The following is a 46,086-nucleotide window of genomic DNA, read 5'->3' on the forward strand; positions in this document are numbered from 1 at the left end:
TGCACCTGGCGGCGATCCGGCTCACCCCGGTCGCCTAACCGTCGGGCCCCGCGCCCGCGGCCGCCCGCGTGCGGCCGATCACCGGCTCGTCGAAGCCGGCCTCACGCAGCTGCCGGCGCACGGCGGCCGCGACCGCCTCGGCCCGGTCGGAGGGCACCAGCGCGATCACCGACCCGCCGAAGCCACCGCCGGTCATTCTGGCACCCAATGCTCCCGCGGCCACGGCGGTGTCGGCGATCAGGTCGAGCTGCGCGGTGGTGATCTCGAAGTCGTCCCGCATGGACGCGTGCGAGGCCGTCATCAACCGTCCAGCCGCGGTGAAATCCGAATCACGCAGCACGGCAACGAAATCGAGAACTCGCCGATTCTCGGTCAGCACGTGCCGTGCCCGGCGGCGGTCGATCGCACCGTTGATAGCCGACAGCACGGCGGTGCCGCGGTCCTGGACATCCCGCAGCGACGACGCCTCCAGATCCGCCGCCGCCCGCTCGCACGACGCGCGCCGCGCGGCGTACTCGCCGCCGGCGTGCCGGTGCCGCGCCCGGGAGTCGATCAGCAGCAGCGCGACGCCGGCCGCGTCCGGGTCGAAAACCACCGGCTCGACGGTGACGTCGCGAAAGTCGATCAGCAGCGCGGTTGCGGGCTGGCCGTACATCGCCGCCAACTGGTCGAGTAAACCCGTTGGGGCGCCGACATATTCGTTCTCGGCACGCTGTGCCAGCCGTGCCTGCTGGTTGCGGTCGATGCGAATCCCCGTGGCCGACGTGATCGCACCCAGCACCGCGCATTCCAGCGCCGCCGAGGACGACAGGCCCGATCCCATTTCCACCGTGCTGGTGATCGACATCGCGCCGCCGCATAGCCGGTGTCCCGCCCGGCCGAGGGCCCAGATGACCCCGGCGACATAGCCGGCCCAGCCGGGCACCTCACCGGGGGCCGTGGTCAGCGGGATGGCGACGGCCTCGTCGGCGCGATCGCTGCGCACCGAGATCACGCCGGTGTCCTCGGGTGCGAAAGTCACCACGGTGCGCTGGGGCAACGCGATCGGCAGGGCGAACCCGAGGTTGTAGTCGGTGTGTTCCCCGATCAGGTTGATCCGTCCCGGGGCGGCGTAACGGACCGTCACCCGAGTCCCCGCAGTCGCTCGGCCACGCTTTCCGGGGTGACGTCGCTGATGAACGCGTCCATCGCGGATTCGGAGGCCGCCAGGTACTTGAGCTTGGTGGCGCTGCGCCGGATCGACATCAACTCGACATGGAAGTATCCCTCGGCCTGCGCCCTGGCGTCGGCAAACTGATGCAGCGCCGAAATATAAGGCAGGGGTGCGGAATACATCCGGTCGAACCGACCCAGCACGTCGAGGTAAAGTTTCGCGAATGCATCGAGTTCGGCGCCGTTCAGTTCAATGAGGTTGCGCACGAACCTATTTGGGTAGATGTGAACCTCGACCGGCCAGCGCGCCGCGAACGGCACGAACGCGGTGAACAACTCGTTGCGGGTGACGATCCGGCTGCCGTCGGCCACCTCGGCGGCCAGCAGGCTGGCAAAGAGGTTGTCACCGTGACTCTTTCGGTGCGCGTCCGCCTGGCCGAGCATCGCAGCGGTTCGCGGTGTCAGGTACGGGTAGCCGTAGATCTGGCCGTGCGGGTGGGTCAGGGTCACCCCGATTTCCTCACCGCGGTTTTCGAAGCAGAACACCTGCTCGATACCCGGTGTGGCCATCAGCTCGGCGGTGCGGTGCCGCCAAGCGTCGACGACCAGCCGGGCATGGGCGGGTGGTAACTGCGCGAACGACCCGGTGTGGTTGCTGGAGAAGCAGATCACCTCGGTCCGCCCATGCCCGGGCACGGCGGTGAAGCCGGCACCGGACGGCGCACCCAACGGCCGACCGACGCCGGAAAGGCTGGGAAACCGGTTCTCGAACACGACGACGTCGTAGTCCTTTGCGGGCACCTCGCTGGTGAGGCCCGTCGGTCCAGGGCACAGCGGGCACTGGTCGGGCGGCGGCTTGTAGGTGCGGTCCTGACGCAACGCCGCGACGATCACCCACTGCCCGGTTGTCCGGTCGAACCGCAGCTGCGACTGCTCTGGTTGCCGTGGCGGGAGGGGTCTGCGATCAGCCACCGGCGCCGGGCGGTGCCCCGGCAACGCGAAGAACAACAGGTCGCGGCCGTCGGCCAGCTTCGCCCGTGTCGGCGCCGTCACGATGTCGAAGACTAGCCTGGTCCTGCGTTGGTCACGCCGACGTGCTGTGCGAGTCCCCGATCGCGTCGGAAAGACGCTCGTGCGCGGTGAGCAGCAACTCGTCGAAGGCGGTGCGCGCCGCGATGCCCTCGGCGCTCAACCGGCAGAAATCCTGGGCGATCTGCTGAGCCAGCAATGCCAGCTTGATGTTGCGTACCTGGGACAGCGACTTGAGCAGATTGAAGGCGGCCGCCGCGTCGATGCCGTAGACGAGGATCAGCATGCCTTGGTTCGATCGATCGCACCGCGCCGCTCGGCGATGGCCGCGACCTTCGCGGTGATCGCCTCTTCCGCGGGGCGTTTGGTTTGCGGGGTGACGTCGACGTAGAAACCGTGAATGCCGATGACCTGCCCGTGGTCGTCGCACACTTGGTCGCCCACGACGACGACGTGGTGGACCCCGCCGCGCGTATCGACGATGCGGTGCCGCGTGCTGAACGCCTGACGCGTGGCCACCATTTCGGTGATCGTCGCGGTCACCCGACGCCGGTCGTCGGGATGTTTGTGGGATAGCACCAGCTCGGTGGTCGGTGTCACCGTGCCGGGTTCGTAGCCGTGCAGCCGCTGCACGTGTTCGGACCATTGCCAGCGCTGGTCTTCGAAATGGAACCGGAACCAGGCCACCGATTCCGGGGCTCCGCCGGTCAGAGCCTGCTCTACGGCCTCGGTTTGGCCGTCCCAAGCCATGCTGCACGCTGCGATGCAGTCGGGGCGACGGCGCTATCCGCCGAACGCTCTCTGGTTGACCCGGCCACACCGTGGTGCAGCCGTTCTTCGGACACCCGGCACAGTTCGCGCGATCGGTCGATCTGCAATTGCGCGCGTCGAATGGAGGACGCGACGTCATCACGCAACGATTGACAGTCCCGGGGGGTCATCACCGGCGGGCTGACCACTCGCACCGAGTGTTCCCGCAGTGTCGAGATTCGTCTGGCGGTGCGCGCCCGATGGGCCTTCTGCCGACAGGCGGACGAGCAGTACACCGCGTCCGAACGTCCGAAAAAACTTCCCTGACACACCGCGCAGATCGCGTCCGCCATAGCCGTTACGTTACAGCTATACAGGGAGTTAGCAATAGATGGCCCGGCATTTGGTGGTTGGCGTCGAAGCCGAGGTGAGCGCGACCCGGCCGCGCCATAGGGTGAGCGAAAGAGAGGCGGTAGCGAGTGTCGGGTGGACGTGAAGTCCGTGACCGCAGCCCTGGCGGTACCCGGCGTGACGATCTCGAGTCCGGCCCCGCCGGCGGGCTGGGCGGCGTCGTTCGGGCGCGCTACGAGTGGGCGCGAAACTGGTGGATCGGATCCGATCCGGGCCTGCTGAGGCTTCGGATGGCGACCCGCACGACGGCGGCCCTGGCGTGTTCGCTAGCGCTGCTGTTCGTGCTGACCCGGGTAACCCGCCAGCCGCTGACCGTCGCACTGCTCGGGGTGGTGATCACGATGATCGCGGCCCGGTCCGTCAACGAGCCCGATCCGCGGCGGCAGCGGATCACGATGGCACTGCTGCCGCTGCCCGCCGCGCTGTCGATCGTCGCCGCGACGCTGCTGACGTCGCACTACATCGCGGCCGACGCCGTCTTCGTCGTGGTCGTCTTCGTCGCGGTCTACATCCGCCGCTACGGGCCCCGGGGACGGGCACTCGGCATGGTCGCGTTCATGGCCTACTTCTTCACGCTGTATCTGCGCGCGAACGTTTCCGAGCTGCCGTGGATGATCGGCGCCGTCGTGGTGGGCACGGTGTGCACCTATGTGATGAGCACCTACGTGCTGCCCGACCATCCCGAAAGCGTGTTGCGCGACACCATTCGGGCGCTGCGCGCGCGGATGGCGATCGTTGTCGACACCACGGCGGACGCCGTTCGGACCGGACGCCTCGACGAACGGCGACGGCGCCACATGCGAGCCCGCATCATCCGCCTCAACGAAACCGCACTGATGGTGCAGACCCAGATCGAAGACAAGGCCGACCCGGCCGTGCTGTGGCCGGGGGTGACCAGCCAGCAGCTGGCGCCGTGGCTGTTCGACGCCGAACTGGCCGTCGAGTGGGTCGCCAATGCCGGTGGGCAAGCGGCGTCCATCGCGGCCGCCGACCCAGGCGCGATTCCGGCCGGTACCCGCCTCGGACTGGTCGACGCGCTGACCCAGCTCGCGCGGTCGATCCGCATCCCGTCGCTCGCCGGTCTGCAACAGGCCGCCGGACGGGCGCAGGCGATCCTCGACCAGCAGCCCCCGCCCACCTCGGCCGACCATCCCGCGGACACCGCGGTACGACGTCTCGCGCTGGCGATCATCAACGCCGCCAACGCGACCGCCGAAGTCCGCGCCATCGTCGAGCACGCCACGGCCGCTGCGCCGACGCGCGCGACCGACCCGCAGGACGCGCAAGGCGACTCGGCCGACGAGCCGGAGGTGCAAGACGAGCGCCCGGACGATGGGTTGTCGCAGACCACCCGCCAGGCCATCCAGGCCAGCGTTGCCGCGGCGTTGACGATCGTGGCCGGCGAGCTGGTGTCGCCGGCCCGATGGTTCTGGGCGGTGATCGCTGCGTTCGTGATCTTTGCGGGCACCAACTCCTGGGGGGAAACGCTGACCAAGGGCTGGCAGCGGATGCTCGGCACGGCGCTCGGCGTGCCCTGCGGCATCCTGGCGGCCACCCTGTTCGCCGGTGACAAGACCGCCGCGCTGGTGGCGATCTTCGTCTGCCTGTTCTGCGCCTTCTACTTCATGACCGTCACCTACAGCCTGATGACGTTCTGGATCACGACGATGCTGGCCCTGCTGTACGGGCTGCTCGGCCAGTTCTCCCCGGGCGTGCTGATGTTGCGGATCGAAGAGACCGCGATCGGCGCGGTGATCGGCATCGCCGTGGCGATCCTGGTGCTGCCGACGAATACCAGAACCGCCATCCGCGAGGACACCCGCGCCTTCCTGCAGGCACTGTCGACGCTGATCGAGATCTCCGCTGCGACGATGTTCGGCGAGGACGAGACCGTCAGCCCGACCGAGCAGGCACGCCAGCTCGACCGGGCCCTGCAGCAGTTCCGGATCACCGCCAAGCCGCTGCTCGCCGGCGTGGCGGGCCTGGCCGGTCGCCGCACCATTCGGCGCGGCCTGCGGATCTTCACCGCCTGCGATCGTTACGGCCGAAGCCTGGCCCGCAACAGCGAGCGCTACCACGGTCCCCGCGAAGCGGCCGCACCGGCCGACTCAACAACCGACGACATCGCAAAAGCCTTCACCGCGGCCGCCGAACAGACCCGACGCAACATCGACGCCCTGCTGACCGTCGTCGAGGGGCACGGACCCGCGACCGTGGACTCCACGACCGATGCGCTCGACGCCGCCGAGGCCCTGGCCCGCCATCCCGGCGGCGTCTGCGGCCCACCCGATGCGCCGCCGCAGCCGGCCACCGAGCGGTGTCTCACCGCGATCCACGCGCTGCGCCAGATCGAACGGGCCGTCATCATTGCCGCTATCGGCCTCGGCGCACGCGAGACCCATAAGCCCAGCCGCTCGACAGCGAGTTAATGGCTGGCGCAGTATCCGATCGGTTCGACAAGCTCGAGGCACACGACGAAAGGGGGCGCCCCTTGGAGATTACCGGCAACACCATTTTCATCCCCGGTTCGACCAGCGGAATCGGTTTGGCACTGGCCCTGCGGCTGCAGGCCAAGGGCAACACCGTCATCGTCGGGGGCCGCAGAACCGAATTGCTCGACCAGATCGCCGCCGAGCATCCCGGGCTCGACACGGTGCGGATCGATACCGCCGACGCGGCAAGCATTCGGTCGGCCGCCGGGGAGGTGCTGGCACGCCATCCGAACCTCAACGTTCTGATCGCGATGGCGGGGATCATGAAGGTCGAAGACTGGCATCACCCGGATTCCTTCCTCGCGACGGCCGAATCGACGATCACCACCAACGTGTTGGGACCCATCCGCCTCATCGCAGCCTTCGTCGAGCACCTGCAGCAGCAGCCGGCCGCCACCATCGTCACCGTCTCGTCGGGACTGGCCTTCGCGCCGCTGCGGGCGACCCCGAGCTACAACGCGTCCAAGGCCGCCATCCACATGCTCACCGAATCGCTGCGGCTGCAATTCGCGGGCTCCACGGTCGAAGTCAAGGAGCTCGAGCCGCCGTCGGTGCAAACGGATCTGATGCCCGGGCAACGCGACAACGATGCCGCGATGCCACTCGAGGAGTTCCTCGACGAAGTCATGCGGCTGCTGGAGAATGACCCCGACGCCAACGAGATTCAGGTGGAGCGGGTGAAGTTCCTGCGATACGGCGAGGCCCGCGGTGACTATGACAAAGTCGTCGCGGCGCTGAACGCCAGCGACCCGCACGGCAAGTAGCGGACAGTTCGTTTCAGGTGTATGCCCATGTCCGTCCCCTAGGGCCGATGTTCTTCGGCACCAACCGAATTCATGCCCTCAGGACAAACGTCTCGACGGGCTTGTCGTAGCCGCGAAGCCGCAACGGCCGGCGCGGCGCCCCGCCCATCAGGTCGTCGGCCACTCCGGAGGCGACAAGCACCTCGCCGCCGGCGGCGTGCTGTTGCATTCGGGCCGAAAGGTTCACCGGATCGCCCAGCGCGGTGAAATCGACCACCGCTTCGCCGACGTTGCCCACGTAGGCGACCCCGGCGTTGACCGCGACGCCGAGCCGCAGCCAAGGCCCCCGGGCACACCCGTAGCCGACCGCGCGGAGCAACTCCGTCCCCGCCAGAACCGCGCGCCGCCGGTACTGCGGTCCGCTGATGCCCCGCACGAAGATGGCCATGACCTCGTCGCCGATCAGCTTGTCGATCACCGCGTCGTGGCGAAGCAGCGTCTGCGTCGCGGCCCCGTAGAAGCGGTTGAGCAGCCCGGCGAACTCCGCCGCGTCGCGGCGCCGGCCCAGCACGGTGGAATCGCGTACGTCGGCGAACAGCACCGCGACGTCGACCTCGGCGCCCCCCGGGGGAAGCGCGTCGCAGCACCGGCCGCACAGGTTGGGGTTCTTGCGCGACGGGCTGAACCCGGCCGCGGCGAAGGCGCGTCCGACCGGCCCACCGAACGGGTTGTTGCACACCTTGCAACGCGGCGCCGACGGCAGATAGCGAAAGATCCGCCGCGCCCTGACCAGAGGCGCATGACCTTCGGTTAGCACCTGGTCCCACAGCTGCTTTGGCAGCACCGGAGCCGGGCGCGATGCCGCATCGAAAACAACCATGCCCACAGTGTCGCCCCCGGCGCGGGGGTGGCACCTGAGGCATCCGCCCCAAACCGGCCGTCGATCGTCGCACCCGTTTACCCGGGTCGTCGTTGACACCCCTGGGCCATGGCCATACATTGCTTGAAAGTTGTCTAGCGGCGTTTTGCGCGCCGGGCATTCCGGGCTAAGGAGACCGCCATGGCCGTCGGTACCGCTCCCCCAAGCGTTTTCGACGCCGACCTCCCCGCCCTGCATTACGAGGCCGGCGAAACTCCCGCGCAGGTGTACCCGCGCATCGAAGCGGCACAGCGGCAGGCCCCGATCGCGTTGGGGCCGTACGGACCCGAAGTCCTCTCCTACCGCCTGGTGCGCACCGTCCTGCGGGACGCCCGATTCCAGATCCCGCCCGGCATCAACCTGCTCGTCCAGGGCATCAGGTCGGGACCGCTGTACGACAAGGTGGTGCACAGCCTGCTGTGCCTGGAAGGCGACGCCCACCACCGGCTGCGCGCCCTGACCGCCAAGGCCTTCACGCCCAAAGCGACCCGGCGGCTGCACGACACCATGGCCGCGCTGATGCACGAGCTCGTCGACCGGGTGGCCGATGCCCGGCGCTGCGACGTCGTCACCGACATCGCGCGTCCCTATCCCGTCCCGATCATCTGCGCGCTGCTGGGCGCCCCGCGCCAGGATTGGCAGCAGTTCTCCCGGTGGGCCGACGAGATTTTCAAAGCCTTCAGCTTCGACACGGACATCCGTGCATTGGAACCCGGCGTGATGCGCGCCTGGGCCGAACTCGACGACTACGTGGACGGGATGGTCGCCCGCCGCCGGCACAGCCTGACCGACGACCTGCTGTCTGATCTGATCCGCGCCGAGGATGACGGAGATCGCCTCAACGCCGCCGAGCTGCGCATGCTGGCCGGCGGCCTGCTGCTGGCGGGGACGGACACCACCCGCAACCAGGTCGGCGCCTCGGTGCAGGTTTTGTGCGAACACCCCGAGCAGCGGGAGCTGCTCCGAGCGAATCCCGAACTGGCCATGCGCGCGGTCGAGGAGACCATGCGGCATTCGCCGATCGCGTGCGGAACGCTGCGGCTGGTGGTCGACGAGGCCGAGCTCGATGGCTACCTCTTCCCCGCGGGCACCATGGTGCTGGTGAACACCGCGGCGGCCAACCGCGATCCCGACGTGTACGCCGAGCCGCACCGCGTCGACATCACCCGCGAAGGGGTTCCACCGATCCTGACCTTCGGTGGGGGCGTGCACTACTGTCTGGGCGCCAACCTGGCCCGCCGCGAGCTCGCGGAGGCGCTGACCGTGCTGTCGCAGCGACTGGTCGACCCGCGCATCGTCGGGCCGGTGCCGTGGAAGCCGATGGTGAGCCTGAGCGGGCCGACCAGCGTGCCCCTCGAATTCGACGTGCGGCGATAACCGCACGAGTCGCGGTCGCGGCGGGGCGACTTTACGCTCGTTGGTTACACGGAGTTAACGGGGGTTTGCTGATGCGCGTGTTCCGGGGCCGAAGTATGTCCGCATACGGGTTCGCCCTGGCCGGAGCCGCGGCCTGCGTGGTGCTGACCTCCTGTTCGGAGACGGCGTCGCCCCCGGCGACAACGCCGACCCCCTCGACCTCGATCGCCCCGACCACCAGCAGCTCGGTGCCGCCCCCGCCACCGATCACCGGCCCGCTGGAGAAGGACTGGAAGAGCTACGCCGGAACGGCCTACTTCGGCTGCCCGGAGGAATTCCATTCCGGCAAATCGGCGCTCGAGGAGATCCGGCCCAAGATTTTCGACACCAGAACCGGCCAATACGTCGCGCCGGCGCTGCCGACGATTCCGGCCGACGAGAACCTCACCGGGGCCATGTGTGCGCTGTCGGGCACCGCGGCGGACCTCAAGGTCGTCTATGTGGTCGCCACGGTCAAGACCGCGCAGCCTCCCGCGCCCGAAGTGCACAAGACCACCGGCTACGCCGTCGACTTCAAGACCGGCCAGCCTGCCGTGACCAAAGACCTCCAGCCCCCTACCCCCGAGTTGCAATTCACCGATCCGAAGCAATGGCGTTTGGGCGCAACGACCTTCGGTGCGGCGTGGCTCAACGCCTTCACCGACGGGAATGCCGGCGCTTCGCCACCCCGGACGGTCATGCTCTCGGTTAGCGACTTGGCCGCGGCGTGGAATGACCCCGAACCTGCGCAGGTTTGGCAGGACGTCCTGTCGTTTCACCGAAAAACGCAGGGCAACAGCGCATCTGGAGCGGAGCTGCGCCGCCCGTCCGGAGAAGTGATCTATCAGGACAACGATGTCACAGGCGTCGATGCCGAATTGTCCGACGGGCCGGACAAACTCGTGCAGATCACCCGTCGAGACGCCGCCGGTGCGGTGTCGACCACCTTCGTGGACCTGAACTCCAAGACCCCGATCAAGATCGGCGATTCCGACCGGGTCTCCGGCGGCGGGCTGGCCGCGACCTTGTCGGACGGCAAGCTGTTCATCGACGGTCGGGACTCTGCCGACTCGCAATTCGGTTTCGGGGTATGGAACCTGCGCACCGGGCACTGGGACCTGTTGAGGGATCGCGACGAAGCCAAGAAACTGCCGATCGCCAAGATGGCCTTCTTCGACGACCACCTGTACATCACCAACGCCGGGCAGACGTTCTCGGTGCTCGCCCTGCCCGCGCCCGACCCCGTCGCGACGAATTGGAACATCCGGCCGTTCGAGCGGATTTCGGGTTGGACATTGGTCTGCCGGGGTGAAACCACTGCGGGCGGTGAGTGCAAGGAAATTGTCATGGTGCAAGATCAGGACGGTCATTATCCTGGTCCCTGGTTCTGACCAAACTATGTATCGATTACGTTGCAGCTGAGCTGCGTCGATGTAGCGTACGGTTTTAAATTGAATAACTCTCGGTGCGGGATACGGCCCGGCGATTAATGCTGGGGTAATTTTGAATCCAAGTCGCCCAACGTTGGACGATTCCCCCTTTCCCAGGATGGAGGACGCCAATGTACAAACGTGAAACCGAGAAATGTCGCAAATGCGACGGCCTGGCCGACGCGCTGGTCTGGTACCAGTACTCCTCCCGTGGGGACACCGTCGGGCGGATCATTCACCGGATCCGGTGCCGCAGCAATTGCATGGGCCTGGTGGTGCAGGGGCCGGGGGCGCGCAGCTAACCGACTCCCAGGTAGGTAGGCGACCGGTCGGCTAACATTCTAGGCATGCCACGGCCGCCGAATCCCGAGGTGCGCCGCCGCCTGCTGGCGGCGGGACTGGATCTGGTACACGCGCGCGGCTTCTCGGCCAGCGGAGTCAAGGACATCACCGACGCCGCCGGGGTGCCGAAGGGCTCTTTCTACGCCTACTTCCCCAGCAAAGAGGCTTTCGCCGCGGCGATCCTCGATCACTACTGGTCCGACATCGAAACGCGGCTGCTCCCAATGCTTGACGCGGACGGATCGGCGGAAGAGCGAATCATCCGCTTCTTTCACGCACTCGCCGACGAGCACGAGGCGGGCGACTTCCTGCTCGGTTGTTTGGTCGGCAACCTCTCGCTCGAGCTCGGCGGCGCGAGCGAACGGGTACGCGCCGAGCTCGTCCGGATTCTCGGCCGCTGGGACGCGGCGCTCACCGCATGCGTGAGCGCCGGGCAGGGTGACCCCGCCTCCGACGTTCGTTCGGATGTCGGTGCAGCCGAGCTGGCTTCGCTGCTGATCGAGGCATGGGAGGGTGCCGCACTGCGCGGGAAGGTGACCCGCAGTCGCACGCCCTACGACCGGTTCGAGACGGTCACGGTGCCGGCACTGCTGCACTGATCGCTGCGCATCCCGACGCCGGATCAGAGGTCTTGATTTATAGACGACTGGTCATCTATTCTGTTCGTAACCAATCGAAGGGGCACCGCGATGACGAGTTGGACCAGCTACGCCGAGCCGCAGAACCCGGGGCTGCCGAGGGCGAAGTTCGAGCTTGATCACGACCATGCCGCCCTGGTCGTCACCGATCCGCAGATCGACTTCCTCAGCCCCGACGGAGTGTCGTGGCCGGTGTTCGGGGGCAGCGTTCGTGACAACGGCACCGTCGCTCACCTCGGGGAACTCTTCGACGCCGCGAAGCTCGCGAAGATCACGGTCGCGGTGTCGCCGCACTACTTCTATCCGACCGACACCCAGTGGCGGTTCGGCGATCCGCTCGAACAGTTCATGCGCAATGTCGGCATGTTCGAACGCCGGGGCGCGTACACCACGGCCGGGTTCGCCGATTCCGGCGCCGACTTCCTGCCCGAATACCGCCATCACATCCACGACGGCCAGACGGTGATCGCCTCGCCCCACAAGATCGTCGGCCCCGAATCCAACGACCTTGTGCTGCAGCTGCGCAAGCGCGGTGTCAGCCAGGTCGTTCTGGCGGGAATGGCCGCCAACCTCTGTGTGGAAGGCCACCTGCGCGAACTCATCGAGCAGGGCTTCGAGGTCGCCGTCGTCAAGGATGCGACCGCCGGCCCGCGCCTACCCGAAGGCGACGGCTACCTGGCCGCGTTGGTGAACTTCCGATTTCTGGCCAGCGCCGTCTGGACCACCGCCGAGGCCGTCCAAGCGCTGACGAAACACGTTGGCAGCGAGGGTGTTTGACCCACAAGGAGGTCACCGAAAATGGAAACCAAAGAGCAGCTGTATCGGCACAAGTTTGTGTTGCACAACGGCAAACAGATGCCGGCGCTCGGATTTGGGACATCGCTCTCCGATAACCGCAAGACCCGCGAAGCCGTCAAGACGGCGGTCGAAGTGGGGTTCCGACACCTCGACGCCGCCGAACGGTACCGCAACGAGGCCGACGTGGGCGCCGCGCTCAAAGACCTGTTCGCCGCGGGCACGGTGCGTCGTGACGATCTGTTCATAACCACCAAGTTGTGGAACAACAACCATCGCCCCGAACGGGTCCGGCCCGCGCTACAGGCGAGCCTGCACCGACTCGGACTCGACGCGGTCGACCTGTACCTGGTGCACACACCCTTCGCGTTCCGGCCCGGGGACGACCAAGACCCGCGTGACGCGCACGGTGCGGTCATCTACGACACCGCAGTGACGTTGCCGCAGACGTGGGCCGCAATGGAAAGCCTTGTCGACGAAGGGCTTACCGCAGCAATCGGCTTGTCCGACATCGATGCCGAGGGCACCCGGCGGATTCTCGACACGTCTCGAATCAAGCCTGCGGTGATCGAGGTCGAGTCGCATCCCTACCATCCGTAATGGGCATCCCTACCATCCGTAATGGGAACTGCACGAGTTGTGCGACACCGAGGACATCATCCTGCTGGCCTTTGCGTCGCTGGGCCACGGCCTTGCGCCGCGGCTGCTCGACGACCCGCTGATCGTCGACATTGCCCAGCGTTTCGCAAAGACACCCGCACAAGTGTTGCTGGCCTGGGGAATTCAGCGCGGCAGCGCGGTGCTGACGGGATCGGTCAACCCGGCACGCATTCGGGAGAACTTCGATGTGACCGCACTACCACAGAGCGCGATCGACGAGATCGACGAACGTCTAATCACCCGCATCCGATTCAATTCCGTTGTCGACGGTGGAGTGCCGGGCTTCGCGGAGGTGCCGACCGGTCGCTAGATTGCGTACCCGGACCGATCTGCCGAATGTGCTGCGCTCGGCGAGAACACGTTCATAAAATGCCGCATGGCCGTCGGTATGGTCCCGTACTTCGTGCGCCGCGCGGCCGATGTCGCGCGGCAGCCGAAGGCCCTCACGTGAAAGCGTGGCAGGTCAACGGATTCGGCGAACCGGCCCAAGTGTTGCGCCAGGTGGAGCGGACGCTGCCCGACCCCGCCGCCGGGCAAGTGCGGATCAGCGTCGCGGCGGCCGGCCTGGGACGCCCCGACGTGTTGATGTGTAGCGGCAGCTACCCGTTGACACCGCCGCTGCCCTTCACACCCGGCCAGGAGTTCGTCGGCACGATCACCGCGGCCGGGCCGGGCGTCGAACTCGCGGCCGGCACCCGAGTGCTGGGCGTCAGCGACTTCCTGAGCGGCAACGGATCCTTCGCAGCCGAGACGCTGGCCCACACCGGGACCGTCTTCGAAGCGCCCGCAGGACTCGACGATACCGCCGCCGCGGGATTCTGGATCCCCAACATGACCGCCTGGATCGGGCTGGTCGACCGGGGCGGACTGGCCCCCGGCCAACGCCTGGCAGTACTCGGCGCGGCGGGCGGCAGCGGAATCGCGGCGGTCCAGCTGAGCAAGGCGCTGCACGCCGAGGTTCTCGCCGTCGTCAGCGACAACCGCCGGGCCGAATTCTGCACATCGCTGGGCGCCGACCACGTCGTCATCGCCGACGGCGATACCGCGGCCGGCGGCACCCCGCTCGCCGCGGCGTTGCGCGAGGCGACCGGCGGGGCCGGGCTGGACATGATCTTCGATACCGTCGGCGGCGCGCAGGGCACCGCGGCCATGGCCGCCCTGGCCCGCGACGGTCGGCATCTGGCGGTGGGTTTCGCCAGCGGCGGGTGGGCCACTCCCGACGTCCAGACGATGGTGATGACGAACACCACGCTGGTCGGTGTGCTGGCCGCGGGCTACAGCCGTGCACACCTGAACGCAATCCTGGACCGCCTCATGGCATTCGTCGACAGCGGCGCCATCCGGCCCGCGGTCAGTGAAGAGGTGTCGTTCCAGGAGATCCCCGCCGCGCTCGAGCGACTGGGCGCACGACGGGTCCTCGACAAGATCGGCGGCGGACTCCAGGCCTGAACTGTGGTGGCAGGTACTGGATTCGAACCAGTGTAGGCGTAAGCCGACGGATTTACAGTCCGCTCCCATTGGCCGCTCGGGCAACCTGCCGCCTAGCAGGGTACAACGACCGGGTAGACATTTCACAAACGGCTAGGAGCAACGCTAGAAGCAAGAGGGAGGGCGACCGCATGGCGGACTCATCGTTCGACATCGTCAGCAAGTTCGATCGGCAAGAGGTGGACAACGCGCTCAACCAGGCAGCCAAGGAACTGGCCACCCGCTTCGACTTTCGCGGCACCGACACCAAGATCGCGTGGAAGGGTGACGACGCCGTCGAGCTGACCTCCTCCACCGAGGAGCGCGTCAAGGCGGCCGTCGACGTGTTCAAGGAGAAGCTGATCCGCCGCGACATCTCGATGAAGGCCTTCGACGCGGGCGAACCACAGGCCTCGGGCAAAACCTTCAAGGTCACCGGGACGCTCAAGCAGGGCATCGACAGCGAGAACGCCAAGAAGATCACCAAACTCATTCGCGACGAGGGCCCCAAGACCGTCAAGACCCAGATCCAGGGCGACGAGATCCGGGTCACCAGCAAAAAGCGGGACGACCTGCAGGCCGTCCAGGCCCTGCTGCGCAGCTCGGACCTGGACGTGGCGTTGCAGTTCGTCAACTACCGCTAGGCCTGCTCGCCAACCAACCGGTGGGGTGCCTAAGGTAGTGACGAGTACCACATGAGACTCCTCACTACCTGCCAGCAAGCGAGGTTGACAATGACCGCGACTTCCCAGGAAGCCACCGGCCAACCCCCGGCTGAGGCCGGCTACTTCGACGTGATCATCGTCGGTGCCGGGATCTCCGGCATCGGTGCGGCCTACCGGATCGCCGAGCGCAACCCGCACCTGACCTACGCCATCCTGGAGCGACGCGAGCGGATCGGCGGCACCTGGGACCTGTTCCGCTACCCCGGCGTGCGAAGCGACAGCAGCATCTTCACGCTGTCGTTTCCGTTCGAACCCTGGACCCGCAAGGAAGGCGTCGCTGACGGCGTGCACATCCGCGAGTACCTGACCGCCACGGCGCACAAATACGGCATCGATCGCCACATCCGGTTCCACAGCTATGTCCGTTCGGCGGACTGGGATTCGGCGACCGACACCTGGACCATCGCCGTCGACCACGGCGACACCGGCACGATCTACCGCAGCCGGTTCGTGTTCTTCGCGTCCGGCTACTACAACTACGACCAGGGCTACACACCGGACTTCCCCGGCGTCGAGCACTTCCGCGGCACGGTCGTGCATCCCCAGCATTGGCCTGAGGAACTGGACTACGCCGGTAAGACGATCGTGGTGATCGGCAGCGGCGCGACCGCGGTCACCCTGTTGCCATCGCTGTCCACCCGGGCCGCCAAGGTCACCATGCTGCAGCGCTCCCCGACTTATCTCATTTCGGCGTCGAAGTACAGCAGGTTCGCCGCCTTGATGCGTTTCCTTTTGCCGCGCAAGGCTTCTCATCTGGCGATCCGGACGTACAGCGCCTTGACCGAGGCCGTGTTCTTCTTCTTGTCACGCCAGCTGCCGGGCGCGATCAGGTGGCTGCTGCGCCGCAAGGCGATCGACAGCCTGCCGCAGGGCTACCAGGTCGACGTCCACTTCAAACCGCGATACAACCCGTGGGACCAGCGGATGTGCCTGATCCCCGACGCCGACCTGTACAACTCGATCGCCGCGGGTCGCGCCGAAGTCGCCACCGATGAGATCGATCACTTCGACGCCACCGGAATCGCGTTGCGGTCCGGCGCACACCTCGACGCCGACATCATCGTCACCGCCACCGGGCTGCAACTGCAGGCGCTGGGCGGTGCCACGATCAGCGTGGACGGCGAAAAGATCGATCACCGAGAGCGCTTCGTTTATAAGGCGCACATGCTCGAGGACGTGCCAAATCTGTTCTGGTGCGTCGGCTACACCAACGCCTCCTGGACGCTGCGTGCCGACATCACCGCCTGCGCCACGGCGAAACTGCTGGCGCACATGGCTTCTCACGGCTACACCCACGCCTACCCGCATTTGGGTGGCGAGCCGATGGGCGAGAAGCCGTCCTGGGACATCGCCGCCGGTTACGTGAAGCGATCGGCACACGAGCTGCCCAAGTCGGGCACCAAGCGGCCGTGGCATGTGCGGCAGAACTACCTCGCCGACGCGCTCGATTACCGGTTCGATCGTATCGACGAGGCCATGGAATTCGGCCGCGTCGCCGACCGGGCGCCGGTGGCGGGCTAGATCCTGATGGATGGCTACAAGCCAAATTGCTACTAAATTCGGGGTGACGGCAATACGCTGACGCTATGGCAGCCCAAACACGCGAACCCAAAGTTGTTGTCCTTGGCGGTGGTTCCTGGGGAACCACGGTGGCGTCCATCTGCGCACGCCGGGGACCGACATTGCAGTGGGTGCGCTCGGCAGAGACGGCCGACGATATCAACGAACGGCACCGCAACACCCGCTATCTCGGCAGCGACGTCGAGCTGAGTGACACGCTGCGCGCGACCACCGACTTCGCCGAGGCCGCCAACTGTGCCGACGTCGTCGTGATGGGGGTGCCCTCGCACGGATTCCGCGGCGTGCTCACCGAGTTGGGCAAGGAGCTGCGGCCGTGGGTGCCGGTGGTTTCCTTGGTCAAGGGGCTCGAGCAAGGCACCAACATGCGGATGTCGCAGATCATCGAGGAGGTGCTGCCGGGCCACCCGGCCGGCATCCTGGCCGGCCCCAACATCGCCCGTGAGGTCGGCGAGGGGTATGCGGCCGCGGCGGTGCTGGCGATGCCCGACCAGCATCTGGCCACCCGGTTGTCGGGGCTGTTCCGTACCCGGCGATTCCGGGTCTACACCACCGACGACGTGATCGGCGTCGAGATGGCCGGGGCGCTGAAGAACGTCTACGCGATCGCCGTCGGAATGGGCTATTCGCTGGGCATCGGGGAGAACACCCGGGCGTTGGTGATCGCCCGCGCGCTGCGCGAGATGACGAAGCTGGGTGTAGCACTGGGCGGCAACCCCGAGACATTCCCCGGGCTGGCCGGGCTGGGCGATTTGATCGTCACGTGCACCAGTCAGCGCAGCCGCAACCGTCACGTCGGTGAGCAGCTCGGCGCCGGTAAGCCGATCGACGAGATCATCGCGTCGATGAACCAGGTAGCCGAGGGCGTCAAGGCCGCCAGCGTCATCATGGAATTCGCCAACGAATTCGGACTGAGCATGCCGATCGCCCGCGAAGTCGACGCGGTGATCAACCACGGATCGTCGGTCGAGCAGGCGTACAGCGGCCTGATCGCCGAAGTCCCCGGGCATGAGGTGCACGGCTCCGGGTTCTAGTCCGACCCGAATTCTGCTGCGCTGCCAGACAATTCGCGACCACGGCCGGACGTTGCGGGTGCATCGGCGGCGCCGGGAGTGCGCTGGGGGCGCCAACACGCCGATACGGCCCCGCCGCCGGCGCACACTGAACGCCCTGGACGTACGCCAAGCGCATTACCCCCGCGCCATCGCCTCCAGCCGGCGGATCCGGTCCTCGATCGGGGGGTGCGTCGAGAACAGTGAACCGATCCGCTCCCCCGCGCGGAACGGGTTGGCGATCATCAGGTGGGCCTGGCTGGCCAGTTGCGGCTCCGGTGGCAGCGGCGCGGCCTGCACCCCGCCGGAGATCTTGCGCAGCGCCGACGCCAACGCCAGCGGGTCGCCGGTCAACACGGCGCCCGACTCGTCGGCCTGGTACTCCCGCGAACGCGACACGGCCAACCGCACCACCGTCGCGGCAATCGGCCCCAGCAGCGAAACCAGTAGCAGCGCAAAGGGATTCTCGCCGTCGCGGTTGCCGCCGAACATCCCCGCCCACATCGCCATATTGGCCAACGCGGTGATCACACCGGCCAGCGCACCGGCCACACAGGAGATCAGGATGTCGCGGTTGTAGACGTGCGACAGCTCGTGCCCCAGCACGGCGCGTAGCTCACGCTCGTTGAGGATGTCCAAAATGCCGGTGGTGCAGCACACCGCGGCGTTGCGCGGGTTGCGCCCGGTCGCGAATGCGTTGGGCGCGTTGGTATCGCTGATGTACAGCCGCGGCATCGGCTGGTGCGCCGCGGTGGCCAGTTCCCGCACGATCCGGTAGATCATCGGCGCCTGCAGCTCGGACACCGGCTGAGCATGCATCGCCCGCAAGGCCAGCTTGTCGCTGTTGTAGTACGTGTAGATGTTCATCCCGATGGCGAACATCAACGCCAAGAACATCGCCGTCCGGCCGAACAGCGAACCCACGAACACGATCATCGCGGACATGCCGGCCAACAGCAGGAAGGTCTTCAGCCGGTTGGCATGTGGATGCCAGGTCACGGGTTCCCTCCTCGAAAAGCTCTGCTCGTTGCTTAACCGTTGTCACGTCAACGACCGGACCGGTCCTTTGGGTTCCGCGCCCGCTAGCCGTGCCGGCTGATGGTGAAGTCGACCAGCGTCTGCAGCGCCCGCCGGCCCGGCACATCGGGCAAAAGCCCCAGCTCGTGCTGGGCCTTGGCGGCATACTGCGCCAGAAAATCCTTGGCCTGCACCATGCCCCGCGACGCACGCAACAGCGTCAGGGCCTCGATCACGGCGTCGTCGTCCTGCACCGGCCCGGACAGCAGCTCACGCAGCCGGTCGCCGTCGGGCCCGGGCTGCTGCAGTGCGTAGACCATCGGCAGGGTGTGCACGCCCTCGCGGATGTCGGTGCCCGGCACCTTGCCCGACTCATCCGAATCGCTGTCGATGTCGATGATGTCGTCGGAGATCTGAAAGGCGGTGCCCACGATGCCGCCGAGCCGGGCCAGGCGCGCCACCTGTTCGTCGTCGGCGCCGGAGAACATCGCCCCGAACTCACCGGCGGCGGAGATCAGGCAGGCCGTCTTCTCGTACACCACCTTCAGGTAATGCTCGATCGGATCCGCGCCCGGGGCGTGTTTGTCCATTCCGCGGGTTTCCCGCATCTGGCCCGTCACCAGCTGGGCGAACGTCTCGGCGATCAGCCGCACCGCCGCCGGCCCCAGCCGTGACACCAGCCGCGATGCCGTGGCGAAGAGGTAGTCGCCGGCCAGGATGGCGACGTTGTTGCTCCAGCGCACGTTGGCGGTCTGGGCGCCGCGGCGGACCTCCGCCTCGTCCATGACGTCGTCGTGGTACAGCGTCGCCAGGTGCACCAGCTCGATGACCGCGCCGGCGATCGTCACCTCCGCCGCGTCCGGGTTCGGCCCGAGCTGCGCGGACAGCACGGTGAACAACGGCCGAAACCGCTTGCCACCCGCCTTGAACAGGTGCATCAGCGACTCGGTCATGATCTCGTCGGCGCCGCGCAACTCGGTGTCCATGAGCTGCTCGATCTTTGCCACACCGTCGCGCACGGTCGCGGCAAACGAGGCATCGCCGAAGTCGATGCCCGCCACCACCGTCGCCGGAGTACTCACGCGACCAACATACTGGTGGGCGTGGACACGCCGCCCGACACCAAGGCCTCCGGCGCCGACCTGGTGGTGGTGGGCGCCGGACCCGCGGGTTCGGCGGCGGCGGCCTGGGCTGCCCGGGCGGGCCGCGACGTTTTGGTCGTCGACTCCGCCAGCTTCCCGCGGGACAAGCCGTGTGGCGATGGCCTGACGCCCCGTGCGGTCGCCGAATTGGAGCGCCTGGGACTCGGTGCCTGGCTGGACACCCGCATTCGGCATCGGGGCTTGCGGATGAGCGGATTCGGCGGGGAGCTCGAGGTCGACTGGCCCGGACCGTCGTTTCCGTCGACCGGCAGCGCGGTGGCCCGCGTCGAGTTGGACGACCGCATCCGCAAGGTCGCCGAAGAGTCCGGCGCGCGAATGTTGCTGGGCACCAAAGCCGTTGGCGTGCACCATGACTCGTCAAGGCGGGTGACCTCGGTGGTGTTGGCCGACGGCACCGAGCTGCGCTGCCGCCAGCTGATCGTGGCCGACGGGGCGCGCTCGCCGCTGGGCCGCAAGCTGGGCCGCCGGTGGCATCAGGACACGGTCTACGGCGTCGCGGCGCGCGGGTACCTGACCACCACGCGCAGCGAAGACCCCTGGCTCACGTCGCATCTGGAACTGCGCGCACCCGACGGCTCGAAGGACAAAGTGGTGCCCGGCTATGGCTGGATCTTCCCACTCGGCAACGGCGAGGTGAACATCGGCGTCGGAGCGCTTTCGACGTCGAGGCGCCCGGCCGACCTGGCGCTGCGGCCGCTGATCTCCTATTACACCGACCTGCGTCGCGAGGAGTGGGGCTTCACGGGTGCACCGCGGGCGATCTCGTCGGCGCTGCTGCCGATGGGTGGCGCCGTTTCCGGCGTGGCCGGGCCGAACTGGATGCTGATCGGGGATGCCGCGGCCTGTGTGAACCCGCTGAACGGGGAGGGCATCGACTACGGGCTGGAGACGGGGCGACTGGCCGCCGAGGTGCTGGACTCCCGGGACGTGTCCGGGTTGTGGCCCGCGCTCCTGCAGGACCACTACGGCCGCGGGTTCTCCGTCGCACGCCGACTGGCGCTGCTGCTGACGTTCCAGCGCTTCCTGCCCACGACCGGACCCGTAGCCATGCGGTCCACCCGGCTGATGACCCTCGCCGTGCGGGTGATGGCCAATCTGGTCACCGACGAGGACACCGACTGGTTGGCCCGGACCTGGCGTGGCGCCGGACGGCTGTCCCTGCTCATCGATCGCCGAACCCCGTTCAGCTGAACCGATTTTTTACCCAAGCGCTGTCCGCCCCCTATATCAACTTCCTTGACATAGATCAGGCTGCTTGATATATCTGGAGGCATGACTCAGCCAACCGATTTCGAGTTCGAAGCGGCTTACCGCGGGGAATCCGCCCAATTCGGCGAGGGCGCCCGTCCGCCCTGGAGCATTGGCGCGCCCCAGCCCGAGCTGGCCGCGCTGATCGAGCAGGGCAAGTTCCACGGCGACGTCCTCGACGTGGGCTGCGGCGAGGCTGCCATCTCGCTGACCCTGGCCGAACGCGGCATGACCACGGTCGGTCTCGACCTGTCACCCACCGCGATCGACCTGGCCCGCCGCGAGGCCGCCCGGCGGGGACTGACCAACGCCACCTTCGAGGTCGCCGACATCAGCACCTTCACCGGGTATGACGGGCGCTTCGGCACCATCGTGGACAGCACCTTGTTCCATTCGATCCCGGTCGAGGCGCGCGAGGGCTATCAGCGCTCGATCAGCCGGGCCGCGGCACCGGGTGCCTCCTACTTCGCGCTGGTCTTCGACAAGGCGGGCGCACCGGACGGCCCGATCAACGCGGTGACCGCCGACGAACTGCGCGACGCGGTGTCCGACTACTGGGTCGTCGACGAGATCCGGCCGGCCCGTATCCACGCGAAGTTGCCGGACGGTGCCCCCGAGATGCCGTTCGTCGACCTAAAGGACGAACCCAACGGGTTGAAGTCGGTCAGCGCGTGGTTGTTGCTCGCACATCGGGACTGATCATCCGCGAGACCGCGTCGTTGCCGCGGTGTATAGTCCGGCTAATGAGGGGAACCACGCTGCTTGCAGGCGTCGCCACCGCGGCGGCCGCGATTTCGCTGGCGTTGCCGGCACTGGCCGACCCGACGACGCCCCCGCTGCCGCCGCCGGCCCCGACGCCGCTGCGGACGCCGTCACCCCCGAGTGACTACGACGCCCCGTTCAAGCAAACCGTCAACGGGTTCGGCATCTACCAGCCGCAGGACCAGCTCGCCTGGCTAGGCAAGATCGCCTGCGACCGGTTGGGGCGCGGCGTGGACCACGACGCGTACCAGTCGGCCACCTTCATCCAGCGCAACCTGCCGCGTGGCACCAGCCAGGGGCAGGCGTTCCAGTTCCTGGGCGCGGCCGTCGATCACTACTGCCCGGACCAGATCGGCGTCGTCCAGGCGGCCGGTACCCACCCGAACTAAGGGATCACCGCAACGGCTTGTGGCCCGCATGTAGGGCCACAATGCCGCCGGTCAGGTTGCGCCAGCGCACGCCCGACCATCCTGCTTCCGCTATCTGCGCGGCCAGCTCGGTCTGGTCGGGCCAGGCCCTGATCGACTCGGCGAGATAGACGTAGGCGTCGGGATTGCTCGACACCGCCCGCGCCACCCGCGGGAGGGCCCGCATCAGGTATTCCTTGTACGCCGTGGCGAACAAGGCGTTGGTAGGCGTGGAGAATTCGCACACCACCAGCCGCCCGCCCGGCCGGGTGACCCGGGCCATCTCCCGCAGACCCGCCTGCGGATCGGCGACGTTGCGTAAGCCGAAACTGATTGTGACGGCATCGAATACGCCGTCGTCGAACGGCAACTTGGTGGCGTCCCCGGCAACTTTGGGGACCTTGCGCGCGCCACCGGCCGCCAGCATCCCGACCGAGAAATCCGCCGCCACACACCACGCACCGGATTTCGCCAGTTCGACGGTGGACACCGCGGTACCCGCGGCCAAGTCGAGCGCCTTGTGGCCGGGCCCGATCCGCAGCGCCGAGCGGGTGGCTCGCCGCCAATACCGGTCCTGGCCGACCGACAGCACGGTGTTGGTCAGGTCGTAGCGGCGCGCGACGCCGTCGAACATCGACGCGACCTCCCGGGGATTCTTGTCCAAGGCCGCTCGACTCACGACGACGACGCTACCCGGCGCAATTTGGCGGGTTTGGGAATGGTCGCGCGTCAGCGGTGTTAGACACGGCGTGAGCGAAAAAGTTTGGTTTATCACCGGTACATCACGTGGATTCGGGCGGGAATGGACCGCCGCGGCATTGGAGCGGGGCGACAAGGTAGCCGCCACCGCGCGCGACACGGCCACACTGGACGACCTGGCGACGAAGTACGGCGACCCGCTGCTGCCGATCCGGCTGGACGTCACCGACCGCGATGCCGACTTCGCGGCGGTCAAGCAGGCTTACGACCACTTCGGCCGACTCGACGTCGTGGTGAACAATGCCGGCTACGGGCACTTCGGGTTCGTCGAAGAGCTGTCCGAGCAAGAGGCACGCGACCAGATCGAGACCAACGTGTTCGGTGCGCTGTGGGTCACCCAGGCCGCCCTGCCCTACCTGCGCCAACAGGGCAGCGGCCACATCATCCAGGTGTCGTCGATCGGCGGCATCACCGCGTTTCCGCAGCTCGGTATCTATCACGCCTCCAAGTGGGCGCTCGAAGGGTTCTCACAGACACTGGCCCGGGAAGTGGCGGAGTTCGGTGTGCACGTCACGCTGGTCGAACCGGCCGGCTACGACACCGACTGGTCCGGCGCATCGGCCAAGCATTCCGAGCCCTTGTCCGCCTACGACGAGCTACGCGCCACGGTCGAGGCCGAACGCCGGCAGCGCTGGTTGGCGATGGGTAACGCGCGGGCTTCGGCCGCCGCGATACTCAAGGTCGTCGACGCCGAGCAGCCGCCGCTGCGGGTGTTCTTCGGCAAGTCGCCCCTGCAGACCGCGAAGGCCGACTACGAGAACCGGTTACGCACCTGGGAGCAGTGGCAACCCGTCTCGGAGCTGGCGCAGGGCTAGCGCCCCAACCTCACTCGCCTTGCGCGTAGCGCCGTTGGGCGCTACGCGCTCTGGCGGTGGGGGACTGCACGGCCGCGTAATGACCGAGCAGCTCGTCACAGATGGCCGGCCAGGTGCGCGCGAGGACGCTGCGCCGCGCGGCCTGTGAGTAGCGCGGCCGTTCCTGCAGCAGGTGCGCCACCGCTTCAGGCAGCCGCCGCTCGAACTCGTTGACCGCCAACAACAATCCGGTGCGCCACGGGGTGACGAGGTCGCGCGGACCGCCGGCGTCGGGCGCGATCACCGGCAATCCCGAGGCCAGCGCCTCCTGGACCACCTGGCAGAACGTCTCGTGCTCGCCGGTATGCACGAAGACGTCCATGCTGGCGTACGCGGCGGCGAGCTCCGGCCCATACTTTGCTCCGGTGAAAACCGCTGAGGGCATGGCGGATTGGAGTTTGCGTTGATCGACTCCGTCGCCGACGATTACCACTTGAACATCGCCGGCGGCCGCCAGTCCCGCCAGCCGTTCCACGTGTTTCTCCGGCGCCAGCCGGCCGACGAAACCGACGATTGGTTTGCCCTGCGGCGACCACTGCCGCCGCAGTACCTCGTCCCGCGCCGAGGGCGCGTACCCCATGATGTCAACCCCGCGAGCCCAGTGGTAAACCCGCGGAATTCGGTGCGCGACAAGAGATTCCATAGTGGAGGTGGACGGCGCCAGGGTGCGATCGGCTAGCCGGTGCAAATGCCGGAACCACGCCCACGCCGTGCGGGTGGTGATGCCGATGCCGTAGCTCTCGGCGAAACCCGGTACGTCGGTTTGGTAGACGGCCACCGTCGGCACGCCGAGCAGTCGGGCGGCGCGCACGCCGCCGTAGCCGAGCAGCGCCGGTGAAGCCAGATGCATCACATCGGGCTGGAATCCGCGCAGCACCTTGAGCAGTCGTGGACGCGGCACACCCAGCGGCAGCGTCGTCACCTTGGGAAACATTCGAGACGGCACCCGGTGCACCCGGATGCCGTCGTGAATCCGCTCGGCGGGAGGTTCACCGGGCGGGGTGTCGGGGGCGATCACCAAAGCTTCGTGGCCGGTTCGGCGCAAATGCTCCAGCACTCGGACGACAGAATTACTGACACCGTTGACCTGCGGCAGAAATGATTCTGCGACTATCGCAACGCGCACAAGGTCATCGTGTCAGCGCCGATTGTCTCCGAGGTTGCCGGACGGCATACGGGGCGCGAAATTTGCTGGTCACGCTTCATCCGGCTTTGCTGGCGACGGCCCGTGCCACACCGCGCCGGTTCAGCCGCCTGTCCACCAGCGCCAGCAACACCAGCACGACCACCGCGACCAGCCAACTGACCACCGCGATCGACCCGGCCGGGATGATCGCCAATGCCGCATTGCGGTGCTGTACCCGAACCAAATTGGGGTCATTCTTGTTGTACTCGACGTATATCCGCATGCCCGTGGCCAATTCGGACGGATACAGCACCCCGAGCTCGGGCCGGTAAGTCACCCGCTCGGGTGTGACGAATTCGATCGTGGAGCGGCGCGGACCGGCGCTGAGTACCTCCGCCTGCGCCACGCCCATATTGTGCTGAATCGCAAGGTCATTGCGCCACGCGCCGGCGACCAGTAACACCGACTGCAACGTGACCAGACCGGTGATTATCAACACCGCGATCCTGGTGAACCGCAGCGCCATTCGCACGGGATTGGCCGATGTTGCATCGCTGCGACCGTGAATCAAGATGCGCAGCAACGCCTTTGGGGACTTCACAAAGCAGCCTTGATGGCGGCATGCAGGCCGCGCAGCGACGACCGGTCCGCCTTGACCTCCAGCACCCGCATCCCGGCGCCCGGTTCGTCCAGAGCCGCGTGCAGTTCGCCCACCTCGATCTGGCGACTTTCGACGTGATAGGCGCGGCACAGCGCTCCGACGTCGACGTCGTGCGGGGTGCCGAAGATCCGCGATGACACGTCAGAGAACCGTGGGTCGCCCTGTTCGAGCAGTTCGAAGATGCCGCCGCCGTTGTCGTTGGACACCACGATGGTCAAATGCCGCGGTGTCGGTTCGGTCGGGCCGATCAGCAGTCCGGAGCTGTCATGGACAAACGTCAGGTCGCCGATCAGCGCGACGGTACGGGCCGGATTCTCGGCGCTGCCGCTGAGTTCATGTGCCCCCTCATATGCCAACGCGGCGCCGATGGCGGTGGACACGGTGCCGTCGATGCCGGCGACGCCGCGGTTGGACCGCACCCGGATGCCGTGCGGGGACAGGCCGACCAGGGCGGCGTCGCGCACCGGATTCGACGCGCCGAGCACCAGCTGGTCGCCCGGGCGCAGCGCGTCGGCCACGGCCGCGGCGACGTGCAGCCCGGTGGTCAACGGGTGCGCCGCCAGCTGGCAGCGCACCGCCGCGAGTGCGTGCTGATGCATCTCCGAGCAGCGCAACAGCCACGCCGGGCTGGGCGTCCCGGAGGTCACCGCCCGCGTCCCGGTGGCCTGGGAGTTCCCCGAGACGTCCGGCCAGCGTGGCCCCGTGGTCAGCGCATACACCGGCACCTGCGGGTCGGCCAGCAGCGCCGACACCGGGCGATGCAGCGTCGGGCGGCCCTGCATGATCACCTGTTTAGGGCGCAGCAGCGTCAGGGCCAGCGGGTGCAGCGGATTGGCGGCGGGTGGTGCCGTGGGCTCGGCGACCGTCGGTAACTGCGCGAGGTTGGGATGCACACCCGCGCCGTGCCCCGCGATGACCACGGTGTCGGGCGTCAGATCGATGTCCAGCGGCTGGTCGAACACGACCGGGGGCGTGTAGGTCCACGGCCGATCACCTGGACGCCCCGGCGGCGTGACGGCACCGCGCGGTTCGGGATCCGGCACCAGCGGCTCGCGCAGCGGAATGTCGAACTGCACCGGCCCCGCGTTGGCCGTGCGCGAACCGGTAGCCGCCGCCAACACCCGGCAGGTGGCCGAGCGCCACGTCGCGTTCAGCGACTCCAGCCGCTCGGGCGCATCTTCGGCCAGGCCGAGGCTGATCGTGGCGCGCACCTGGGTGCCGAAATAGCCCAGCTGCTCCATGGTCTGGTTGGCCCCGGTGCCGAGCAGCTCGTAGGGCCGGTTGGCCGACAGCACGATCAGCGGCACCCGCGCGTAGTTGGCTTCCACCACGGCCGGGCCGAGGTTGGCGACGGCGGTGCCCGAGGTCATCGCGACGCATACCGGCGCACCGGCGGCGATGGACAGGCCGACGGCCAGGAAGCCGGCGGTGCGCTCGTCGATGCGGACGTGCAACCGGATCCGGCCGGCCCGGTCGGCGTCCTGCAGCGCGAACGCCAGCGGGGCGTTGCGGGAGCCGGGGCACAGCACCACGTCGCGGACACCGCCGCGAATCAGCTCGTCAACGACGACGCGCGCCTGTGTCGTCGAGGGGTTCACTCCTACAGGGTGTCACAGCCCGCTGACGATGCCCGCCGTGCAACGGCGGGAGGAGGAAGCGGGCCATCGGGCACCAGCCCGCTAGGGCGACTGGGCCTTGACGTCGGCGAAGAATTTCAGCGCTACGCCGTTGACCGCCTCGGGGCGCTCCAGGAAGCCCAGATGCCCGGTGTCGGGAATCTGCACGTAGCGACCGTTGGGCATGGCGTCGGCGACCTCGCGTCCCAGGTGCGGCGGGGTGATCACGTCGTCGGCGAAACCCATCACCAGAACCGGCGTGGTGATGGCGCGGTAGGCCGCGAGCCGGTTCGTCTGCGGCGAGACGCTTAACTGGGTCCGCAGCCCGGGGGTTCGCTTGACCGGCCAGGTCCGAAACATCGTGATCCAGTCCGCGACCAGCACATCATCGTTGATCGTCTTGCGTGAAAAGCTTTCCAGCACCCGCACTTTCGCCTCATACGCCGGCGGCAGCTCGATGTTCGACGCGTACAGCTGGACCTCGCCGTCATGAAAGCCCTGACGGGCGCGGTCCAACCGGCCGCGGGTGGCCATCAGCACCGCGGCCTTTACCAGCTCCGGCCGCGCCACCATCAGCTCCTGGGCGATGAAGGCGCCCATCGACACCCCGACGATGCGGGCGGGCGCGGCGTCCAGCGACTCGATCAGCGCGGCGGTGTCGGCGACCATGGTCTGCGTGGTAAACCCCTCGGCATTCTCGGTGGCACCGATCCCCCGATTGTCGAAGGTGATCACGCGATATCCCGCCGAGACAAACGCGGGAACTTGGTGCGGCAGCCAGGTGCGCCCGGGACCGCCGCTGCCGGCGATGAAGACCACGGGCTCACCGCTGCCGCGGTCGTCGTAGGCCAGGTTAATCACTTGCACGACGGTACAAGCAGCGCATGGCAGGCCGTGACCCGGTCGATCCACCACTGCCGCCGGTCGGGCGGCGCCGCCAACGCCCGCAGCCGCGCCGGATCGGGCGTCACCGGGCCGACGGCCAGGTTCCCGTCGACCGGGGCCGGCACGTCGGCGACGTCCTCGACGAACAGCCCTCCGGTGCCCAAACCGCAGGCATGCCCCAGCCGCGGCAGCGCCGCCGCCGCGGTCAGGCCGGCGGCGATGCCGACCGCCGAGTCCAGCGCGCTGGAGATCACCACCGGAATGCCGATCTGCCCGGCGATGTCCAGCAGGGCCGAAATCCCGCCCAGGGGAGCCACTTTGAGCACCGCAATGTCGGCGGCGCGAGCGCGGACCACCGCGAAGGGGTCGTCGGACTTGCGGATGCTTTCGTCGGCGGCGATCGGAATATCGACCCGCGCGCGCAGCGCGGCGAGTTCGTCGACGCCTGCGCAAGGTTGTTCGAGGTATTCCAGCGGGCCGTCGACGGTGAGCGCGGCCGCAGCCGCGGCCGCCTGCTCGACCGTCCAGCCGCCGTTCGCGTCGACTCGCACGGTCGGCACGAGCGCGCGCACCGCGTTGACCCGGGCGACGTCGTCGGCCAGGGTTTGCCCCGGCTCGGCGACCTTCACCTTCGCCGTTCCAGCGCCGGGAAACCGGGCCAGCACCGCGGGGACGTCGCCGGCGGGCACGGCCGGCACGGTGGCGTTGATCGGGATGCGGTCGCGCAGCGGAGGCGGAGCCGGTCGGTACGCGGCCTCGATGCCGGCGGCCAGCCAGTGCGCCGCCTCGGGCGGCTCGTACTCGACGAAGGCTCCGAATTCGCCCCACCCCGCCGGCCCGTCGATCAGCGCAACCTCGCGGGTGGTGATGCCGCGGAACCGCACCCGCATCGGCAGCGCCACCACGTGCAGGCGGTCCAGCAATTCGTCGAGCGGCGGCGGCCTCACTGGCCGTAGACCTGGCGTCCCGCCAGATACGTGGCCCGGACGTCCAGATCGGCGATCTGCTCGGGCGGCACCGTGCGCGGATCGGCGGACAGCACCACCAGATCCGCATACTTGCCCACCTCGAGCGACCCGACCACGTCGTCGGAGAACAGCTGCCAGGCGGCGTCGATGGTCTGAGCACGGATCGCCTGCTCGACGGTCAGCCGTTCCTGCGGTCCGAGCACCCGGCCGCTGGGCGCCGTGCGGGTCACCGCGACGCTGATGTTGCGCAGCGGCTCCTCCGGTGTGACCGGCGGATCGTTGTGCAGCGAAATCCGCATCCCGGTGGCGACCGCGGATCCGGCTGGCATCCAACGAGTTCCGCGCTCCTCGCCGAACAAGCCGTCGACGATGACGTCACCCCAGTAGTGGATTTGGTCGACGAAGATGCTGCAGGTTACGCCGAGGTCGTGGGCTCTTTTCAGCTGTTCGGGCCGGATGGCGCCGACGTGCTCGAGCCGCAGCCGATGGTCGTCGCGCGGATGGGCGTTCAGGGCCTGCTCGTACACGTCGAGGATGGTGTCCACCCCGGCATCGCCCTGCACGTGGCAGGCCATCGGCCAGCCCAGCGGAAAGTACGCCCCGACGATCTCGTGCAGCTGCTCCGCGGTGTAGTTGGCGCACCCGCACGAGCCCGGCTTGACGCCGATGATGCGGGCGGCCTCGGTGTCCAGGTAGGGAAACGACAGATCGATGTTGCCGATCCAGGGCGAGCCGTCGACCCAAATCTTGATGCCGACCTGACGCAGCAGGTCGTCGCCCTGCCCGGGGGTGGCATCGGTGCTCATCTGTGGGTTGGAGATTTCGTAGGTGCGCAGCCGCACCGTCAGGCGCTCGCGCAGCTGCTCGACCATCGAACGGAAGCCGGGGTCGAATGCCATTTCCGAACACGTCGTCAGGCCGGCGCGGTTGAGCCGGGCACACTCGGCGAGCAGCATCCGCGGATAGTCGGCGAAGTCGATCGCGCCGCTCAGCAGCGGAAACACCGCGCCGGTTTCCTCTGCGGTGCCGTCGAGTTCACCGTTGGCGTCGCGGCCGAACTTGGCGCCCTTCGGGTCCGGGGTGTCGCGGGTGAGGCCGTGAAGCTGGGCGGCGCGCGAATTGAAGTATGCCTTGTGGCCGGAGTTGTGGATGATCACCAGCGGGCCGTCCGGCGCGATGTGGTCCAGCCAACTCAGCGTCGGCTCCGGAAGACCTTTCTGCAGCAACGGATCCCAGCCGTTGAGGTAGGCGCCGTCGGATCCGCGCCGGGCGGCTTCGGAGTGGATCGCCGCGATGACGTCGTCGGCGTCGCGCATGGTGACCGGCCGGATGTCGACCAGGCGATCCGACAACGCGACGGCCTCCATCAACGGGTGACCGTGTGCCTCAACGAATCCCGGCATCACACAGCCGTCACCGACATCGACGGTCTGGGTGTCGGGGCCGGCCAATGCGGACACCTCGGCACGGGTTCCGACGGCGACGATGCGGCCGTCTGCGACGGCGAGTGCCTCGGCGGTGGGCTTCGCCTCGTCGACGGTCAGGACGGTTCCGGTGATGACGAGATCTGCCTGCCCCATGCGTAGGGATCGTAGTGGTGATCGCGAGAGCGGCGCGGCCGGTCGAAGCGGGTCACCACCACTCAACCCAGTGGTGATCGCGAGAGCGGCGCAGCCGGTCGAAGCGGGTCACCACCACTCAACCCAGTGGTGATCGATGTCGAACAGGGCGCGGCTGACCCAAATTGCAACACGTTCTAGTCTGACCACATGACGGACGACCTGCTGCGCAACCCGACCCATAACGGCCACCTGCTCGTGGGCGCGCTCAAGCGCCACAGGACCAAGCCCGTCCTGTTTCTCGGCGACACCACCCTGACCGGCGGTCAGATGGCCGAGCGGATCAGCCAGTACATCCAGGCCTTCGAGGCCCTCGGCGCGGGCACCGGCGTCGCCGTCGGTCTGCTCTCCCTCAACCGCCCCGAGGTGCTGCTGATCATCGGGGCCGGCCAAACCCGCGGCTACCGGCGCACGGCGCTGCACCCGCTGGGCTCGCTGGACGACCACGCCTACGTGCTCAATGACGCCGGCATCAGCTCGCTGATCATCGACCCCAACCCGATGTTCGTCGAACGTGCGCTGGCCCTGCTGGACAAGGTGCCGGGGCTACAGCAGATCCTGACCATCGGACCGGTGCCCGAGCAGTTGCAGGGCGCGCGGGTACACGTCGTCGACCTCGCGGCCGAGGCGGCCAAGTACGACGCGGCACCGCTAGAGGCCGCCGAATTGCCGCCGGATCAGGTCATCGGCCTGACCTACACCGGGGGCACCACCGGCAAGCCCAAGGGCGTGATGGGCACCGCGCAGTCGATTTCGTCGATGACCCAAATTCAGCTCAGCGAATGGGAATGGCCGGAGAACCCGCGGTTTTTGATGATCACCCCGCTCTCCCACGCCGGGGCCGCGTACTTCCTGCCGACGCTGATCAAGGGCGGCGAAATGCATGTGCTGGCAAAGTTCGATCCGGCGGAGGTGCTGAAAACCATTGAGGAGAAACGTATTACAGCCACCTTCCTGGTGCCGTCGATGCTGTACGCGCTGATGGACGATCCCGACTCGCACACCCGCGACCTGTCGTCGCTGGAGACGGTCTACTACGGCGCCTCCGCGATCAACCCGGTGCGGCTGGCCGAGGCGATCCGCCGCTTCGGCCAGATCTTCGCCCAGAACTACGGGCAGTCCGAGGCGCCGATGGCCATCACCTATCTGGCCAAGGGCGAGCACGACGAGAAGCGGCTTTCCTCGTGCGGGCGTCCGACGCTGTTCGCACGGGTGGCGCTGCTGGGCGAGGACGGCCGGCCGGTGCCGCAGGGCGAGCCGGGCGAGATCTGCGTCAGCGGGCCGCTGCTGGCGGGCGGCTACTGGAACCTGCCGGAGGAGACGGCGAAGACGTTCAAGGACGGCTGGCTGCACACCGGCGACATGGCACGCGAGGACGAGGACGGCTTCTACTTCATCGTCGACCGGGTTAAGGACATGATCGTCACCGGCGGATTCAACGTGTTCCCCCGCGAGGTCGAGGACGTCGTCGCCGAGCACCCGGCCGTCGCCCAGGTATGCGTGGTCGGCGCGCCCGACGAGAAGTGGGGCGAGGCCGTCACCGCGGTAGTGGTGCTGCGCTCCGACGCGCCGCGCGACGAGGCCGCAATCGAGGCAATGACCGCCGAGATCCAGGCCGCGGTCAAGGAACGCAAGGGGTCGGTGCAGTCGCCGAAGCGGGTGGTGATTGCCGAGGCGCTGCCGTTGACCGGTCTGGGCAAGCCGGACAAGAAGGCCGTGCGCGCCCAGTTCTGGGAGGGCGCGGCGCGCTCGGTGGGCTGAGGCGTGCGCTTTGCGCCGAGCGTGAAATTAACTTCACGCTCGCAGCCGAACGTGAAACTAACTTCACGTTCGGCGGGCAGGTGGGTACGAGGTAACGTCGCTGCCTATGGGTAAGCCCGACGGGCTCAAGCCGCCCTGGTGGCTGAAGCCGGCGAACAAGGTCTTCATCCGCTTGACGCGGCTCGGCCTGAGCTTCGGCGGCGAAAGCCCAGTGGTGTTGACCGTTCCCGGCCGCAAGTCCGGCACGCCCCGGTCGACGCCGGTAACGCCGATGACAGTCGACGGCAAACGCTATGTGGTGGGCGGGTTCCCGGGCGCGGACTGGATCCGCAACGTCCGCGCCGCCGACGTTGTGACGCTGGCCCGCGGCCGCAACTCCGAGCGGGTGCGGATGGTGGAGCTGTCCGCCGAGGCGGCGCGGCCGTTCCTGCGGGCGTTTCCCACGGAGGTGCCCACCGGCGTCGGCTTCATGAAACGCGCTGGGCTGGTCCAGGACGGACGCCCCGAAGAATTCGAGGCGCTGGCCGGCGTGTGTCCCGTATTCCGGCTGGACCCGGCATAGGAGTTCAAACACGTTGAGCGGCAACCCATTTGATGCCGAACAGTGGCGACTCGTCGACGGCTTCGGCGACCTGACCGACATCACCTACCACCATCACGTCAGCGATGCCACGGTGCGGGTGGCGTTCGACCGCCCGGAGGTGCGCAACGCCTTTCGGCCGCACACCGTCGACGAGTTGTACCGGGTGCTCGACCACGCGCGCATGTCGCCCGATGTGGGGGTGGTGCTGCTGACCGGCAACGGGCCATCGCCCAAGGACGGCGGGTGGGCGTTCTGCTCGGGCGGCGACCAGCGCATCCGTGGGCGCAGCGGCTACCAGTACGCCTCGGGTGAGACGGCCGACACCGTCGACGCGGCCCGTGCCGGACGCCTGCACATCCTCGAGGTACAGCGGCTGATCCGGTTCATGCCCAAGGTGGTGATCTGTCTGGTCAACGGCTGGGCCGCCGGCGGAGGGCACAGCCTGCACGTGGTCTGCGACCTAACGCTGGCCAGCCGCGAGCACGCCCGGTTCAAGCAGACCGACGCCGACGTGGGCAGCTTCGACGGCGGCTACGGCAGCGCCTACCTGGCCCGTCAGGTCGGCCAGAAGTTCGCCCGGGAGATCTTCTTCCTCGGCCGGCCCTACACCGCCGAGCAGATGCATCACATGGGCGCGGTCAACGCCGTCGTCGACCATGCGGAGCTGGAATCTGAGGCCATCAGGTGGGCGGCCGAGATCAACGCCAAGTCCCCGCAGGCGCAGCGGATGCTCAAGTTCGCGTTCAACCTGCTCGACGACGGTCTGGTGGGCCAGCAGCTGTTCGCCGGGGAGGCCACCCGGCTGGCGTACATGACCGACGAGGCCGTCGAGGGCCGCGACGCGTTCCTGGAGAAGCGTGCCCCGGACTGGAGCTCGTTCCCGCGGTACTTCTAGCGCCCCCACCTAGACTCGCCTCCCGTGAGTAAGAGTCCCCTTCGCCGGCTTACCGATCAGTTGGTGCTGGCCACCATGCGACCGCCCATGGCGCCGCAAATTTTGGTCAACCGACCGGCGATGAAACCGATCGAGCTCGCCGGCCAGCGCATCCTGCTCACCGGCGCCTCCTCCGGTATCGGCGAGGCCGCGGCCGAGCAATTCGCCCGGCACGGGGCCACGGTGGTCGTCGTCGCGCGCCGCGGCGAATTGCTCGACGCGCTTGCCGACCGGGTTACCGCGGCGGGCAACGAGGCGGTGCCGATCCCCTGTGACCTGTCCGACATGGCGGCGGTCGATGCGCTGGTGGCCGACGTCCAGCATCGCCTCGGCGGGATCGACATCCTGATCAACAACGCCGGCCGGTCCATCCGCCGGCCGCTGGCCGAATCACTGGAGCGCTGGCACGACGTCGAGCGCACCATGGTGCTCAACTACTACGCGCCGCTGCGGCTGATCCGCGGCCTGGCCCCCGGGATGATCGAGCGCGGCGACGGCCACATCATCAACGTGTCGACCTGGGGCGTGCTGTCGGAGGCGTCGCCGCTGTTCGCGGTGTACAACGCGTCGAAGGCCGCGCTGTCGATGGTCAGCCGGGTCGTCGAAACGGAATGGGGTCCCCGCGGGGTGCACTCGTCGACGCTGTACTACCCGCTGGTCGCCACCCCGATGATCGCGCCGACGAAGGCCTACCACGGGATGCCGGCGCTGACGTCCGAGGAGGCCGCCGAATGGATGATCACCGCCGCCCGCACCCGCCCGGTGCGCATCGCCCCGCGGATGGCGATCGCGGCCAAGGCGCTGGACACCTTCGGGCCCCGCTGGGTCAACGCCGTCATGCAACGCCAGACCTTGCAGCCCAACCGCGCAACCGATAGCTGAGCCCCTGCGTGGTAGACACGACGGTATGGAGATCCTGGCCAGCCGGATGCTGCTGCGGCCGTCGGACTATCAGCGATCGCTTGCCTTTTACCGCGACGAGATAGGCCTGGCGATCTGGCGTGATTACGGCGCTGGCACAGTGTTTTTCGCGGGCCAGTCGCTGCTGGAGTTGGCGGGTTACAGCGAATCCGACCCGGCCCAGGGCGTCTTTACCGGCGCGCTGTGGTTACAGGTGCGCGACCTCGAGGCCACCCAGGCCGAACTGGCCGGCCGCGGGGTGCAAATCGCCCGCGAAGCAAGGCGCGAACCATGGGGCTTGAAGGAGATGCATGTGACCGATCCGGACGGCCTCACGCTGATCTTCGTGGAGGTGCCGCCGGAGCATCCGCTACGCCGCGACACCCGAAATGAACAGCAGGAAAAATCGGGTTAACTGACAGGTAACATCAGTCGACCATTCATGGTTAACCTGCGTTTTTGCTCCGTGTGCATTCGACAATAGATTCTCCCTACCACCAGAATCAGGCGCTGTGGACATACAACTGTTCCTCTTGGTGATCGTCGTTGTCACCGCACTCGCTTTCGATTTCACCAATGGCTTTCACGACACCGCCAACGCCATGGCCACGTCCATTGCCAGCGGCGCCCTCAAGCCCAAAACAGCCGTCGCATTGTCCGCGGCCCTCAACCTGGTCGGCGCGTTCCTGTCCACCACCGTTGCGGCCACGATCGCCAAGGGCCTCATCGACTCCAGCGTGGTCACCCTGGAACTCGTGTTTGCCGGACTGGTCGGCGGGGTCGTCTGGAACCTGCTGACCTGGCTGCTCGGCATCCCGTCCAGCTCGTCGCACGCGTTGATCGGCGGCATCATCGGCGCCACCATCGCCGCCGTCGGTGCCCACGGGGTGATCTGGAAGGGCGTCATGTCCAAGGCCATCATCCCGGCCGTGGTGTCGGTATTTCTGGCCATCGTCGTCGGCGCCGTCGCGACCTGGCTGGTGTACCGGATCACCCGCAGCCTGACGCGGGAGCGCACCGAGGCCGGCTTCCGGCGCGGCCAGATCGGGTCGGCGTCCCTGGTTTCGCTGGCGCACGGCACCAACGACGCCCAGAAGACGATGGGCATCATTTTCTTGGCCCTGATGTCCTACGGATCGGTCAGCAAGAGCGCGGCTGTGCCGCCGCTGTGGGTCATCGTGGCGTGCGCCTTGGCGATGGCCACCGGCACCTACCTGGGCGGCTGGCGGATCATCCGCACGCTGGGCAAGGGCCTGGTCGAAATCCAGTCGCCGCAGGGCATGGCGGCCGAATCCTCTTCGGCCGCGGTGATTCTGCTGTCCGCCCACTTCGGCTACGCCCTGTCGACCACCCAGGTCTGCACCGGCTCGGTGATGGGCAGCGGGCTGGGCAAGCCGGGCGGCGAGGTGCGCTGGGGCGTGGCCGGGCGCATGGGGGTCGCGTGGCTGGTCACGCTCCCGCTGGCCGGGCTGGTCGGGGCGGTCACCTATTGGATCGTGCACCTCATCGGCGGCTACCCGGGCGCCATCGTCGGCTTCGGGCTGCTGATCGCGGTCTCCACCGTGATCTACCTGCGCTCGCGCCGGACCAAGGTGGACCACAACAACGTCAACGCCGAGTGGGAAGGCAACCTGACCGCCGGCCTCGACGGCTCGGACACCAAACGGCCGCCCGGTGACGGCGGCGCCAAGGTGGCGTCATCCCCGAGCTCCGACGACGTGAGCGTGGGGCAGCTCTGATGAGTAGCCTCAGCGACTGGTTCAACTACGAAGCAACGCTGAAGATCCTGGTCTTCAGCATGCTGGCCGGGGCCGCGCTGCCGGGCCTGTTCGCCCTGGGCATCCGGCTGCAGGCGCTCGGCGCCGGGGGCGTCGGCGCCGACGGCGCCACCACCCAGCGCAACCCCGTGTTGTCGGGCCTGGCCTGGCTGATCTACGCGGTGGTGGTCGCGGTGATCATTATCGGGGTGCTCTACATCGCCCGCGATTTCATCGCCCACCACACGGGCTATCCGTTCCTGGGCGCCAAGCTTAAGTAGCATCGAATAGTCGTATACAACTACCGAACCCTCGGGCGGAGTTGATATTGGTGAACGGATTTCTCAACTCGGTGGTCTCGTGGCTGCGCGCCGGCTATCCGGACGGCGTACCACCCACGGACACCTTCGCTCTGCTGGCCCTGCTGGCCAACCGGTTGTCCAACGATGAGGTCAAGCTCGTCGCCAACGAACTGATGTTGCGCGACGAGTTCGACAAGATCGACATCGGCGTGCTGATCAGCAAGCTCACCGACGAGCTGCCGTCCGAAGAGGACATCGAACGGGTGCGCGCCCGGCTGGCCGCCCAGGGCTGGCCGCTGGACGATCCGCACGGCGACGAGCACGACGAACTCAACGGCGGAGCCCGCGCATAGCGGTTCTGCGTGCGCTTCACGTTTCCCCCGGCTCCGCCGCCGCAGTGCTGCTGCCCGCGCTGGAGCGAGTGCTCGCCGGCCGCGAACCGGCCTTCGTTGCGGCGCCTCCGGGTTCGGTAGCCGAGCTGGCGGCGTTGGGTATCGGCGAAACCGTCGACGACGACGTCGCTTTGGTCGCGACCACGTCGGGCACCACCGGAACGCCGAAGGGCGCCCTGCTCAGCGCCGCGGCTTTGACGGCCAGCGCGACGGCCACCCACGACCGGCTCGGTGGACCGGGTGGCTGGTTGCTGGCGTTGCCCCCGTATCACATCGCCGGCCTGCAGGTGCTGGTGCGCAGTCTCCTCGCCGGCTGCACGCCCGTCGAGATGGATGTCACCGCCGGCTTCGACGTCACCCAATTGCCAAGCGCCATAGCGAGATTGAGTGCAGGGCGACGGTACGCGTCGCTGGTGGCCGCGCAGCTGGCCAAGGCGCTGGGTGACCGCGCGGCCGCGGATGCGCTCGCCGGATTGGACGCGGTGCTGCTGGGTGGCGGACCCGCCCCGCGGCCGGTGCTCGACGCCGCGGCCGATGCCGGGATCACGGTGGTACGCACCTATGGGATGAGCGAGACCGCGGGGGGCTGCGTGTACGACGGTGTCGCGCTGGACGGTGTGCGGGTGCGGGTGCACGACGACGGACGCATCGCGATCGGCGGCGCGACCCTGGCCAAGGGATATCGCAATCCGGTTGATCCCGACCCGTTCGCCGAGCCGGGCTGGTTTTGCACCGAGGACTTGGGGGCGCTGGACGGGCGCGGCGTGCTGACCGTGCTGGGCCGCGCCGATGACGCGATCAGCACCGGCGGGTTGACGGTGCTGCCGCAGCCGGTCGAGGCCGCGCTGAGCGCCCACCCGGCCGTGAGCGACTGTGCGGTCTTCGGGATCGCCGACGACCGGCTGGGTCAGCGGGTGGTCGCGGCGATCGTGGTGCGCGACGGTTTCGCGGCGCCGACGCTGGATGCGCTGCGCGAACAGGTGGCGCGCACCCTGGATGCGACGGCCGCGCCGCGGGAACTGCACCTCGTCGACGCGTTGCCGCGGCGCGGCATCGGGAAGGTGGACCGAAGGGCACTGGCACGCCGGTTCGGCACCGATCGACAGGCCCGCCGACCATGAGGGTCGCCCGTCGGGAGGTGCTGGCCGTCATGGTCGCCGCCGCCGTGGTGGCGGCCGCCGTCGTGCTGCCCGCGCTGAACGTCGGTGTTCGGCCGCGCCTGGACCTCGGCCCGGAACGCTTCGACACACACGCCATCGCCGAACCGCTGTTCGCCGCCTGGGAGCTGCACGCCAGCTGGGGCACCCTACCCGCGATACTGCTTGCCGTCGCCGCCGTCGTGTGGGGACCCGTTGTCGCTCAACGCCTTTCGTGGCGGACCCTGACATTGGGCAGCTGGGCGGTGGCCTGCGGGTGGGCATTCGCACTGGCGATGATCGACGGCTGGCAGCGCGGCTTCGCGGGCCGGTTGACCACCCGGGACGAGTACGTGACCCAGGTGCCCAGCATCACGGACATACCGGCCGCGGTGCGAACGTTTGCCAGCCGGATCCTGGATTACCAGCCGAACTCGTGGATCACCCACGTCTCCGGGCATCCGCCCGGCGCGCTGTTGACGTTCGTCTGGCTGGACCGCATCGGCCTGCACGGCGGCGCCTGGGCGGGTTTGCTGTGCCTGCTGGCCGGGTCCAGCGCCGCGGCGGCCATCCTGATCGTCATCCGCGCCCTGGCCGACGAGTCGACCGCGCGACGGGCCGCACCGTTCGTCGCGATCGCGCCGACCGCGATCTGGGTGGCCGTCTCGGCCGACGGCTACTTCGCCGGCGTCGCGGCGTGGGGCATCGCGCTGCTGGCGGTGGCGGTGCACCGACCGGTCCGGTTTCCCGCGCTGGTGGCCGCCGCGGCGGGCCTGCTGCTGGGCTGGGGCGTCTTCCTCAGCTACGGCCTGGTGCTGATGGGTTTCGCCGCGGCGGCGGTCTTGGTGTCGGCGAACGACTTTCGGGTGGCGCTGCGGGCCCTGGGCCCGGCGGCGCTGGCCGCCATCGGGGTGGCGGTGCTGTTCGCGGTTGCCGGATTCTTCTGGTTCGACGGCTATACCCTTGTGCAGCAACGCTATTGGCAGGGCATCGCGCACGACCGGCCGTTCGGTTACTGGTGGTGGGCTAATCTGGCCTGCGTGGTGTGCGCGATCGGCCTCGGCGGTGTCGCGGGGCTCACCCGGGTGTTCGACGTCACCGCCATCCGCCACCGCTGCGGGTTCCACCTGCTGCTGCTCGCGATGTTGGCGGCGATCGCCTGCGCCGACTTGAGCATGTTGAGCAAGGCCGAGGTGGAACGGATCTGGCTGCCGTTCACGGTCTGGCTCACCGCGGCCCCCGCCCTGCTGGCGGTGCGATCACACCGGCTGTGGCTGGCGATCAACGCCGCCGGGGCACTGCTGGTGAACACCGTCATGGTCACGCACTGGTAGGCGGAGATGACAAGGCAACCGGAACTCGCGCGTCGGCTCGACACCAGCGACGCCGTCGTGATCGGGCTGGGCTCGATGCTCGGCGCCGGGGTGTTCGCCGCGTTCGGCCCGGCCGCGCGGGCGGCCGGCGCCGGCCTGCTGATCGGGTTGGGGCTGGCCGCGGTCATCGCGTATTGCAACGCCACGTCGTCGGCGCAGCTGGCCGCGGCCTACCCGACGTCGGGCGGGACGTACATCTACGGGCGCGAACGTCTCGGTCCGTGGTGGGGGTTCATCGCCGGGTGGGGCTTCGTGATCGGCAAGACGGCCTCGTGCGCGGCCATGGCGTTGACCGTCGCCGCCTACACGGCGCCCGGGGCACCGGTGTGGGTGCAGCGCGCGATCGCGGTCGCCGCGGTGGCGATGCTGACCGCCCTGAACTATCGCGGGGTCACCAAGACGGCGATGCTAGCGCGAATACTGTTGGGATGCACGCTGATTGCCTTGACCGCGGTCGTGGTCGGCATCGTGGCGGGCAAGCACGACGCGGCGCAGCTGAGCGGGGCGTGGTGGACCGGCTCGGTGTACGGCGTGCTGCAGTCGGCCGGGTTGATGTTCTTTGCCTTTGCCGGGTATGCGCGCATCGCGACGATGGGTGAGGAGGTCCGCGATCCGGCCCGCACCATTCCCCGCGCGATCACCATCGCCCTGGCGATCGCGGTGGTGCTGTATGCGGTGGTCGGGGTGAGCGCGCTGTTGGCCGTCGGGCCGCATCGGCTCGCCCGCGCCGCCGCGCCGTTGGCCGAGGCGGTACGGGCGGCCGGCCACCCGGCCCTGGTGCCGGTGATATCGGCGGGTGCCGCGCTGGCGAGCATGGGTGCGCTGCTGGCGCTGATCGCTGGGCTCGGACGCACCATGCTCGCGATGGCCCGGCATCGCGACCTGCCCGGCTGGCTGGCCGCGGTCCACCCCGAGCACCGGGTGCCGCATCACGCCGAGATCGCGATCGGCGTGGTGGTGTGCGCCCTGGTGAGCCTCGTCGACCTGCGTGGGGTGATTGGCTTTTCGTCGTTCGGCGTGCTGATCTACTACGCGATCGCCAACGCCGCCGCCGTCACGCTGCGCCGCCGCCGGGTGGTCAACTTCTGCGGCCTGGCCGGGTGCCTGGCGCTGGTCGCGACGTTGCCGTGGGAATCCGCGGCCGCCGGCCTGGCGGTATTCGCCGTCGGGGTCGCCGGGCGCGCGGTGCTCCGCGCGGCACGCCGCTAGAGCCCGGCGTCCCGGGTGGCTTGGGCGAACCGGCTGGTTGGTTTGCACGCCGGCCGCACTACGGCCACGTCGGCGGCGACGTCGAAGTCGGCTAACCGCTGAACATCCACGACGTCGATGCCGTTGTCCTGCAATGCTTTCCGGGTGAGTTCGCCGGTGTCGGGCTGCGACATCGGCACGGCGCGCAGGCATGCGGCCATCACCGGATCCCGGACGCCCAGCACCCACCACCCGCCGTCGTCGGCGAGCCCGAGCACGGCCGGCGAACGCAGCAGTCGCCGCGCGCAGTCGGCCAACAGGTCGGCGGTCACCTGCGGGGTGTCCATGCCGATCTGCAGCACCGGCCGGCCGTCGCCCGCGTCCAGGTGTGCGTTGGCCAGCCGCTCGGCGAAGCCACTACCGCGCTGCCCGATCACCCGGAACGACGCCAACCGCCGCCGGATCGCCGCCGCGGCGGCCCCCGCATCCAGGTCGCCGGTCAACGCGACGACCCGGGCGGCGACCGGGGCGGCGACAACCGCGTCCAGCGTGTCCAGCAACGCGGCCGCGGCGATATCGGCGGCCACCCGGTCGCCGACCGTCGCGGCCAGCCGGGTCTTGGCCAGGCCGGGCTGCGGCGCCTTGGCGACGACTAGCAGGGTCACCGGCAGGTCGGTCACGAAATCACCTTCCAGAAGTCCAGAATCGCGGTGATACTGCCCCGCAGCGACCCACTGACCTTGGACTTGCCGCCGGTGCGCGGGCCGTAGCTGACGTCGAGCTCGACCACCCGCCAGCCCGCGGCCGCCGCACGCACCAACAGTTCGAGGGGATACCCCGACCGCCGGTCGGCCACCTTTAGCCCCAGCAGGGCGTCCCGGCGGGCAACCCGCATCGGCGCGATGTCGTGGACCGGCAACCGATGGCGGGTGCGCAGCCGCCAGCTCATCACGACGGTGCCCACCCGGGCGACCCACGGCCAGTGCAGACCGGCGACGGGTCGGCGCCGGCCGACGGCCAGGTCCGCACCCTGCTCGAGCGCGGCGACCAGCCGCGGCAGCTCACCCGGATCCATCGAGCCGTCGGCGTCGATCACCGCCACGATCGGCGTCGGCGCGGCAACGACGCCGGCGTGCACCGCGGACCCATATCCCGGTCGTGGTTCGGCGACAACGTCCGCGCCGAGCTGCGCGGCGACCCGCGCGGTGCCGTCGGTGCTGTTGTTGTCGACGACCAGCGCCCGGTACCCGGCGGGAATGGCGGCCAGCACCGCCGGCAACGACTCCTCCTCGTTCAGGCACGGCAGCACCACCGTGACCAATTCGTCCGGCATCCGGCGGCCCGCGGTCAGGACCCGGACGACGAGCGACCGCCGCCACCACCCGACGGCAGCCTGGGTACGACGGGCTTCGGGGCGGTCTGCTGCTGTTGCGTCGGGGGCTTGGGGACGACGGTCTGCTGCTGTTGGGTGGGTTGCTGGGTCGGCGGTTTGGTCGGTGCGACCGTGGTCGGGGCGACGGTCGTCGGGGCGACGGTGGTCGGGGCGACCGTCGTCGGCGCCAGCTTCGTGGTCGGCGCGACCGTCGTGGTCGGCGCGACCGTCGTGGTCGGCGCGACCGTCGTGGTCGGCGCGCTCGCCGATGTGGACGGAGTCGGCGTATTCGTCGGCGAGGTGGGCGTATTCGTCGTGGTGGTCGGAAGTGTTGTCGTCGGCAGCGTGGTGGTCGGCAGCGTGGTGGTCGGTGTCGGCGGCGTGTACGTCGGCACGTAAGGCGGTTGGGGCCGCCATCCCGGGAACGGGACGATGATCGGCACCGGAATCGGGATCGGGCCGTTCGGGTTGGGCACCAGACCGGGACCGGGCGCCACCGGGTTGACCGGCACCTCGGGCGCGGCGGGCGCCGGCGCAACCGCCGGAGCCGGAGCCGGAATGACGCCGCCCTGATACCCGGCGTTCGGCGCTTCGGGCGGCGGTGGCGGCACCGGCGCCTGCTGCTGGGTCGGCAACAGCGGCATGAACTTGCCCGGGGCGGCGTTCTGGTGCCCGATCACCGGCTGCTGACTGGCGGTCGGGCGCACGGCCACGACTACCGCGACCGCCAGCGACGCGACGCCGATGACGGCGAATGCCACCACGGCGTTGCCCACCAGCAACGACCGCCGGCTCAGTTTCACCGGGCCGGTTTCGGCGTCCAAATCGTCGTCGTAGTCGACGTAGTCGTCGAACTCGCCCGCAAGCAGGTCGTCCTCGTCGTCGGCCATCGAATAGGCCAGCTGCTGGTCCGAAGCTCCAGGATCGTCGAACCCGGCCGGGGCCATCGCCGTCTCGTCGCCGGTCAGCCCCGCCGCCGGGGCCATCGCGGTGGCGTCGCCGGACACCGGCGCGGCCGCCAGCGCGGCGCCACGGGCCAGCGCAAATGTCGGATCTTCGGGAATCTGCACCCGCGTGGTCGCATCGGAAAGCTGGTCGGCCACCCCGGCAAGATCCGGTGCAGCGCCCACCAAGTAGACGTCGCTGGGCGCGCCGGGGTGCCCGCCGAGCCGGGCCATCATCGTGTCGAGCGTGCCGGTGGCGTCGCCGGCGAGTGCTTGCTGGGCCAGCATCGTGGGCGGCGCGTCCGGATCCCCCTCGTCAACCACCGACAGCGTCGCCGTGTTGTCGTCGACCACCAACACCCCACCAGAACGGCCGGCCGCCCGCATCAGGGCCGTGACCGCCTGGGACTGCGACAGCAGCCCGACGTTGTGCACGCCGGAGTCCTCCAACGCCCGGCGCAGCTGGTCGGCGGCGGGGTGGTCGGTCCAGCACACCCGGGTGCCGACCAGCCGGTGGTTCTCGTTCGCCAACAGTCGGTCCGTGCCGACCACGGTGTCGGTCAGCTGCTCGACGGGATTGTTAGCCAGGTCGACGACGGACTGGTCGATCACCTCACTGCCATCCGTGCCCGCGCCGACAAGCGCCAAGCGGGCGACGGGGCCCGTGACGGCAACCCCCAGAACGACGTCCATCGCTGCTCTCCTTCGGCTGGCCACCCCGGAACCAGCATGTCCCGGCATCATTACACTTCGATACCGTCGGCAGTAACCATCATTCGGGCGACCCTCGTTCTCCGCCACTCCCGTGCCGCCCGAACGGAGATTATGTTTCCAAGTACGCAACGACGTCGCCTCGGCAGGGGGTTCCCCCGCCTAAGACGCGAAAGTGTGCCGCCAGTAACCGTCCTCGATACCCGGGGGGAACCGTGAGCCAGAGCAGCGACGAGCCGCCGACCGGGCCCATCAGTGGCGCGGCGACGCCGCGGGCCGCTGCGGGTCCGCAGACCGCGGGCCGGCCCGGCACCCGCAACCCGGTTGCCGACCTGACCGCTGCCGTGCTGCTCATCGCCGCGGCGCTGTTGCCGTGGAACCTGTACTTCGGGCTCGGGATCCCCGGCAGCAACCCGACGCTGTTCGCGGTGCTGATCGCCGTGACCGTGCTGTCGCTGACCGGCGTCGCTTTGCCCGGCTCCGGGTCCACGGGCCGTGCGCTGCGGCTCGCGCTCAACGTTCCCTATTTGCTGCTGGTGCTCGGGTTCGTCGGATTCGACGCCGTCCAAACCGTCCGCTTCGGCGGCACCGTGACCGTGCCGGGTGGTGTCGGTCCGGGCGCCTGGGCCGGCATAGCCGGTGCGCTGCTGAGCGCGCAATCGGCGGACACCGCAGCCCACGACGCCGCCGACGGGCGACACCGGGCGGCGCGGATCCTCGGTTACGTCTCGATGCTGGCCGCGGTGCTCAGCTTCGGTTTCACCCTGTTCTGGCGCATCAGGTACGCGCTGAGCGACGCGGGCGGTTCGGCCGGGTTCGGCACCCAAAACATCGCCGTCATCGCGACGGCGGTGGTCTACGGCCTGGTGGCCCTGATCGCCGTGCTGGTCGCCTCACGGTGGCTGCTGGACGACACGCGGGCCTCGCGGTTGGCGACGATCGCGCTGGGCGCCTCGGCACTGGTCGCCGGAATCATCGTCTGGTTGCTGCCTGTCGGCCGCGACATCGACGCGTTCCACGGCATCGCCCAGAACACCTCCACCGCCGGGGTCGGATTCGAGGGTTATCTGGCGTGGGCGGCGACCGCCGGGCTTTTCCTGCGGCGCACGCTATCCGGCCGGGCCGGCACGGTGTCGGCCGAGGAAACCGCGTGGCGCGCGGCGGCCCGGGCCGGCTTGCTGATCATCGCCGTGTGGGGCCTGGGGTCGCTCGCCATGCGGATCACCGACCTCGCCGTCGCGACCAGCCTGAACTACCCTTATTCGCGGTACGACACGGTCGTGCTGGCCGTGTTCGACGCGGCCACCGCGGCGCTGGCGCTGTGGCTGCGAAGCAAACTGCGCGACGCCTCGGTCGCCGCCAGGACCATCACGGCACTGTGCGGACTTGTTGCCGCACTGAGCATTTCACGGGTCATCGTGGGTGTGGTGCTGGCGCCGCGGTTCGCCCAGCCACCCAACGCCACCCAGCACCCGGTCTACGGAAACGACCTCGCGCAGCAGATCACCAGCACATTCGACGTGGCGCTGTCCGCGCTGGCGCTGTTCATCCTGGCGGCGGCGGTCGTCACCGGACACCTCGCCCGGCTGCGCCGGCGCCGCCGCGCCACCCGTCGGCGTGCCGCCGCGCAGCACGCCGAAGCTCCGACCACCCGCATTCACCCCGGCGAGTCGCCCACCACCGTGATACCCCAACTGGCCGGCGCACCAAGGATTTTCCGGGGCGACGACTCGGCCACCGGGCAGATCCCTGCCGCCAAGCCAAAGATCTATCGGCCGCCGCAGGATCCGTCCTAGTGTAGTGAGTTATTAATTCGCGTTCGGATAGTAGGCTTGGTGTATGCCGGGTCCTGTTGCTGTGCCTGTGGTGTTGAGTGATGTTGAACGTGAGCAGTTGCAGGGGTGGGCGCGACGGCCCAGTAGCGCTCAGGCGCTGGCGATGCGGTCGCGGATCATCCTCGCTTGTGAGGGGGATTCAAGTAATACCCAGATCGCTCGGGATCTGGGCGTCACGCGGGGAATGGTGACCAAGTGGCGCAACCGCTTCGCGGCCGATCGCCTCGAGGGGTTG

General features: G+C 68.4%; 46 protein-coding genes, 1 tRNA gene and 1 pseudogene (1 of these 48 cut by a window edge). 31 read left to right on the top strand and 17 right to left on the bottom strand.

Going from position 1 to position 46,086, the window contains the following annotated elements; all coding sequences use genetic code 11:
- On the top strand, positions 1-38 hold the end of the coding sequence (locus AWC25_RS10935; protein WP_069399599.1) for a hypothetical protein. 448 nt of this gene lie to the left of the window's left edge; 38 of the gene's 486 nt are visible here — the last part of the coding sequence; its start codon lies beyond the left edge, outside the window; the stop codon is at positions 36-38.
- On the opposite strand, the gene AWC25_RS10940 is transcribed toward AWC25_RS10935, so the two are convergent.
- The 3 genes and pseudogenes from AWC25_RS10940 to AWC25_RS10950 all read right to left on the bottom strand — a co-directional run bounded on the left by AWC25_RS10940 (position 35) and on the right by AWC25_RS10950 (position 2,931).
- Positions 35-1,126, bottom strand: a complete 1,092-nt coding sequence (locus tag AWC25_RS10940) for a galactokinase (protein WP_069399600.1) — start codon at positions 1,124-1,126, stop codon at positions 35-37. The genes AWC25_RS10935 and AWC25_RS10940 overlap by 4 nt on opposite strands.
- Entirely contained in the window at positions 1,123-2,205 is a 1,083-nt protein-coding gene (gene galT / locus AWC25_RS10945) for a galactose-1-phosphate uridylyltransferase (protein WP_085166769.1), read from the bottom strand. The genes AWC25_RS10940 and galT overlap by 4 nt, the downstream gene beginning before the upstream one ends.
- A gap of 31 nt (positions 2,206-2,236) precedes the next feature.
- Positions 2,237-2,931 (bottom strand): annotated as a pseudogene (locus AWC25_RS10950) (PAS and ANTAR domain-containing protein).
- 641 nt (positions 2,932-3,572) lie between these two features.
- On the opposite strand from AWC25_RS10950, the gene AWC25_RS10955 reads away from it, so the two are divergent.
- Positions 3,573-5,771 (top strand): FUSC family protein, encoded by a 2,199-nt coding sequence (locus tag AWC25_RS10955; RefSeq protein ID WP_069399662.1) that lies wholly within the window; start codon positions 3,573-3,575, stop codon positions 5,769-5,771.
- A 62-nt stretch (positions 5,772-5,833) separates the two neighbouring features.
- On the top strand, positions 5,834-6,598 hold the full coding sequence (locus AWC25_RS10960) for an SDR family oxidoreductase (protein ID WP_085166785.1): 765 nt from the start codon (positions 5,834-5,836) through the stop codon (positions 6,596-6,598).
- A gap of 70 nt (positions 6,599-6,668) precedes the next feature.
- On the opposite strand, the gene AWC25_RS10965 is transcribed toward AWC25_RS10960, so the two are convergent.
- Entirely contained in the window at positions 6,669-7,457 is a 789-nt protein-coding gene (locus AWC25_RS10965) for an adenylate/guanylate cyclase domain-containing protein (protein ID WP_085166786.1), read from the bottom strand.
- A 180-nt stretch (positions 7,458-7,637) separates the two neighbouring features.
- Here AWC25_RS10965 and AWC25_RS10970 point away from each other — a divergent pair, with 180 nt between their 5' ends.
- From AWC25_RS10970 to AWC25_RS10995, 8 genes are all read left to right on the top strand, one after another.
- Positions 7,638-8,873 (top strand): cytochrome P450, encoded by a 1,236-nt coding sequence (locus tag AWC25_RS10970; protein ID WP_069399602.1) that lies wholly within the window; start codon positions 7,638-7,640, stop codon positions 8,871-8,873.
- A gap of 95 nt (positions 8,874-8,968) precedes the next feature.
- Positions 8,969-10,282, top strand: a complete 1,314-nt coding sequence (locus AWC25_RS10975) for a hypothetical protein (protein WP_069399603.1) — start codon at positions 8,969-8,971, stop codon at positions 10,280-10,282.
- Positions 10,283-10,452: 170 nt separating this feature from the next.
- Positions 10,453-10,623, top strand: a complete 171-nt coding sequence (locus tag AWC25_RS26795) for a hypothetical protein (RefSeq protein ID WP_155945930.1) — start codon at positions 10,453-10,455, stop codon at positions 10,621-10,623.
- 45 nt (positions 10,624-10,668) lie between these two features.
- Entirely contained in the window at positions 10,669-11,262 is a 594-nt protein-coding gene (locus tag AWC25_RS10980) for a TetR/AcrR family transcriptional regulator (protein WP_069399604.1), read from the top strand.
- 90 nt (positions 11,263-11,352) lie between these two features.
- The gene (locus AWC25_RS10985; RefSeq protein WP_085166770.1) at positions 11,353-12,078 is read left to right on the top strand and encodes a cysteine hydrolase family protein; all 726 of its coding nucleotides are present in this window, start codon (positions 11,353-11,355) and stop codon (positions 12,076-12,078) included.
- Between the two features lie 21 nt (positions 12,079-12,099).
- Positions 12,100-12,696, top strand: coding sequence for an aldo/keto reductase (locus AWC25_RS27140; RefSeq protein WP_211281038.1), 597 nt, complete (start codon positions 12,100-12,102; stop codon positions 12,694-12,696).
- A gap of 37 nt (positions 12,697-12,733) precedes the next feature.
- Complete coding sequence (locus AWC25_RS27145; protein ID WP_198166615.1) at positions 12,734-13,066, top strand: aldo/keto reductase; 333 nt, start codon at positions 12,734-12,736, stop codon at positions 13,064-13,066.
- A gap of 137 nt (positions 13,067-13,203) precedes the next feature.
- Positions 13,204-14,205: a zinc-binding dehydrogenase gene (locus tag AWC25_RS10995; protein ID WP_158089736.1), complete on the top strand. Its 1,002-nt coding sequence runs from the start codon at positions 13,204-13,206 to the stop codon at positions 14,203-14,205.
- A 4-nt stretch (positions 14,206-14,209) separates the two neighbouring features.
- On the opposite strand, the gene AWC25_RS11000 is transcribed toward AWC25_RS10995, so the two are convergent.
- A tRNA-Tyr gene (locus tag AWC25_RS11000) sits at positions 14,210-14,295 on the bottom strand.
- 80 nt (positions 14,296-14,375) lie between these two features.
- On the opposite strand from AWC25_RS11000, the gene AWC25_RS11005 reads away from it, so the two are divergent.
- The 3 genes from AWC25_RS11005 (at position 14,376) to AWC25_RS11015 (ending at position 17,560) form a co-directional block, all read left to right on the top strand.
- Positions 14,376-14,867 (top strand): YajQ family cyclic di-GMP-binding protein, encoded by a 492-nt coding sequence (locus AWC25_RS11005; protein WP_044509754.1) that lies wholly within the window; start codon positions 14,376-14,378, stop codon positions 14,865-14,867.
- Between the two features lie 90 nt (positions 14,868-14,957).
- The gene (locus AWC25_RS11010) at positions 14,958-16,469 is read left to right on the top strand and encodes a flavin-containing monooxygenase (protein WP_069399607.1); all 1,512 of its coding nucleotides are present in this window, start codon (positions 14,958-14,960) and stop codon (positions 16,467-16,469) included.
- 65 nt (positions 16,470-16,534) lie between these two features.
- The gene (locus AWC25_RS11015; protein WP_069399608.1) at positions 16,535-17,560 is read left to right on the top strand and encodes an NAD(P)H-dependent glycerol-3-phosphate dehydrogenase; all 1,026 of its coding nucleotides are present in this window, start codon (positions 16,535-16,537) and stop codon (positions 17,558-17,560) included.
- 156 nt (positions 17,561-17,716) lie between these two features.
- Here the strand turns inward: AWC25_RS11015 and htpX are convergent, their stop codons facing one another.
- Both htpX and grcC1 read right to left on the bottom strand, forming a co-directional pair.
- A complete protein-coding gene (gene htpX, locus AWC25_RS11020) occupies positions 17,717-18,577 on the bottom strand; it encodes a zinc metalloprotease HtpX (protein WP_069399609.1) in 861 nt (286 codons plus the stop codon).
- 83 nt (positions 18,578-18,660) lie between these two features.
- Complete coding sequence (gene grcC1 / locus AWC25_RS11025) at positions 18,661-19,677, bottom strand: nonaprenyl/(2E,6E)-farnesyl/geranylgeranyl diphosphat synthase (RefSeq protein WP_069399610.1); 1,017 nt, start codon at positions 19,675-19,677, stop codon at positions 18,661-18,663.
- A gap of 21 nt (positions 19,678-19,698) precedes the next feature.
- Between grcC1 and menJ the strand changes: the two genes are divergently transcribed.
- The 3 genes from menJ to AWC25_RS11040 all read left to right on the top strand — a co-directional run bounded on the left by menJ (position 19,699) and on the right by AWC25_RS11040 (position 22,157).
- Positions 19,699-20,949, top strand: a complete 1,251-nt coding sequence (menJ, locus tag AWC25_RS11030) for a menaquinone reductase (protein ID WP_211281039.1) — start codon at positions 19,699-19,701, stop codon at positions 20,947-20,949.
- Between the two features lie 81 nt (positions 20,950-21,030).
- A complete protein-coding gene (locus AWC25_RS11035; RefSeq protein ID WP_085166772.1) occupies positions 21,031-21,705 on the top strand; it encodes a class I SAM-dependent methyltransferase in 675 nt (224 codons plus the stop codon).
- Positions 21,706-21,749: 44 nt separating this feature from the next.
- Positions 21,750-22,157, top strand: coding sequence for a DUF732 domain-containing protein (locus AWC25_RS11040; protein WP_085166773.1), 408 nt, complete (start codon positions 21,750-21,752; stop codon positions 22,155-22,157).
- A 4-nt stretch (positions 22,158-22,161) separates the two neighbouring features.
- On the opposite strand, the gene AWC25_RS11045 is transcribed toward AWC25_RS11040, so the two are convergent.
- Complete coding sequence (locus AWC25_RS11045; RefSeq protein WP_085166774.1) at positions 22,162-22,854, bottom strand: demethylmenaquinone methyltransferase; 693 nt, start codon at positions 22,852-22,854, stop codon at positions 22,162-22,164.
- A 70-nt stretch (positions 22,855-22,924) separates the two neighbouring features.
- On the opposite strand from AWC25_RS11045, the gene AWC25_RS11050 reads away from it, so the two are divergent.
- Complete coding sequence (locus AWC25_RS11050) at positions 22,925-23,749, top strand: SDR family oxidoreductase (protein WP_085166775.1); 825 nt, start codon at positions 22,925-22,927, stop codon at positions 23,747-23,749.
- A 10-nt stretch (positions 23,750-23,759) separates the two neighbouring features.
- Here the strand turns inward: AWC25_RS11050 and AWC25_RS11055 are convergent, their stop codons facing one another.
- From AWC25_RS11055 to AWC25_RS11080, 6 genes are all read right to left on the bottom strand, one after another.
- Positions 23,760-24,914 carry a glycosyltransferase family 4 protein gene (locus AWC25_RS11055; RefSeq protein WP_085166776.1) on the bottom strand — a complete coding sequence of 385 codons (1,155 nt, stop codon included), beginning with the start codon at positions 24,912-24,914 and terminating at the stop codon, positions 23,760-23,762.
- A gap of 76 nt (positions 24,915-24,990) precedes the next feature.
- Positions 24,991-25,497, bottom strand: a complete 507-nt coding sequence (locus AWC25_RS11060) for a DUF3592 domain-containing protein (RefSeq protein WP_085166788.1) — start codon at positions 25,495-25,497, stop codon at positions 24,991-24,993.
- Between the two features lie 14 nt (positions 25,498-25,511).
- Positions 25,512-27,173 carry a 2-succinyl-5-enolpyruvyl-6-hydroxy-3-cyclohexene-1-carboxylic-acid synthase gene (menD, locus tag AWC25_RS11065; RefSeq protein ID WP_069399617.1) on the bottom strand — a complete coding sequence of 554 codons (1,662 nt, stop codon included), beginning with the start codon at positions 27,171-27,173 and terminating at the stop codon, positions 25,512-25,514.
- 81 nt (positions 27,174-27,254) lie between these two features.
- A complete protein-coding gene (locus AWC25_RS11070; RefSeq protein ID WP_069399618.1) occupies positions 27,255-28,052 on the bottom strand; it encodes an alpha/beta fold hydrolase in 798 nt (265 codons plus the stop codon).
- The gene (locus AWC25_RS11075; RefSeq protein WP_084229218.1) at positions 28,049-29,023 is read right to left on the bottom strand and encodes an o-succinylbenzoate synthase; all 975 of its coding nucleotides are present in this window, start codon (positions 29,021-29,023) and stop codon (positions 28,049-28,051) included. The genes AWC25_RS11070 and AWC25_RS11075 overlap by 4 nt, the downstream gene beginning before the upstream one ends.
- Positions 29,020-30,624 (bottom strand): amidohydrolase, encoded by a 1,605-nt coding sequence (locus AWC25_RS11080; protein ID WP_069399619.1) that lies wholly within the window; start codon positions 30,622-30,624, stop codon positions 29,020-29,022. The genes AWC25_RS11075 and AWC25_RS11080 overlap by 4 nt, the downstream gene beginning before the upstream one ends.
- 189 nt (positions 30,625-30,813) lie before the next feature.
- Between AWC25_RS11080 and fadD8 the strand changes: the two genes are divergently transcribed.
- The 11 genes from fadD8 to AWC25_RS11135 all read left to right on the top strand — a co-directional run bounded on the left by fadD8 (position 30,814) and on the right by AWC25_RS11135 (position 41,010).
- Positions 30,814-32,424 (top strand): fatty-acid--CoA ligase FadD8, encoded by a 1,611-nt coding sequence (gene fadD8, locus AWC25_RS11085; protein ID WP_085166777.1) that lies wholly within the window; start codon positions 30,814-30,816, stop codon positions 32,422-32,424.
- A gap of 106 nt (positions 32,425-32,530) precedes the next feature.
- The gene (locus AWC25_RS11090) at positions 32,531-32,986 is read left to right on the top strand and encodes a nitroreductase family deazaflavin-dependent oxidoreductase (RefSeq protein ID WP_069399621.1); all 456 of its coding nucleotides are present in this window, start codon (positions 32,531-32,533) and stop codon (positions 32,984-32,986) included.
- A gap of 13 nt (positions 32,987-32,999) precedes the next feature.
- The gene (locus AWC25_RS11095; RefSeq protein WP_069399622.1) at positions 33,000-33,902 is read left to right on the top strand and encodes a 1,4-dihydroxy-2-naphthoyl-CoA synthase; all 903 of its coding nucleotides are present in this window, start codon (positions 33,000-33,002) and stop codon (positions 33,900-33,902) included.
- Positions 33,903-33,926: 24 nt separating this feature from the next.
- Positions 33,927-34,823 carry an SDR family oxidoreductase gene (locus tag AWC25_RS11100; protein WP_069399623.1) on the top strand — a complete coding sequence of 299 codons (897 nt, stop codon included), beginning with the start codon at positions 33,927-33,929 and terminating at the stop codon, positions 34,821-34,823.
- A 25-nt stretch (positions 34,824-34,848) separates the two neighbouring features.
- Positions 34,849-35,256, top strand: a complete 408-nt coding sequence (locus AWC25_RS11105; protein WP_085166778.1) for a VOC family protein — start codon at positions 34,849-34,851, stop codon at positions 35,254-35,256.
- Positions 35,257-35,353: 97 nt separating this feature from the next.
- On the top strand, positions 35,354-36,580 hold the full coding sequence (locus AWC25_RS11110) for an inorganic phosphate transporter (protein ID WP_069399625.1): 1,227 nt from the start codon (positions 35,354-35,356) through the stop codon (positions 36,578-36,580).
- Positions 36,580-36,879 (top strand): hypothetical protein, encoded by a 300-nt coding sequence (locus AWC25_RS11115; RefSeq protein WP_069399626.1) that lies wholly within the window; start codon positions 36,580-36,582, stop codon positions 36,877-36,879. Before AWC25_RS11110 ends, AWC25_RS11115 begins: the two co-directional genes overlap by 1 nt.
- A 50-nt stretch (positions 36,880-36,929) precedes the next feature.
- Positions 36,930-37,253 (top strand): DUF3349 domain-containing protein, encoded by a 324-nt coding sequence (locus AWC25_RS11120; protein WP_069399627.1) that lies wholly within the window; start codon positions 36,930-36,932, stop codon positions 37,251-37,253.
- Positions 37,254-37,321: 68 nt separating this feature from the next.
- Positions 37,322-38,413 (top strand): o-succinylbenzoate--CoA ligase, encoded by a 1,092-nt coding sequence (gene menE, locus AWC25_RS11125; protein ID WP_232326940.1) that lies wholly within the window; start codon positions 37,322-37,324, stop codon positions 38,411-38,413.
- A complete protein-coding gene (locus AWC25_RS11130) occupies positions 38,410-39,762 on the top strand; it encodes a hypothetical protein (protein ID WP_085166779.1) in 1,353 nt (450 codons plus the stop codon). Before menE ends, AWC25_RS11130 begins: the two co-directional genes overlap by 4 nt.
- A gap of 6 nt (positions 39,763-39,768) precedes the next feature.
- The gene (locus AWC25_RS11135; protein WP_085166780.1) at positions 39,769-41,010 is read left to right on the top strand and encodes an APC family permease; all 1,242 of its coding nucleotides are present in this window, start codon (positions 39,769-39,771) and stop codon (positions 41,008-41,010) included.
- Here AWC25_RS11135 and AWC25_RS11140 read toward each other — a convergent pair.
- From AWC25_RS11140 to AWC25_RS11150, 3 genes are read right to left on the bottom strand one after another with little or no spacing between them, the layout of a single operon-like run.
- A complete protein-coding gene (locus AWC25_RS11140; protein ID WP_069399631.1) occupies positions 41,007-41,669 on the bottom strand; it encodes a TIGR04282 family arsenosugar biosynthesis glycosyltransferase in 663 nt (220 codons plus the stop codon). The genes AWC25_RS11135 and AWC25_RS11140 overlap by 4 nt on opposite strands.
- Positions 41,666-42,322 carry a glycosyltransferase family 2 protein gene (locus tag AWC25_RS11145; RefSeq protein ID WP_085166781.1) on the bottom strand — a complete coding sequence of 219 codons (657 nt, stop codon included), beginning with the start codon at positions 42,320-42,322 and terminating at the stop codon, positions 41,666-41,668. The genes AWC25_RS11140 and AWC25_RS11145 overlap by 4 nt, the downstream gene beginning before the upstream one ends.
- Before the next feature lie 14 nt (positions 42,323-42,336).
- Positions 42,337-43,998, bottom strand: coding sequence for a DUF7159 family protein (locus tag AWC25_RS11150; protein WP_085166782.1), 1,662 nt, complete (start codon positions 43,996-43,998; stop codon positions 42,337-42,339).
- Positions 43,999-44,231: 233 nt separating this feature from the next.
- Here AWC25_RS11150 and AWC25_RS11155 point away from each other — a divergent pair, with 233 nt between their 5' ends.
- A complete protein-coding gene (locus AWC25_RS11155; RefSeq protein ID WP_085166783.1) occupies positions 44,232-45,812 on the top strand; it encodes a DUF7937 domain-containing protein in 1,581 nt (526 codons plus the stop codon).
- A gap of 70 nt (positions 45,813-45,882) precedes the next feature.
- Positions 45,883-46,086 (top strand): helix-turn-helix domain-containing protein (locus AWC25_RS11160; protein ID WP_158089737.1); only part of this gene is annotated, 204 nt, incomplete at its 3' end.

The sequence above is a fragment of the Mycobacterium sherrisii genome, assembly GCF_002102355.1.
GTDB classification, from domain to species: Bacteria; Actinomycetota; Actinomycetes; order Mycobacteriales; family Mycobacteriaceae; genus Mycobacterium; species Mycobacterium sherrisii.

What these genes read in the sequence shown, in the direction of transcription:
- AWC25_RS11150 (WP_085166782.1), bottom strand. Translation starts at nt 43,998, where the DNA reads ATGGACGTCGTTCTGGGGGTTGCCGTCACGGGCCCCGTCGCCCGCTTG.
- AWC25_RS10970 (WP_069399602.1), top strand. Translation starts at nt 7,638, where the DNA reads ATGGCCGTCGGTACCGCTCCCCCAAGCGTTTTCGACGCCGACCTCCCC.
- AWC25_RS10975 (WP_069399603.1), top strand. Translation starts at nt 8,969, where the DNA reads ATGTCCGCATACGGGTTCGCCCTGGCCGGAGCCGCGGCCTGCGTGGTG.
- AWC25_RS11005 (WP_044509754.1), top strand. Translation starts at nt 14,376, where the DNA reads ATGGCGGACTCATCGTTCGACATCGTCAGCAAGTTCGATCGGCAAGAG.
- fadD8 (WP_085166777.1), top strand. Translation starts at nt 30,814, where the DNA reads ATGACGGACGACCTGCTGCGCAACCCGACCCATAACGGCCACCTGCTC.
- AWC25_RS11080 (WP_069399619.1), bottom strand. Translation starts at nt 30,624, where the DNA reads ATGGGGCAGGCAGATCTCGTCATCACCGGAACCGTCCTGACCGTCGAC.
- AWC25_RS11130 (WP_085166779.1), top strand. Translation starts at nt 38,410, where the DNA reads ATGAGGGTCGCCCGTCGGGAGGTGCTGGCCGTCATGGTCGCCGCCGCC.
- AWC25_RS26795 (WP_155945930.1), top strand. Translation starts at nt 10,453, where the DNA reads ATGTACAAACGTGAAACCGAGAAATGTCGCAAATGCGACGGCCTGGCC.
- AWC25_RS11135 (WP_085166780.1), top strand. Translation starts at nt 39,769, where the DNA reads ATGACAAGGCAACCGGAACTCGCGCGTCGGCTCGACACCAGCGACGCC.
- AWC25_RS11105 (WP_085166778.1), top strand. Translation starts at nt 34,849, where the DNA reads ATGGAGATCCTGGCCAGCCGGATGCTGCTGCGGCCGTCGGACTATCAG.
- AWC25_RS11115 (WP_069399626.1), top strand. Translation starts at nt 36,580, where the DNA reads ATGAGTAGCCTCAGCGACTGGTTCAACTACGAAGCAACGCTGAAGATC.
- AWC25_RS11040 (WP_085166773.1), top strand. Translation starts at nt 21,750, where the DNA reads ATGAGGGGAACCACGCTGCTTGCAGGCGTCGCCACCGCGGCGGCCGCG.
- AWC25_RS11010 (WP_069399607.1), top strand. Translation starts at nt 14,958, where the DNA reads ATGACCGCGACTTCCCAGGAAGCCACCGGCCAACCCCCGGCTGAGGCC.
- AWC25_RS11035 (WP_085166772.1), top strand. Translation starts at nt 21,031, where the DNA reads ATGACTCAGCCAACCGATTTCGAGTTCGAAGCGGCTTACCGCGGGGAA.
- AWC25_RS10985 (WP_085166770.1), top strand. Translation starts at nt 11,353, where the DNA reads ATGACGAGTTGGACCAGCTACGCCGAGCCGCAGAACCCGGGGCTGCCG.
- AWC25_RS27140 (WP_211281038.1), top strand. Translation starts at nt 12,100, where the DNA reads ATGGAAACCAAAGAGCAGCTGTATCGGCACAAGTTTGTGTTGCACAAC.
- AWC25_RS10965 (WP_085166786.1), bottom strand. Translation starts at nt 7,457, where the DNA reads ATGGTTGTTTTCGATGCGGCATCGCGCCCGGCTCCGGTGCTGCCAAAG.
- AWC25_RS11015 (WP_069399608.1), top strand. Translation starts at nt 16,535, where the DNA reads ATGGCAGCCCAAACACGCGAACCCAAAGTTGTTGTCCTTGGCGGTGGT.
- AWC25_RS10980 (WP_069399604.1), top strand. Translation starts at nt 10,669, where the DNA reads ATGCCACGGCCGCCGAATCCCGAGGTGCGCCGCCGCCTGCTGGCGGCG.
- AWC25_RS10955 (WP_069399662.1), top strand. Translation starts at nt 3,573, where the DNA reads ATGGCGACCCGCACGACGGCGGCCCTGGCGTGTTCGCTAGCGCTGCTG.
- AWC25_RS11090 (WP_069399621.1), top strand. Translation starts at nt 32,531, where the DNA reads ATGGGTAAGCCCGACGGGCTCAAGCCGCCCTGGTGGCTGAAGCCGGCG.
- AWC25_RS11145 (WP_085166781.1), bottom strand. Translation starts at nt 42,322, where the DNA reads ATGCCGGACGAATTGGTCACGGTGGTGCTGCCGTGCCTGAACGAGGAG.